We start from the raw sequence: 54576 nt of genomic DNA, 5'->3' as shown, positions 1-54576 counted from the left end.
ACCCTCGCCCACCTGACCGACCTGCACGTGGTCGATCCCGGCTCGCCCGCCCGCCTCGACTTCGCGATGCGGTCGGGGGCCGGGCGGCCCGAATGGGGCGGCGCGGTGGACTGGGTGTTCCGCCCGCAGGAACTGCTCACCGCGCACGCGGTCAGGTCGATGGTCGCCACCCTGGCCGGGCTGCCCATCGACGTCTGCGTGGTGACCGGCGACAACATCGACAACGGCCAGACGAACGAGCTGGACGCCTACCTGGCGCTCCTCGACGGCGGCGAGGTACGGCTCGCGCCCGCCTACCACGGCCCGCAGCGCCCGGACTGGGACGACGACTGGTACTGGCGGCCCGACCCCGGCGACGACCGGTACAAGCGGCGATGGGGCTTTCCCACCCATCCGGGGCTGCTCGACCTGGCGTCCGCCCCGTTCACCGCCGTTCCGCTCGGCCACCCCTGGCTCGGCTGCCTGGGCAACCATGACCTGCTGATCGGTGGTGCCAGCGCGGGCCAGGCGAGCCTGGGTGACCTCGTGACGGGCCCCCGCAAACCGGTCGAACTGCCCGACGGCGTTCCCGGCGGCCTCGACACGCTGCTGGCCGAGCCGGCCGCGCTGTTCTCCGGCCGTTCGCGCCCGGTCCCGGCCGTGCCGGAGCGGGCCTTCGCCAGCCGGACGGAGCTGATCAGGAGGCATCTCGGCCACGGGTTCACCGAGGAGAACCTGCGCGACGGGACCGGCTACCACGCCTTCGACCCCGTGCCGGGGCTGCGGGTGCTCACGCTGGACACCAACCACCCTCCCGGCCACTGGGACGGCAGCATGGACCAGCGGCAGCTCGCCTGGCTGGAGGACCAGCTCGCCCGGGCCGGCGGGCCGGACGGCCCGCTGGTGGTGCTGGCCTCGCACCACGCGACCGCCTCGATGAACAACCGGTACGGCGTCTGCCCCGACCAGGAGGCCGACCGCGCCTACGCCGCCGAGGTCCTGGCCACGGCCCTGCGCTGCCCGAACGTCGTGCTCTGGCTCAACGGCCACCACCACGCCAACCGGGTCACCGCTCACTTCGGGCCGGGCGGCGGCGGGCTGTACGAGGTGACCACGGCCTCGATCACGGACTGGCCCAGCCAGGCCCGCCTCATCGAGATCGCGATCGAGCCGACCGGCGAGATCCGGCTGACCAGCACCATGATCGACCACGCCGCCCCGGCCGGCGTCTCCGGAGACCTGGCCGACCCCGTCCAGCTCGCCGCCCTGCACCGGGAGCTGGCCTACAACGACGGCGTGCGCGCCGGGCGGCGCGGCGCGGAAGGCTCCGTGGCGGACCGCAACGTCCACCTGTACCTCCCGGCGCGCTGACCCGAGGCCCCGACCCCTGCTGAGCCCCTCCCTCACACCGTTTGGAGAGAACCGACATGCAGCCCTTAGACCGGCGTCACCTGCTCCGCCTCGCCGTCGTCGGCGGCACCGCCTCCGCCGCCGCGATGGCGACGGCGGCCACCGCCGCGGCGTCCCCCGCCCCGCAGGAGACCCCCTCGGAGCAGCCGACCCCGCCGTCCAGCCCGTCGGGGTCGGCGTCCCCCGCAGTGGTCGCCGACCCCCTCGTGGTGAACGTCCGCGACCACGGAGCCGTGGGCGACGGCGCGACCGACGACACCGCCGCCATCCAGGCCGCGCTCAACGCCGGCAAGGGCAAGACCGTCTACCTGCCGCCCGGCACCTACCTGGTCTCGACCATGCTCAGCGTCTTCTCCAAGACGACCGTCCTCGCGACCCCGGCCACGGTGGTCAAGCGCACGGCGGGACCGGCCCTCCTCGGCAACGGCGTCCTGGGCGACTTCACCGCCACCAAGTGGGACGGCGAGTCCGACATCGTCATCCAGGGCGGCGTGTGGGACGTCAACGCCGGAGCCGTGGGCGCCAGCGGGGCCGGCTTCGGGCTCAGCCACGGCACCAACATCCTCGTCTACGACGTGACCATCCGCGACGTGCAGCGCCACCACGCGATCGAGCTGTGCGGCGTCAAGTCGGCGCGGGTCGTCAACTGCCGCTTCCTGGGCTTCTCCGACCCCGACGGCAACCGCGGCTACTCCGAGGCCATCCAGATGGACTACGCCGGCGGACCCAGCCACTTCGGCCTGTTCGGCGCCCCCGACTTCTACGGCTGCCAGGACATCGAGGTCAGCGGGTGCTACTGCGGCCCGTCGGAGACCCTGCCGTCCTTCCCCCGGCTGGCCGGCTCCCACGGCGGCCCGAACGGGCACCAGCACACCGGGCTGCGCGTGGTCGGCAACTACGCCGAGGGCTGCACCGAGTGGGCCATCCGCGTCTACGACTGGCTGGACGCGCTGGTCGAGGGCAACCAGATCGTGAACGGCGGCGGCGGCATCCAGATCGGCCCCGCCGGGGTGCAGCCCAGCGCCAACATCATCGTGCGCGGCAACAGCCTGCGCGGGCTGACGGGCGTCCAGGAGGCCGCCGGCCGTCCGACGGACGCCGCGATCTGCGTCGGCAGGCTCAACGAGTCGCGCACCAGCCGCCTGGTCATCGACGGCAACACCATCCAGGACGTCAAGATGGAGGGCATCACCGTCTTCCGCACCGACCACGCCATCGTGTCCGGCAACCACACCGCCCGCACCGACGGCGTCGGCATCCGGATCAACAACTCGCCGCGCACGGTCGTCTCCGGCAACACCGTCGAGCAGCCCGGCAAGGAGGGCATCGTCGCCCACCTCGGCAGCGACGGCAGCCTGATCACCGGCAACATCATCAAGGACTCCGGCGCGTACGGCATCGGCATCACCGACCAGATCTCCGACGTCGCGGTGCGGGACAACACCGTGCTCGGCGCGGGCGTCACGGCCGGGACGGTCGCGGGGCTGCGGGTCAGCAACAACGCCAACCGGACGAGCCTGGTCGGCAACACCGTGCGGCGGCGGGGCAGCGGGAACGAGGCCGCCTACGGCCTGTCCGTCACCGCCGCCTGCACCGGCACCTGGTACACCGGCAACGACCTGCGTGACTCCGGCGCGACCGGGCCGGTCAGCGACAGCGGCGCCGGCTCCCAGACCAGCCCGGGAGGGCCCTCCTGACGGCGCTGGTCGCGACGGCGTTGTTCGCCCTGTTCACCGGTTTCAACGACGCGGGGGCGGTGATCGGCCTCGGGCTGCGGGTACGCGGCCTGCGGCCGATCACCGCCCTGCTCCTGCTGGGACTGGCGGTCGTGGCCGCGCCGCTGGCCGTGGGCACGGCGGTGGCCGCCACGCTCAGCACGCGGCTGGTGTCGTTCGAGGGCGACCAGGCGCCGCTGCTGGCCGGGATCGCGGCGGCGGTGCTCGTCACCGTGGTCCTGGCCACCTGCCGGCTGCCCACCAGCCTGACGCTCGCGCTCATCGGCGGCGTCTCGGGGGCGGGGCTGGGGGCCGGGGCCGCGGTCGACTGGTCCCTGGTGGCGGCGGTGCTGGCCGCCGCCGCGGTCGCGCCGTTCGCGGGGATGCTCGCCGCGCGCGCGGTCACCTGGCTGGTCGGGATCCTGCCGGCGCGCAAGGGGGCGGGGGAGCGGTTGCGCCGCATGCACGTCGCGGCCTTCCTGGCGACCTGCGTGGCGTACGGCGCGAACGACGGCCAGAAGCTGCTGGCCGTGTACGCCGCCGTCCACGCGGTGACCCCCGGCCTGGCCGCCACGTCGGTCGGGGCGCAGGCGCTGCTGGCCGGCTGTTTCCTGGCCGGGGCCGTGCTGGGCCTGCGCCGGCTCGCGGCCAGCATCGGCGGCGGGCTCGCCGCGGCGGACACCAGCGCGATCGTGGTCACCGAGACGTCGGGCGCCGCCGTGGTGCTCGGCACCGCCCTGCTGGGCGCCCCCGTCAGCATGACCCAGTCCCTGTCCGGCGCGATGATCGGCACCGGCCTGGCCCGCGGAACGAGGAGAGTGAGATGGCGAGCGGTACTTCACCTGGGAACGGCCTGGTTGCTCACCCTGCCCATGGCCCTGACCTGCGCCGCGGTGGCCGGCGCCGTGGTTGGCGGGGTGGCGCGGTGAGGTCGTTGTTCCGTGATCTGTCGGGGCGGACCGACCGGATCCTGACCGAGCAGATCATCACGCAGCTCGGCGCGACCGCGGCGGGCGTGGGGCTGGCCACGGCGTCGGCCACCGGGGAGATCGACCCGGCGGCGGCCCGCGCGCGGATGGCCGAGGTGGAGCACGAGGGTGACGAGGCCCGTGCGGCGCTGGTCGGCCAGATGCGCCGCAGCCTCACCTCGCCCATCGACCGCGAGGACCTGTTCCGCTTCTCCCGCGCCATCGACGACGTCCTCGACGCGGTACGGGACTTCGTCAGGGAACTGCACCTGTACGCCGCGCCGCCCGACCCGTCGTTCGTGCGCCTGCTCCAGGCGCTGTCGGCCGGCATCGAGCAGCTCACCGAGGCGGCCCGGCTGCTGCCCACCCGTCCGCGCGCCGCCGCCGAGGCCGCGCGGGGCGCGAAGAAGCCCGGGGTGCGGGCCTCGTACCAGCTCGCCGTGGCCGAGGTGCTGGCGGCCCCGCTGACCCAGGACACCGTCAAGGTGACCCTGCTGCTGACCCGCCTGGACGCCGCGGGGACCAGCCTCGCCGCCGCCGTGGACACCCTCGCCGACGGAGTGATCAAGCGTTACCAGTGACGGGCCTGCTACGGTGCTCCTCGGCGAGCAGCGCCGACCGCGACCTGGGGGAACGACTCTGCGACGAGACGGACCGCTGATCATCGCGTTCCTGCGGGGCCTGTTCCCGCCGGGCGGCTGCGCCCTCGACAAGGGCACGGCGCTCGCCGCGACCTTCGAAGCGGACTGGGCCGGGACGCCGGACGTCACGAAGATCCACACGACCAGGAACAACACGCTGCCCTTCGCCGGCACGGCGAGCGGCACCCTGCTCGTCGAGGACGGCACGCCGGCCGCCCGCGTGACCGAACTGGCCGACGGCCTGCGGCGGTACGTCGCCCGGCGCCGCGCGATCACCGGCCGGATCACGGCGGACGCCGTCACCTTCACCGTCTTCGCCGACCGGAGCCGCACCGATGAGGCGCTGGCGCTGTGGCGGTCGCTGACGGCCGACGACCGGCTGCTGACCGGCGACATCCACGACGCGTCCACGAAGGGGACCGTCCGCTGGCGGATCACGCTCACCGCGGCCACCACCGCCGGCGCGCTGACGCTGTTCCAGGACGTGGTCACCGGCGGTGAGCGGCACCGCCGCCCGTCGAACGTGCTGTCCCTGGAGGTCGCCACCGGGCGGGGCGTGCGGCCGGGCGGCTTCGTCGGGACCGACTTCCACGGCGCCCTGCCCACCGGGGCGATCGCCGCGTACGAGGCCGTGGCCGCTCGCCACGCCGTGGTCCACGCCGCCATGCGACCCGATCGGGTGAGCATCGTGGTGGCCGAGGACGCGGCGCGGGCCGACGCCGCCGAACTGGCCGGAGCCGCGGCCCCCGGCCTCGCCGTCACGGTCACCGGTGCCCGCTGACCGCTGAGGGGTTCTGCCGTTACCTGTAACAGCAGACCCTGCCGCCGGCCCGCCGCGGCGCGTTGGATGGGAGGCCAGGCAGGGCCTGGACGGATTTACCTCCGGCGAACCCGGACCTTGACCCGCCCACGGGTAGGCCCGAGACGAAGACGAGAGACGGAACGAACCTTGATACGAGCCACCTTCCTGTACGGCGCCGGCGACGTGCGCGTGGAGAACGCGCCCGACCCGGTCCTGCGGCTGCCCACCGACGCGATCGTCCGCATCGTGCGCTCGTGCGTCTGCGGCAGCGACCTGCACCCGTACCGCTCGATGCCGACCTCTGGGCCCGCCTCTGGGCCCGCTTCTGGGCCGGGTGTCCCGATGGGGCACGAGTTCATCGGCGTGATCGAGGAGCTCGGCGCCGAGGTGTCCGGGCTCCGGCGGGGCGACCTGGTGGTGGCGCCGTTCGCGTACGCCGACAACACCTGTGACCTGTGCCGGGAGGGCCTGCACACCTCCTGCCCGAATGGCGGCTTCTGGGCCGCCGGCGGCGTCGGCGGCGGGCAGGCCGAGGCGATCCGCGTCCCGCAGGCCGCCGGCACCCTGGTCAGGCTGCCCGTCGGCGAGGACAGCGAGCTGCTGCCGTCGCTGTTGACCCTGGCCGACGTGTACGGCACCGGCCACCACGCCGCCAGGCAGGCCCGCCTCACCCCGCGCAGCACGGTCGCGGTGATCGGGGACGGCGCGGTCGGGCTGCTGGCGGTGCTGTCGGCGCGGCGGCTGGGCGCCGAGCGGATCGTCCTGATGGGCCGGCACGACGAGCGCACCAAGCTCGGGATCGACTTCGGCGCCACCGACGTGGTGCCCGAGCGCGGGCCGGAAGGCGTCGAGCGGGTGCGCGAGCTGACCGGCGGCCGGGGCGTGCACGCGGTGCTGGAGGCGGTCGGTCACCTGGACGCCTACGAGACGGCGTTCGGCATCGTCCGTCCCGGCGGGGTGATCAGCCGGGTCGGCGTGCCGCAGTACGACGACGCGCCGATCGGGTTCGGCAGCCTGTTCGGCCCGAACGTCACCCTGACCGGCGGCCCCGCACCCGTCCGCGCCTACATCGCCGAACTGCTGCCCGGCGTGCTGGACGGCACGGTGGAACCGGGCCGGGTCTTCGACCGGACGGTCGGCCTGGAGCAGACGCCCGACGGCTACCGCTCGATGAACGACCGCACCGCGCTGAAGGTCCTCATCCAGCCACAAGGAGCACCATGACCACCTGGACCGGCGACGAGCTCACCGCGATCGGCGAGGCGGACGAACTCGACCTCGCCTCCCGCCGCGCCGACGGCAGCCTGCGCGACTCGGTGACGATCTGGGTCGTCCGCGTCGGCGACGCGCTGTACGTCCGCTGCATGAACGGCCCGGCCGGAGCCTGGTACCGCGGCGCCCAGACCCTGCGCCGGGGCCGCGTCTCGGCCGGCGGCGTGGCGGCCGAGGTGACCTTCGCCGCCGCCGATCCCGCCCTGCACGAGCGGATCGACGGGGTCTACCGCACCAAGTACCGCCGCTACGGCGACGGCGTCATCGGCAGCGTCGTGAATCCCGGCGCGCGGGCCGCGACCATCGAACTCATCCCCGAGAGGTGATCATGAAGCACATCAGGCTGGGCGACCTGGAGGTCTCCCGCATCGGGCTGGGCTGCATGGGCATGTCCCACGGCTACACCGGCGCCGGCAGCGACGACGCCGAGTCCATCCGCACCGTGCACCGCGCGCTCGACCTGGGCGTCACGTTCCTGGACACCGCCGAGATCTACGGCCCGTACGCCAACGAGGAACTCCTCGGCCGGGCGCTCAAGGGCCGCCGCGATCAGGCGGTGATCGCCACCAAGTTCGGCCTGGTCTCCCACGCCGGCGGCGGCCCCTGGAACCTGGACAGCAGCCCGGCCAACATCCGCGCCGCGGTCGAGGGCTCGCTCAGGCGGCTGGGCACCGACCACATCGACCTGTACTACCAGCACCGGGTCGATCCGAAGGTGCCGATCGAGGAGACCATCGGCGCGGTGGCCGAACTGGTCGGGCAGGGCAAGGTCCGCCACATCGGCCTGTCCGAGGCGTGGCTGGACACCATCCGCCGCGCGCACGCGGTCCACCCCATCACCGCGCTGCAGTCGGAGTACTCGCTGTGGACCCGCGACCAGGAGGAGCAGGTGCTGCCGCTGCTGCGCGAGCTGGGCATCGGCTTCGTCGCCTACTCCCCGCTCGGCCACGGCTTCCTGACCGGGACGATCCGCTCGGAAAGCGACTTCGGCCCCGACGACTTCCGGGCGACCAACCCGCGCTTCACCGGCGAGAACTTCCGGCGCAACCTCGCGCTCGCCGACGAGGTGCAAGCCATCGCCGCCGCGGCCGGCCTGACGCCCGCGCAGGTCGCGATCGCCTGGCTGCTGAGCAAGGGCGACGACATCGCCCCCATCCCGGGCACCAAGCGGGTCTCGCGGCTGGAGGAGAACGTCGCCGCCGACGCCGTCGAACTGACCGCCGAGCAGCTCGCGACGCTCGACAGCCTGCCCCCGGCCGCCGGCGGGCACCACAACGAGGCGCAGATGCAGATGATCGAACGCTGACACCGGGCGGGGAGTGGACCCTTCCGTGCGCGTCAGCGGCCGGGGCAGAGCACGGCTTCGGCGGCCCGGAAGAGGGCCGGGCGCAGCGCGGGCTGGTCGCGCGTGCTCGTCGTGGCGCCCACGGCGAACTGCAGGCGTCCGTCGGCGGAGGTGAAGCTGACCGTGTTCCCGCCCGGACCGGAGCCGGTGGAGAGCCCGACCGTCCCGCCGCACACCGACTGCCTGCCGTCCGGGTACTCGACGAGGTCACGCAGGTGCGCCGGCAGCAGCCGGCCCTGGGCGAGGGCGCGGTAGAACGTGGTCAGGTCCCGTGCCGTGGAGATCACCCCGCCGGCCGCCCACAGGGAGGTGGGGTTGATCCGGTCGACGTCGCGCGCGACACCGCCGGGCTGGGGGAGGTAGCCGTGCCCGTGCGGGCCCCTGATGCCTTCGTCCGGCCTGACCGGCAGGTAGGTCCGGGCCATCCCGAGCGGCCGGAACAGCCGCCGGTCGAACTGGGCGGCCAGGGTGTCACCGGTCAGCCTCTCGATGACCGCGCCGAGCAGGATGTAGTTGATGTTGGCGTAGGCGTACTGCTCGCCCGGCTCGCTCGTCCGTGCTCGGCCGCGGGAGATCTTCGCCAGGTCCGTCCAGGTGTGGCGGGTGGTGAGGTCGTCGAACGGGCGCAGGTCCGTTGTGCCGGGCCCGGTGTAGTCGGGGATGCCGGAGCGGTGGTGCAGCAACTGGCGGACGGTGATCTCGCCGGCCCGCTCGACCAGATCCCGCTCGGACGTGCTGGGCAGCACCGCGCCGAGGGTGTCGTCCACGTCGAGCCTGCCCTCCTCGACCAGTTGCAGCAGCACGGTGGCGGTCATGCGCTTGGTCTGGGACCAGGCGCGGTAGCGGGCGTCCGAGGGGATGGCGCCGCCCGCGCCGTCGATCAGCCGGGAGCCGGCCGACCCGCGCCCGACTCGCTTGCCGTCGTGGTAGGCCTCGCCGATGACGCCCACCACCCCGGCGACCTCCGCCACCTCGTCCAGCGCCCGCTGGACGTCGCCGACCCGGGGGCGGGTGGCGGACGTCGCGGGACCGAGGCCCTGCGCGATCAGCACGCATGCCAGTCCGGCCGCGACGGTCACTGCGACACGATTCACGTCGAAGATCCTTCCTGTGAGGGGAACACACTCCCGGGCCCGTATGCCGACCTTCTTTCTGCACCGGCGGATGTTTCCCCGCCGTTTCCGTCACGCGCGGGGGCACGCCGGTCGGCGGCGGCGAAACAGCGAGGAAACACGCCACCTTCTTGGATCGGCAGCACCGCACCGGCCGGGCACGAGCGGTCCGGCCGGACGAGCAGAGGAGGGCACCTTGCCGCACCCGAATCCCGCCCACGGGCGCTCCTTCCGGATGTCCCGCCGGTCCGCGCTCGGCCTGCTGGGCACGATCCCGCTGGCGACCGCGACGGTGCCCGCCGTCGCCCGGCCCGCCCGCTCCGCCACCGGGCCGGCCGCGAACGCCACGCTGGCGGCCAGGATCGAGCAGATCATGGCCCGGCCCGAGTTCCGTGACGCCCGGTGGGGCGCGGAGTTCTACGCCCCGGACAGCGGGGAGTCCGTCTACGAGCTCAACGCGGGCGACCTGTTCGTCGCCGGGTCGTCGTCCAAGGTGTTCGTCGGCGGGACGGCGCTGCTGGCGCTGGGCGCCGACCGGCGTCCGGTCACCCGCGTGTACCGCACGGGCCCGGTACGCGGCGGGGCACTCAAGGGCGACCTGGTGCTGGTCGCCGCCGGTGACTTGCTGCTGTCAGGACGGCTGCGCCGCGACGGCGGCCTGCTCCTGCCCGACCCCGACCACACCTACGGCGCCACCCCGGGCGCGGGCCCCATCGGCGGCGACCCGCTGCGGGAGCTTCGCCGGCTCGCCGCCCGGATCGCGGGGGCGGGCGTCAAGCGCGTCGAGGGCCGCGTCCTGGTCGACACCTCGCTGTTCCGCGAGGGCAGCGAGAGACTGGCCAACAACGTCACCGCTGCCATCTCGCCCGTCATGGTCAACGACAACGTCGTGGACGTCACGGTCGAGCCGGGACGCCGCCCGGGGCAGCCCGCCGTCCTGGGCATCGGTCCGCGTACCGACTATGTCCGCATCGTCAACGAGGTGCGGACGATCGCGGACGCCGCCTCCGCCCGCCCGCTCGCCTTCACCGGCGACGAGCGCCACCCCGATGGATCGCGCACGGTCACCTTGACGGGCGACGTCCCGGCCGGCGGCGACGGGCTGTTCCGGGCGTACTTCGTGCCCGAGCCGGCCGTCTTCGCCGCATTCCTGTTCACGAAGGTGCTCGGCGAGGCCGGTGTGCGCGTCGAGCAGGGGGAGGCCGGCACGGGAGAGCGCAGGCTCCTCGCGGAGTACGCGGGGCCGCCCCTGCCGCAGCAGCTCAAGCCCATGCTGAAGGTGAGCTCCAACCTGCACACCGAGACCTGGCCCTACCTGGTGGGCGCCATCGCCGGAGGCGACCCCGCCGACGCGAAGGAGGCCGGTCGGCGGGTGCGGCACGAGCTCTTCACTGCCGCCGGCCTGGACCCCGCGCCGTCCGGCTCGGCCGACAACACCTACACCCCGCGCTACTTCACCCGCTTCCTCGCCTACATGGCGGGCCGGCCGCACTTCACCGGCTACCGCGACGCGCTGCCGATCCTGGGCAGGGACGGTTCGCTGCGTGACGTCCAGCCGGACTCACCGGCCGCCGGGCACGTCCACGCCAAGACCGGCACCAGCATGCTCGCCGGCGCGGGCGCCGGAATGGTGCGCAAGGCCCTGGCCGGGTACGTCGAGCTGCCGGACGGCCGCCTGCTGACCTTCGCCGCCTTCGTCGGCATGCCGGCCGACGGCGAGCAGGCGCAGCGGGAGATCTCCGCCCGCACCGGGCAGGCCCTCGGCGAGATCGCCGCCACCGTCTACACCACCCTGAGCGGCACCTGAGCCGCTCGGTAACCCTGGTCGCGGTACGTCCTGATCCGGGCGGCGACCGCCGCGACCTGGGCGGCCTGGTCACCGGCTCCCCAGGAGATGTGCGTGGCGCAGGCGACCATGGCGTAGTTCGTCGCCTTCACGCACAGGAGCGTGCGGTGCTCCTTGTCGATCGGGTTGGGGAGCTGCCAGTTGCCGAGGACGCTGCTCGCGATGCGGAAGAGGACGACGTTGCCGAAGGCGCTGCCGTTCTTGCAGGAGACGCCGGATGCGTCCAGACCTTCCTCGTCACCCGGCGGGTCCCGCCGACCTGAGGACCGTAGCCATCCGCGCTTTCACTTCGTTTCAGGCCCGATACAGGTGCGGTGCCTCGTCTGCGGAGAGCGTCCGGGGATGAAGGGAATCTGAAGACGGTTGTCCTACGGTTCCCGCGTGATCAGGAGGATCGGGCTCGCCCTGTCGCTGGTGTCTCTTCTCGGGAGTTGCGCGCTGGTCGCGCCGGAGGAGAAACCGCCCCCCGATGTCGAGGTGGACCACGTCATCGGCGACGCGCCCCGCGGGACGCCGTCCGCCCGCGGGCCGGCACCGGGGATCCTGCGGGAGGCGTGGCGCACCGACCTCACGATGGACGACGTGGGCGACCAGGCCGGTAGCGCCCTCCTGGTCAGCGACGGGCGACTGCTCGCCGTCGCGCCGCACGGCGTCACCGCCCTCGACGCCGCGACCGGCGAGGAGGAGTGGCACTACCGCGAGCCGGGACGGGACACGGAGGGGTTCGCGGTCACCGGCGGCGCCGTCGTCGTCTCCACCGACGGCGGCGACGGCGGTCGTGTGGTGGGGCTCGAGACCGGCACGGGCCGCCTGCTCTGGCAGCGGTCGCTCGATGTCGGCGGGCAGGACGTGCTGCGCTACGGCGCGTTGCGCTCCGGCGGCGGGCTCTCGGCGGGCAAGGGCGTCCTGCTGACGCAACGGGGAGAGGAGCAGGATGTGCGGATCGCCGGTGTCGACGTTCGCACCGGAAAGGACCGGTGGACCGCCGACCTGACGGCGCAGCCCGGCTGCCTCCTGCGACTGCCGCTGATGGAGGGGACGAGCGACGGCAGCCTGGCCTTGGTCGCGGAGCACTGCCGGGGCGACACGCTGCGTGTCCACGCGCTGGACCCGGCGACCGGGCAGGTGCGATGGACGCACGAACAGCCGAGCGAGTCCACTTACCAGTTGACCGCGTCGGTGGCGCGCGGAGTCACCGTGTTCGCCAGGGACGACATGGCGACCTTCATCGGCCCGGACGGTAGAAAGTGGGCGGATCCGGTCGTGCCATGCGTCCCGTGCCGGCCGATCACCGTGGGGGAAGAACTCCTCCTCCCCTCGCTCAAGGCGGGGGAGGAATCGTGGTTCACCCTGGTGAACACCACGAGCGGTCAGGCCAGACAGATCCCCGCGACCGAGAATCACGTGAGCTGGATCAGCGCCACCGACCGCGTCTACGCCTCGGTCACCGCTCTGACGCGTACCGAGATCGGGCTGCCGCGGTTCTGGGTGGCCGTCGTCGATCCCGTCACCGGCACGGCCGAGGGCATGCCCCTGCAAACCGCCGTCGAGCCGGAGGGGAGAGCGGTGGTGGTCGGCGCGGTGGACGGCCGGCTCCTGGTGGCCGCCGGCAGCTCGGTGCGAGCCAAGGTCACGGTGATCGCCTATGACTCGGTGCCGACGACCGGGCCGGTGGAGTTCGGCGGCGTGCGGCCGGAGGAGTGGCCCGGCTGCCGGACCCTGCTTCGAGGGGTCCGGGGGGTGAGCGCCGCCCGTACGATGCACACCAACCCGTACGTCCAGTTCGGGACGGAGAAGCGGTTCCGGACCACCTGCACCTTCACCGTCGGCGACGAAGGCGACGCCGACGACGTCGATGTCGACGTGATCTGGGTGGCCGCCACGGCGAAGGACGCCGACAGGCTGTTGGACGGGGAGCGCGGATCCCCGTCGGGCGCGGACGAGGTGTACCGAGCCGAGGACTCATGGGTCCTGCGGGTGGGCCGGTACATCATCGAGGTGTCCGGCGACGTGGACGTCTCCGACCCCGTCGTCGCCGCGGTGGTCAGGAACCTCCGTGCGAAGGGCTGAGGACAGGCGCCCGGCCGCTCGTCCGCGTCAGGACTTCACGTAGCCGCGCGCCTCGACGATCCGGCCGTCGCGGATCCGGATGAGGTTCACGCCACGGACCCGGTCCTGCGCGCCGTCGCCCCACTGCAGCGACCACGGCTGGACGGCGAGGTCCCCATGGATCTCCGCCGTCTCCGGCGTGAACCGCAGCGCGCGGTTGCCCGCGAGCTCGGACCACCGCGCCAGGCACGCCCGGCCGCCCTCGCGGCGCGCCCCGTCCGGGGCCGGGCCCGAGTCCTCGATGACGCAGTCGTCCGCGATCAGGTCGTTCAGCAGTTCGGGGTCGTGTAACCGGAACGCGTCGTTGTACCGGTCGAGCACCTCGCGGGCGGTGCGCTCGGCGGCCGGCGGCACACCGCCGGTCTTGCTGTAGCCGAGGGCCTCGACGATCAGGCCGTCGCTGACCCGCAGGAGGGTGACGCCGCGTACCGAATCGGACGGGTCGTCGCCGAAGTGGTACCGCCAGCGGATCGTCGCCCGCTCGCCGGAGACGGTGACCTCCTCGGGCTCGAACCGGGTGCTCCGGTCGGCCGCGAGTGCCTGCCAGAAGGCCAGGCAGTCGGCACGTCCTTCGGTACGGGCGCCGTCCGGGGCCGGCTGGATGGCCTCCATCACGCAGTTCGCCCCGATCAGGTCGGTGAGCGCCGCGGCGTCGTGGTCGATGAAGACGCGGTTGAAGCGGTCGATGATGTCGGCGGTCGTACGAGGTGACATGCCCGATCTCCTGATAGATAGACCATTCGGTCTATCGACCATATAGACCGGTCGATCTACCCGTCAAGTAGACTGACCGCCGTGACCGCACGTACCACGCCAGGACCACGGGACCGCCTGCTGGCGGCGGCCAAGCAGCTCACCTACCAGCAGGGTGTGGGGGTGGGCGTCGATGCCCTGTTGAAGGTCGCGAACGTGGCCCGGCGCTCGCTCTACGAACATTTCGGGGGCAAGGACGGGCTGATCACCGAAGTCCTGCGGCTGACCGCCACCGAGGACGAGGCCGCCTACCGGCAGACCATGCGGGCGGCGGGAACCGATCCGCGCGATCGCCTGCTGGCCGTCTTCGACTGGCTCGGCGAGGTCATCGGGGAACCGGACTTCCGCGGCTGCCGCTACCTCGCCGCCGAACTCGCCCTGGCCGACCCCGGCCACCCGGGACACGACGTCGCCCGCCGATATCGCGAGCGCGTGCACGATCTCCTGGAAAAGGAGCTGCGCGAGCTGGAGCACCCGCAACCGGCGTACGCCGCCGACCAACTCCTCCTGCTCATCGACGGCGCCCTGGCCGTCGGCGCCACCCGGCCCGAGACCCACCCGGCCGCGGCGGCCCGCCGCCTCGCCGAACGGATCCTCGACGACGCGCACCGATCCTGACCCGGTCGCGGCTCAGCAGGGGTACGGCCGGACGACGACGGCGAGATCGTTCTCGCTGCTCATATCCACCGGGAGCGGCCCATTGCGGATGGCCTTCGCCACCGTGGCGGGCGTCCGCCAGTGCTCTTTCTTCAGCAGGCTTCTCGCGCGGTGATTCCCGGATTTCCGGCGAATCGTTCGACGGCTGTTCGGTGGATTCCGGGCTCTACGCCGAACCGCCCAGCGAGCCACCCGCGACGCGGGGCCCGCTGGACGGAAAGTCACACCTCGGTGGGGTCAGCCGCAGTTGCCCCAGCTGTTGCGCTTGCCCTTGGCGAGCGTGTAGTCGAGGCGCGTGTCGGCGATGTAGCCCTCGTACTGGACGCACTTGCCCTTGCCGTAGCCGATGGCGGCTGCGTAGTACTTGTACTTCTTGGCGGTCAGGGTGCCCGGGTCCCGGTAGGCGGCGCCGCCCTGGACCTTCAGGATCGCCTGGGTGAAAGTGGGCGTGCCGGCGAAGGCACTCTTGATCACAGTGACACAGTTCGCCTGCCGGCCACGGTTCCACATCAGGTAGACGTAACCCCAGGTCGAGCCGCCGGTCTTGACCGCCCTCCGGTTGTCGCTCACATGCCGCCAGCCGCTGTAGCCGGACTCCTTGGCGCAAGCGGCTTCAGGCGTGTACGAGCCGGCGAAAGCGGCGGTCGGGTGGATGAGGACTGCTCCGGCGGCCAGTGCGGCAGCCAGGGCAAGAGCCTTCCTCTGCATGGATATGTCCTTCCATGTGGCGTCAAGGGAGGATTGGGAGCTTAGTCAGGTGTTGTCGATCTATCCACTTGATACGGGACGTCACTGCGGGGCGGGAGACAGGTGGAGGTACCTCTGAGGCATGACGACACCGCCGCGCACGAGGCGCAGCCGTCCCTGCCGGCAACGCCATCCGTGCAGGTCAACCGGCATGCCTGACTGATCTCGCCGCGTAGTGGCCCGGCTCCCCGGCAGGGGAGGAACCCGCGACGAGATGATCGGTCGAACTGTCTCACCGGTGACGCCGCCCGGGCCGTACCCCGTCGAGGGCAGCACGGCAGGTCGGGCGGGAATGCGCGACAGACCCACGGCCTGGCCGTGGGTGTGGGGGAGCGGGCTGCGGATGTGAGGTTACTCACTCGTGATCGCGGGCGCCCGATCGACCGAGGTCGTCAGATCGCGGTCGAGCCCTGCCTTGCGCTACGGTGCCGCGTCCGGGATCCGCCCCGCGCGACCGTCCGGCTCCCTCATGAAGGCGGGGAGCCCGTCACAGCTTCACAAGCTTGGCGTACGGCGAGGCGATGCGGTACGTCTCCGCACCGAAATCGACGAGAACGGCGTCGTCCTGGTCGACCGCGAGGACTCGGCCAAGGCCGTATTTGTCGTGACTCACCCGGTCTCCGGCGGCGAACTGCTCGACCGGCGGAGGAGGTATTTCCGGGGTGTTGAAGGGGCTGCCCGGTGGGCGTCGCCGGGTGCCCGGCGAGGTACGTCTCATTGGGTAAGTATGCCGCCCCGCGAGAAATAAATCGAGCCGGGGCCCGGTCTCGTGCACCGGGGGCCGGCTGGAGCGGTGGCGGCGGGGCGGGCCCGCGCCGTGGGCGCGGACCCGACCTCGTGCGACGTCAGGCGGCGACGATGTTCTCCGCCTGCGGGCCCTTCTGACCCTGAACGACGTCGAAGGACACCTTCTGCCCCTCGGTCAGCTCACGGTAGCCGCCGTTGGCGACGATGTTGGAGTAGTGGGCGAAGACGTCGGCGCCGCCGCCGTCCTGGGCGATGAAGCCGAAGCCCTTTTCCGAGTTGAACCACTTGACGGTGCCGGTGGCCATGTCGATCTCCTTCAGACAATGCCGGAAACGTGAGAATTCACACCGCGTGAATCTCGTGCCGCCGCGATGAGCCCACCCGGAAATGCCGGAAAACAGAAACGCGCCCGAAGATACATCTATCAGGCGCGCATAAAGTCTTTATGGGTACCATAACTGCAACGCATTCAAGGTTAGCACACCTTTCGGCGATCTTCGCTCAGGGATATCCGTGTCGGTGCCGCAGGCCCTGCCAGGACGGCGATTCCGGCTCCGGCACGCGTCTGCTCCAAGGGCCGCTCCGGGCGTGTCGCGCGACCGGAGCGACCCTCCGGCGGCCCGCCCGTACGCCGCGCGACCACGTTGAGAGAGCGCGGAACGAGGAAGGTAAGGTGCTGGGCACCGAGGACTTTCCCGCGCGTTGGCATCAGGTCGGCGTCGCCCACGGCGATAGGCGATACGAGGGCTTCACCCGAGCCCGGTCAGGCCAGGCAGCCATGATGCTGACATCTCTGCCGCACCTCGACGCGCCCAGCGCTCCCAACCCGCCCGGTGTCCATCCACGAAGTGGTGTTTCCGCTCGACCGCACGCCGTCCCTTCCATCACCCGCCTGGCAGCCGGCCGGCCGGTGCATCGGTCCATCGTTCCTGCTCCTCGTCGAACGGAGAACTTCATGACCAGCAACGCAGCCCCGCCCCGCGCGGGCGACTCGGTGACGCCCACCAGCGTCCGGCTGTCCGGCGAGATCGACATCTTCACCAGCGCGGCACTTCGCGGACAACTGCTGGACACGCTCCGGACCAGCACGAGCGTGCTCGTTCTCGACCTCTCCGAGGTGACGTTCTGCGACGCCGGCGGTCTGGCCGTGCTGGTCGGCATCCAGCGCCGGGCCCGGGCGCAGGGCATCACCATGACGATGACCGCGCCGCGCCCGTTCATGTCCCGGCTGCTGCGCCTCACGGGCCTGAACCGCAGCCTGCAGATGGTGGCCTGAACGGGGCCCGGCGTCACGTGGAGGTCGTGGCGGACTTTGCTCCCTGGTCCAGCAGGGCGTTGATCATCGTCTGGAGTTCGGCTCGTCCGGTGGTGCCGAGCGCGCCGGACAGGGCCTGGGCGAGCTTGTCGAAGGGGTCGTCCGTCGGCAGTTCCCGCACCCGCTCGGCCAGTTCCTCGACGCTCCACAGGCCGTCCTTGTGGATGTGGCCGCCGAGGGACCAGCCGTGGTTGACCGCGACCGTGCCGCCTCGTACCGACAGCACCTGGCCGGTGAGCGGGCAGGCGGCACTGGCCAGATAGGCGGCGACCGGCGCGTTGACGGCCGGGTTCAGCGGGTCGAAGGGGGCCGCCGGCGGCTCCTGGCTCATGCCGGGGACGCCGAGGGTGAGCCTGGTGCGGGCCATCGACGGCGAGATGCAGTTGACCCGCACGCCGTAACGGCCCAGTTCGAGGGCGGCCACGACGGTCAGCGCCGCCGCCCCGGCGTTGCCCGCCGCGTAGGAGGCCTGCGCGGGCAGCGGGTTGAGCAGCCCGGACCCGGATGAGGTGTTGACGACGGCGCGGTCGGCGCGCTCGCCTGCCAGGAACCGGTCGCGCCAGTGGCGGGCCGCCCAGCGCGTCACCGCGAACGTGCCCTTGAGCTTGACGGCCAGGACGTCGTCGAAGTCCTCCTCCGACAGGTCGGTCAGGCCCATGTTCCGTTCGATGGTCGCGTTGTTGACCACGACGTGCAGGTCGCCGAAGGACCGCAGGGCGGTCTCCACCATGCGGCGGGCGCCGTCCCAGTCGGCGACGCTGTCGGTGCTGGCCACGGCCTGCCCGCCGCGCGCGGTGATCTCCTCGACGACGGCCGCCGCCACCCCGGTGTCGCCGCCGGTGCCGTCGATGGAGACGCCTGGGTCGTTGACGACGACCTTGGCTCCTTCGGCGGCGAAGAACAGCGCCTCCTCCCGTCCGATGCCGCGCCCCGCTCCGGTGATGAGGACGACCCGTCCGTCCAGGCTTCCCATGGTCTCCACCTTCCGTTGAGTGCAGTCACTGTAGTGATTCACTCTATGCATATATACAGGCAATGAAGTAAAGTGTCACGTGATGGAGAATCCTGGGCTACGAGAACGCAAGAAGCAGCGCACCCGGCAGGCGTTGATCGAGGCGGCGGTGCGCCTGTTCGGCGAACAGGGTTACGACCACGTGACCGTGGCCGAGATCGCCGACGCCGCGCAGGTGTCCCCGCGCACCTTCTTCCTGCACTTCCAGACCAAGGAAGACGTGCTCCTGGCCGACGCAGACGTGCGCGTCGACCTGGCGCTGCGGGTGGTCGGCGAGCGCCGTGCCGGGGAGACGCTGTCCGAGATGCTGGTGCGGGCGATGGACGAGATGATCGTCAACGCCTGGGACCGCGAGCTGTCCAGCGGGCTCGCCGCGCTCCGGGCCCGGCTGGCGGCCTCGACGCCGGCGCTGCAGGCCCGGCTGCTGCAGCGCTACCTCACGGCGCAGGCCGAACTCGTCCGGGCGCTGCACCGGGCCTTCCCCGACGTGCTCGACCTGGCTACGGTGTCCGCCCTGGTCGGCGCGATGGTGGGAGCCGTCGGCGCCGCCGCGCTGGCGGCGCTGGAGCGCGGCGACGGGCCCGACGAGGTACGCGACGCCATGCGGCGGGCCGTGGCCCTGGTGGCGCGGTCCGTCGCCTGAGGGTCCGGCCTCTGGTGCTGAGATGTCCGTCGTCTTATAGTCATGTTCATGACTACTCATATCCCTGAGTATTGAGTCGACGCCGAATGCACCGGCAGGGAGGCCGCATGACCGGCTACACGCGTTACGTCGCGCTCGGCGACAGCCAGACCGAGGGCCTCGGCGACGGCGACGACGTCAACGGCCACCGCGGCTGGGCCGACCGCCTCGCCGAGCACCTGGCCCGCGCCAACCCCGGTCTCCGGTACGCCAACCTCGCGGTGCGCGGCCGGCTCGCGGGCCAGATCCGCGCCGAGCAACTGGCCCCCGCGCTGGCGCTGCGTCCCGACCTGGCCACGGTCATGGCGGGCATGAACGACGTCATCCGTCCCGGCAGCGAGCCCGCCGCCGTGGCGGAGGCGCTGGAGGAGATGTACGCCGCCCTGACCGGGTCCGGCGCGCACGTGGTTACCGTGACTTTTCCGGATATCGGGAAGATCGCCCCCATAGCCCGGCCGCTCCGGCCCAAGGTGCTCGACCTCAACGCCCGCATCCGCGCCGCCGCGGCCCGTCACGGGGTCACGGTGGTGGACACGTTCGCGATGGAGTTCGTCACCGACACGCGCATGTGGAGCACGGACCGGCTGCACGCGAGCCCGGCGGGCCACGCCCGCATCGCCTCGGCCATGGCCCACTCCCTCGGCCTGCCCGGCAGCGACGACACCTGGATGCTGCCCTTCCCACCCCTGCCCCCGGCGGCGGCGTGGCGGGTGGCGGCGGCCGAGTTGCGGTGGTTCGCCACGTTCGCGGGCCCGTGGATTGGCCGCCGCCTCCGCGGCCGCTCCTCGGGCGACGGCCGTACGGCCAAGCGCCCGGAACTCACACCCTGGGCCCAGCAGGTCGTACCACCGGGAGAGGGCCTCCCGTAACGCCGATCACTGTGACCGCTCCCATGCCCATGCGCGCCATCCGGCCTGGACTCAAGCCACCGTGCTGCTGTGCCGCACCCGCGGAACCTGGCCCACCTGGTGCGCCGGCGTGCGCACCAGCCCGTTCCGCGCGCACGCCTGGGTCCAGGTCGACGGCACCCCCATCGGGGAGCCGGGAACCCGCCGGGTACTACCGGCCGATGATTACCGTCAACCGCGCAGAACCCGCCACCGGCGGCTGAGCTCGGCAGCGTGCGGGAGAGGGAACACCGGTCAGCGGGCCGGAGCCGGGCGGTCCTCTTCCCGGAGGACGCCGTCGGCGAGCTGGTCGTACTCGGCCACCCGCTTCCTGCCCGCCTCGCCCAGTTCGTCCACGACCGCGGCGATCAGCGTTTCGAGCAGCGCCACCGCCGGGGTGAGCGAGTCGAACGGCGAGGGGGAGCTCACCTGCGCGGGCAGCACCACGTCGGCCACGGCGGCGGCCGGGGACAACCACGGGTCGGTCAGCAGCACGATCTTGACGTTGCGGGCCGCGGCCGCGTTGGCGAAGGCGATGGTCTCGCGCTGGTAGCGCCGGTAGTCGAACAGGACGAGCACGTCGCGGCGGCCCAGGTCGAGCAGGTGAGCCGCGTGGTCGGCGGCCGAGCCCGCGATGTAGGCGGCGCCGGGACGCAGTTGCTCCAGATGGGCGATGAGGTAGCGGGCCAGGATCTCGCTGAAGCGCCCGCCGGCGGCCGAGACGCGCAGCGCCGGGTCGGCCAGCAGCCGGGCCGCCTTCATCAGCTCGCCCTCGGAGAGCTGCTCGAAGGTGAGCGCGGTGCCCTCCAGGAGCACCTGGCTGGAGCGGCCGAGCACGCTGTCGGAGCCCTGGTGCGGCGTCGCGTACTGGGCCAGGGGGGAGGAGTAGCGCTGCTGGGTCTCGCGTTTGATGGCCTGCTGCAGCTCCGGGTAGCCCTCGAACCCGAGCCGGTAGGCCAGCCGCAGCACGGTCGCGGCGCTGGTCTTGGCCAGGCCGGCGACGACCGCGAGCGGTTCGAGGCCGGCCGTCGGGTAGCCCGCCAGCAGGGCGCGGGCCACCCGCTGCTCGGCGCGCGGCAGTCGCGGCAGCACCTCGCGGAGCTGCGCGGCGACTGTCCGGTGCTCAGGGGCGGTGGGGGGTGTCACCCTGCCTCCAGGGAGAAGACGGCGCCGATGCGGGCGCCGGACCAGCGTACGCGGTTCACGCGCCGTCCGTGAGCCCGCACCAGTCGATGGCCGTGAGCGCGTACGTCTTGGCCGCCTGGACGAGCTGGGCGATCTCGACGTACTCGTTCTCGGCGTGGGCGGTGTAGCCGACCCCGGGGCCGTAGACGAGACCGTCGAGGCCCTTGCGGTTCATCCACGTCAGGTCGCACACGCCCATGAAGCCCGCCCGCAGGGGGTCGGCGCCGCCGGTGGCGATCGCGTGGGCGCCGGCCACGACCGCGTTGAGCGGGGCGTCGTCCGGCAGGGAGTACGGCGGCCAGAGCAGCTTCCACTCGAAGACGGGCGGGTGCTCGCGCAGCCAGGGGTCGGACTTGCAGGCGTCCTGGACGCGGGCCTCGATCTCGGCGATGACCTCCTCGTTGGAGCGGTCGGGGTGGTGGTAGACGCAGTACTCGACGCTCAGCCGGTCGGCCAGGAAGAACGGCACGAAGATCCCCGACGGGTTGGCCTGCAGCACGCCCGGCAGCAGGTTGAAGTAGCCGGGCGGGAAGAGCGGGTGCCGGTTGTGCCTGGCCCACTCGTCCTCCAGGGCGCGCAGGGCCTGGTAGACGGTCCAGAACTTGTCGACGGTGTTGACGCCGAGCGCGTCGCCTTCGAGCGTGGGGTGGATGGTCATGCCGCGCAGCCCGGAGTGGGCGGTCTTGCCGGTCAGGGAGATGCTGAACCACAGCAGTCCGGGCGTGACGGGCACCACGGCGGGCAGGGTCCCGGCCTGGCCGGACGGCTCGCAGACGATGGCCGCGTCGGCGGTGAACCCGGCCTCCAGCATCGCCGTGGTGCCGGCCTCGTGGTCGCCGACCTCCTCGCCGACGACACCCTGCAGCAGGAGGTCCCCGGCCAGGTCCACCCCGGCCGCACGCAGGGCGAGGGCCGCGTACGCGGCGGCGACCAGGCCGCCCTTCATGTCGGTCGCGCCGCGGCCGATCACCTTGTCGTCGGTGACGAGGGCGCGGAAGGGGTCGCCGTGCCACTTGTCCCTGCTGCCTTCCGGCACGACGTCCACGTGCCCGTTCAGCAGCAGGGAACGGCCGCCGCCCGTCCCCGGGACGCGGCCGCACACGTTGTCCCTGCGGGCCTCGGCGGTGACGGTGCTGACCTCGGCGCCCGCCTCGGCGTACAGGTCGGCGAGCAGGGCGCTGACGTCGCTCTCCGCGCCCACGACCTTGTCGTAGTCCTGGCCCGGGTACTTGGGGTTGACGCTGGGCACGGCGATGGCGTCGGCGAGGCTCGACACCATGCGCTCGGCGAGCCGGTCGACCTGGTCGAGCACGGCGTTGTGGGCGTCGCTGGCCTTCGTCATGGCATCTCCTTGCTGGTCTGTACGTGGACGGGTTCCGCGGTGACGGGCCCGCGGTCCCGGCGGAACACGGTGAGCGCCTGCCGGGCGAGACCGGCCAGGCCCTTCGGCGCGGCCCAGAGGACGACGACGATGAGCGCGGCGATGACGATGTCGCGCCACGGCCCGGCGTCCTGGAGCGCGTCGGACACGATCGTGACCACCACGGCTCCGGCGACGGGCCCGTAGACGCTGCCGCTGCCGCCGAGGAAGATCATGCTGAGCAGCAGGGTGAGGTAGCCGAACCCGAAGATGTCGGTGCTGACCACGCCGTTGAGGAAGGCGTTGAAGGAGCCCGCCACCCCCGCCACGCCCGCGCCGATCATGAACACGATCAGGTGCTGCCGGACGCGGGAGACGCCCCGGCTGGTGGCCAGCGGCTCGTTGTCGCGCAGGGCGAGCAGCGACATGCCGAGGGTCGAGCGGGTCAGCAGGCGCACCAGCAGCGTGACGGCGAACAGCAGGGCCGCGCCGAGGAAGTAGTAGCCGAGCCGGCCGTCGGCGCGCAGGCTCGTCTCCCCGAGCGTCAGGCGCGGGATGCCGACGATGCCGTTGGACCCGCCGGTCAGGCCGGCCTGGCCGAGGACGAGGTAGATGCACAGTTGCGAGAACACGTACGTGGCCAGGCCGACGTAGATGCCGCGCAGCCGCAGGACCGGCAGGAAGGCCACCAGCGAGGCGAGCACCGCCGACACCCCGGAGATGGGGATGGCCAGCCACGGGTCGATACCGGTGCGGGTGGACAGGATGGCGGCGGTGTACGCGCCGATGCCGAAGAAGCCGATCTGCGCGAAGTTGAAGATGCCCGCGAAGCCGAGGGTGAGGTTCCAGCTCAGGGCGAGCACGCCGTACATGGTGATGAGGATCAGCAGCAGCCGGCTGTGCGGGTCGGTGAACACCAGGGGCAGCAGGCCGAGCACGAGCGCGTAGAGGGGCCAGCCCGCCCAGGTGCGGAAGTTCGCCATGCCGCTCACGCGCTCCTCACCCGTGTGTGCAGCAGTCCTTCCGGTTTGACCAGCATGATGATGATCATGGCGAGGAACACCAGCACGGGACTCCACGACAGGCCGAAGTAGTAGGTGGTGAGCGCTTCGAGCAGGCCGATGGCGTACGCGCCGGTGATGGTGCCGGCCAGGCTGCCCGCGCCGCCGAAGGCGAGCACCACGAACGCGCGCAGCAGCGGGTCGGCCCCCATGGCGGGGGTCATGAACTGCATGCTGGCCAGCAGCGCCCCCGCGACGGTGGCCAGGCCGACTGCGACCATGACCACGAACAGGTAGACCCGCCGCGGCGCGATGCCGAGCAACTGGGCGTGCTCGCGGTTCTGCTCCAGCGCCCGCACGGTCAGCCCGATGCCGGTGCGCTTGAGCACCAGCGCGAGCAGGCCGACCAGGAGCGGGGCCAGCACGATCGTGACGAGCTGGGTGCCCTGCGCCACGGACCCGGCCACCTCCACGCGGCCCTGCCCGAACGGCGGGAGCTGCTTCAGCTCCGGCCCCCAGATGAGCTGCGCGCCGCTCTGCAGCAGCATCGTCGCGGCGAGCGTGGCCACCATCACGAGCATGTCGCCGTTGGGCCGCTTGATGAACGGGCTGACGAGCAGGAACTCGTAGATGGCGCCGATCGCCGCCATCGCGACGACGGCCCCGATCAGCGCCACGACCAGGGGCAGCCCGGTCGTGGTGAGCAACGTCCAGGTCAGGTAGGCGCCGAACATGAGCAGCGCGCCGTGACCGAAGTTGAACACGCGCAGTGTGGACCAGATGAGGGTGAGACCCGCGGCCATGAGCAGGTAGAGCCCACCGAGAACGAGGGTGCTGGTGAGCACGACGCTAAGGCTGCTCATCTGCGGCTCCTCCCAGGAAGAGGGACATCATGGCCTCGCGGCTGCGGTCGGCGTCCGACGCGCCGCTTTGCACGATGTCGCCGTGCAGGACGACGTAGTAGCGGTCGGTCAGGTCGAGCACCAGCTCCATGTCCCCGTCGACCAGGATGATCGACGACACCTCGGCGCGGACGCGGGCGATGCACTCGCTCAGCTCGTGCTTGACCTTGGGGGACAGGCCCAGGGTGGGCTCGTCGAGGATGAGCAGGGTCGGCTGGGCCATCAGGCCCATGCCCAGGCTGGCCATCTGGCGCTCGCCGCCGCTGAGGGTGCCGGTGAGCTGGCCGCGCCGTTCCTTGAGCCGGGGGAAGACGCTGTAGACCCGCTCCAGGCTCTCCCGCCAGGAGCGGGAATGGCCGCTGGAGGCGGCCGAGAGCCGCAGCGCTTCCTCGACGGAGAGCTGCGGGAAGAGCCGCGAGCCCTGCGGGACGTGGATCAGGCCGCGGCGGACCAGGTCCCGTGGCGAGTTGTTCGCGGTATCCCGTCCGGCGAAGGTGATCGTGCCGGACTCGGGGCGGTGCAGCCGGGACAGGCAGCGCAGCAGTGTGGTCTTGCCGTGCCCGTTCGGGCCGAGCAGGCCGATGGCCTCGCCCTGCGCCACCCGCAGCGAGATGCCGCGCAGTACCTTGGCCTGGCCGTAGCCGGCGGTGACGGTGTCGACGTTCAGCAGGTCGGTCATCGGGCGGCTCCCGGTCCGAGGTAGGCCTCCACGACCCGGGGGTCGGACAGGACCTGCGCCGGGCTGCCGGTGACGAGGATCCGGCCGCTGTCCAGCACCGCCATGCGGCCGGCCAGCGCCTCCAGCACCGACAGCACGTGCTCGATGATCACCATGGTGACTCCGGTGTCGTGGATGCGGCCGAGCAGCCGGATCAGGTCGTCCTGGTCGCCCGGGTCCAGGCCGGCGGCGGGTTCGTCGAGCAGCAGCAGCGACGGCTCGCTGACCAGGGCACTGGCGATCATCAGCCGCTTGCGGTCGATGAGGGACAGCCCGTCGGCCGGCCGGTTCACGTCGCCGCCCAGCTCCGCCAGCTCCAGCGCCTGCCGGCAGCGGGCCTGGTCGAAGCGCCGGGACCGGCCGGAGCGGCCGTAGGCGTGGCCGACGCGCACGTTGTCCAGCACGCTGAGCGAGTCGAAGACGGCCTCGGTCTGGAAGGTGCGCTTGAGGCCCGCCTGCGCGATCCAGCGGGATGAGCGCTGGTGCACCTCGCGCCCGTCGAAGATCACCTTGCCGGTGTCGGGCCTGATGGGGATGCCGGTGAGCAGGTTGAACAGGGTGCTCTTGCCCGCGCCGTTCGGTCCGGCCAGGCCGAACACCTCGCCGCGGCGCACCTCCAGGCTCACGCCGTCCACGGCCTTGAGGCTGCCGAACGACTTGCTCACCTCCTCGGCCGCCAGCAGGACCGGGGCCGCGCCGCCGCTCACGCCGGCTCCCTGCCGGGCCCGCGCCAGTCGCCCTGCGCGAGGAAGCCGCCGTCCACCGGCAGCAGCACCCCGGTGACGAACGAGGCCCGCGGGTCGGCCAGGAAGGCGACGGCGACGGCGATCTCGTCCGGCGTGCACTGCCGCGCGACGGGCTGGCGGGCGGCCGCCGCTTCGCGCTCGGCCAGCGCCCGGGCCGCCGCGCCGGGGTCGAGCAGATCGCGCGAGCGACCCATGTCGTTGTCCACGTAACCGGGCAGGACCGCGTTGGCCCTGATGCCCAGCGGCCCGCCCTCGATGGCGAGCTGGCGGGTCAGGTTGGCGATGGCGCCCTTGGCCGCGGAGTAGGCGGGGAAGGCCGGCAGCCCGGTGACGCCGAAGATGGACGACAGGTTGACGATCGAGCCGTCGCCGGACGCGGCCAGCAGCGGGAACGCCGCCCTGGCGCACAGGAACGTGCCCGTGACGTTGACGTCCATCACCCGCCGCCACTCGCTGACGGGCACGCCGGTGACGCCGCCCCCGCTCTCGGCCACGCCGGCGTTGTTCACCAGGATGTCCAGGCCGCCGAGTTCCCGCGTCACGCGCTCGAACAACGCCGTCACGTCGGCCTCGTCGGACACGTCGGCCTGCTGGAAGGCGGCGGCCGACAGCTCGCGCGCGGTGCGGGCGCCGCGCTCGGCGTCGATGTCGGCGATCATCACCGTGGCCCCGTCGCGGATGAGCCGGTCGGCGATCGCGCCGCCGATGCCGCCCGCGGCCCCGGTGACCAGGGCGCGCCGCCCGGCCAGTGTGCTTGCCATCATGGTCCTTCCTCGAAATCACGGCTGGTCGAAGGGCCGGCGGGCCCGTACGTGAGAGCACCGGTGAGTGCCGGACCGGCCAGCCCGTGCGGCTTGAGCGGATCGACGCCGCCGGCCCAGGGGCCGCCCGCGCGCCGGGCGATGCCGTTCGGGCGGGCGAAGTGCCAGGTCGTCGGCTCCTCGGTGACGGTCATGACGTCGAACCCGGCTCGCGTCAGGTCGCCGGCGGCGCGGGCGGCGCGGCGGTCCAGCCACACCTTGCCGCCCTCGGCGTGCAGCCGGGGGGCGGAGATCGCGTCCTGGAGGTCGTGGCCGTCGTGCCAGCGCGCGGCGATCTGGGCGACCGCCGAGATGATCCGCCGCCCGCCGGAGGCGCCCAGAGTGGCTTCGGCGCCGTCGGGCCCGGCCAGGACGAGCGGGCTGACCGCGCTCAGGCCGGCCGCGCCCGGGGCGATGCTGGTCACCCGGCCGGGACGGGGGTCGAAGTACATCATCCCGTCGTTGAGCACGATGCCGGTCTCGGGTTCGACCAGGCGTGATCCGAACAGGTCGAGCACCGTCTGGGTGAGGGCGACCGTCATGCCGGCGCCGTCCACGGCGGACATGTGCGAGGTGCATCCGGCCTTGGCCGGGCCGTCGAAGGGCGCGGGCCGGCCGGCGGCGATCTCCTCCGCGTACGCGGCGGTCGCCAGGTGCGCCCAGGAGGCGGTCTCGTCCGTGCGCACGTCGCGCAGCCGGTCGCCGAAGGCGCGCGACAGCACCCGCGCCCACAGCAGCGGGCCGGGTTCGAGGCCGCGGTTCCTGGCGGCCTCGACGAGGTGCAGGGCCTGCGCCACCGTGATCACTCCGGTGGCCAGGGGGCCCCACAGGCGCAGGGAGCCGATCTCGACGGGCGGCACGTCCTGCTCGTCGGCGGTGTAGGCGGCGAAGTCCGCCTGGCGCAGCGGGCCGCCTCCGTCCGCGACCGCGGTGGCGATCGCGTGGGCGGCGCGGCCCTCGTAGAACGCCTGCGGCCCGCCGCCGGCGATCTCGCGCAGCACGCGGGCGAGCGCGGGCTGGACGAGCGGGTCCCCCGGTCCCGTGGACGGGCCGCGCAGCGGCAGGCCGTCGGGCAGGAAGAGCCGGGCGGCAGCGGGGGAGTCGCGCAGCAGGCGGGCCTGCCCGCAGATCGCCGAGGAGGCGAACCAGTTCGTCTCGTGCCCGGCCTCGGCCAGCTCGATCGCCGGGGCCAGGACGTCGGCGAGCGGCAGCCGGCCGAACCGGGCGTGCGCCCGGCACAGGGCCGCGACCGCCCCGGGGACGGCCACGGAGCGCGGGCCGACGATGTTGGCGTCGTCCTCGACGGCGGGCCAGCCGTACAGGCCGGTCCCGGACGCCGAGGGGGTGAGCCGGAACATGCCGGGCGTGGCCAGGGCCGGCGCGCGCAGCGGTCCCGACACCGTGGTCGCGCTCGCCGCGCCCGGCCGGCGCACCACGAGCCAGGCGCCGCCGCCCAGGCCGCTCATGAACGGCTCGACCACGCCGACGGCGAAGGCCATGGCCACCGCGGCGTCCACGGCGCTGCCGCCGGCGCGGAGCATGGCCGCCCCCGCCTCGGCCGCGCGCGGGTCCGGCGCGGTGACCAGGCCGCCGTCAGCCCTGCCAGGCATCGGCGATCTCACTCAGCGTGGCGAACCACACGTCGCCCTCCGCCAGCATGCGCTGGATCAGGGACTCCAGGACGAGCAGGTGGTGGGAGCGGCCGATGGTCTGCGGGTGCATGGTGAGCACGTAGACGGCGCCGGGCACCCGCTCGTGGGCGTAGTCGAAGATCGTGTTCCAGCGGTCCTCCATGGCGCGGTGCGAGCCCAGCGCCGAGACTCCGGCCACGTACTCCACGGAGGGCCAGTCGTCGAGGTACCACGAGACGGGGATCTCGATGATCCGGCTCGGCGGGCCGAACGTGTTGGCCGACTCGTAGTTCACGGTGACCCGCCGGGGCCGGTACAGCTCGAACTCCCGGCCCATGAGCGAGCTGTCCCAGTCGAAGCCGAACTCCTCCAGCAGGTCGAGGGTGGTCTCGGAGAAGTCCCACGCGGGCGAGCGGTAGCCGCGGGGCCGGCGGCCGGTCACCTGCTCGTGCTGGCGCAGCGTGACCTCCATCAGCCGCCGCTCCTCCGCGGGCTCGAGGCTGGGCACGACCTCGTGGTAGCAGCCGTGGGCGGCGATCTCGTGCCCCGCCTCCAGGATCTGCTCGATGCGGTGCGGGAAGGTCACCAGGTCGTGGCCGGGGGTGGCCCAGGTGGCCGGCAGGTTGTCGCGGCCGAGGAGTTCCAGCAGCCGCGGCACGCCCTGCTCCGCGCCGAAGTCGCCACGCGACAGGTACGAGGGCGAGGTCCGGCCCATCGTGCCCATCCACGGCGAGTGGGCGTCGAAGTCGAACGTCAGGGCCACGGCCATGCGCTTGCCGGGGGGCAGCGCGAGTTCGCTCGTCGTCACGCCGGCCTCAGCTCTTCTTCATCCACGGAGGGAGCCGGAAGGTGCCGTCGCTGTACTTGTCGGGGGCGATGAGCACCCGCTTCTCGTCCTGGAACTGGAAGGACTGCAGCGGCACGAAGTCGTCGCCCTGCTTGGCCAGGTGGGTGGCCGGGTCGAAGACGATGCGCCCGGACGCCTGCTCGGTGTCGATCTTGCTGATGGCCGAGCCGATGGCCAGGGCGTCGTCGGGGTCGCCGACCTGCTTGAGCGCCTCCGCGTAGATCATGATCTCGACGTAGGTCATCACGCCCTGCGGGTCGACGTCGTCACTCCCGTACGCGGCCTTCCAGTCCTTCTGGAGCTGCACGGCGGGCGGGAAGTTCGCGGCGGGCACCAGGCCGGCGAGGTTGTTGAACAGCACGCCCTCGGCCTTGTCCTTGGTCAGCTCGAAGAACTGCGGCTGGTTGGGGCCGTACTGCATGAAGACCAGGGACTGGGTGGGGTTCTGCAGGAACTGCTGCATGAAGCCGGCCTCGTTGGAGACCTGGTAGTCGGTGTTGACGATGAAGTCGGGGTCGGCCTGCCGGATCTTGCCGATGATCGTCCCCCAGTCGTTGACCGGGCCGAACGGCACCTTCTCCTCACCGGCGATCTTCCAGCCCTTGGAGGTGAAGGTCTTGACCAGGCCGTCGGCGATGCCCTCGCTGTAGGGGTTGTCGGAGCGGACGACGAAGACCGACTTGTTGCGCGGCTTCCACGGGCCCTCTTCGGCCCACTTCTCGGCGAGTTCGACCGGCTCGGTGCCGTAGGCGTCGTAGTTGGGCGTGATGGACCACACGGTGGGGTACTTGGCGGGGTCCTTCTCGATGATGGCCTGCGTCTGGGCGGTGTTGCCGCCGATGAGGTAGACCTTCTCGGCCGCGGCCAGCTCGTCGATCTCGAAGTTGGACGTGGAGGCGTAGCCGGTGACGACGGCCTTGACCGACTCGTCGTCGGTCAGGGTCTGCACGCCCTTGGTCACTGCGTCGTTGGACTGGCCCTGCACGTCGACGGTCTTGAGCTTGAAGGTGTGGCCGGCCACGCCGCCGCGCTCGTTGAGCTGCTTGACGGCCAGTTCGGCCCCCTGCTGCATGCCCTTGCCGTCGGCGGCCGATCCCCCGGTGAGCGGGGCGAGCAGGCCGATCTGGATCTCCTTGCCGCCCTCCGTCTCACCGCCGGAGGCGGAGGTCGTGGTCGATGAGCAGGCGGTCAGGGCCACGGCGCCCGTGAGCGCGAGGGCGGCGAAGGCCCGGGACGGGCGAGGTGGGCGGGAGGGGATACGTGCCACGGTCAAGCCTCTCTGCGTCGTACGGGGGGCGGGGTTCGATCAGCGGCGCGACGATCAGCGCCAGGCGAGTCACCGGGCGGACGTCATCCACGTCGCGACGGTGCGTCACTGTCGGAATTGAAATGTACGTTGCATATGGGTGTGAAGAGTAGGGCTGTTAAATATCTGTTACTTGAGCGGGGTCGGGGCCAAGGTCCTTGATCTGGGAAAACGTCCGTCAGCTCGGGGGCAGGGCGGTTCCGGCCAGGAAACCGCCGTCCACGTCGAGGACACTGCCCGTGACGAACGACGCCTGCGGGTCGGCCAGGAACAGGCAGGCGCGGGCGATCTCGGCGGGGGTGCCCATGCGCCGCACCGGCTGCCCGGCGACCAGCGTGGCCACGTAGTCGGCGGCCAGGCTCGCGGTCGCGGCCACCTCGATCAGGCCCGGCGCGACCGCGTTGACCGTGATGCCGAGCGGGGCCAGTTCGAGCGCCAGCACCTTGGTGAGCATCTCCACGGCGGCCTTGGACGAGCAGTAGTGCGCCGCGCCCACCCGCGCCGAGCGCGCGGCGGCCGAGGAGATGTTGACGATGCGGCGCTCGCCGCGGCCGGGCAGCCGGGCGAACGCCTGTGAGGCCAGCATCACGCCGCGGACGTTGACCAGGTAGACCTCGTCCCACTCGGCCACCGGCAGGTCCAGCAGGGGCGTGTTCGGGTACAACCCGGCGCAGTTCACCAGCACGTCGATCCCGCCGTGCCGCTCGGCCGCCTGCTCGAAAGCGGCCGTGACCGAGGCGGGGTCGCGCAGGTCCAGGCGCACCGCCGACATCCGCGCCGCGCCCGCGGCGGTCCCGGCGGCGCGGTCGATGTCGAGGTCGGCGACGACGACCGTGGCGCCGGCCGCGTGGAAGCTCTCGCAGACGCCACGTCCGATGCCCTGGGCGCCACCGGTGACGAGGACGACGGCTCCATCGAGGCCGCCCGAGGAGGTTTCGGGTTTCATGCCGGTCCCTTTGTTCAGTGCCGAGGAACCCCTTGACCTGCGGGTTCCTTCAGCGACGGCAGGTAACGTGCATGATAAATTTCATCCTGCCCTCTTGACCAGAGATTTGCACCATATGTTTCACTTGGGGTCGCCGGTCGTCCGAGGCACGCCGACCGGACGGGAGGAGAGTGCGATGACCGACGGGACCGTCTTCGTGGCGACCTGCGACCTTGCGGCGCAGGTCAGGGGCAGGGCCGCCCCAGCGGCGCGGCTGCCGCAGACGCTGCGCGGCGGCGTGGGCTGGGTGCCCGCCAACCTGGCCCTCAACTGCTTCGGCGACCTCGCCGACGGCCACCTGTTCGGCTCGGTGGGCGACCTGCGCCTGGTGCCGGACGCCGACACCGCGATCGACGTCCCGGCCGACGGCTCGACCCCCGGCCTGCGGCTCTACCTCGCCGACCAGACCCGCCTCGACGGCTCCCGCTGGCCGGGCTGCCCGCGCAGCGCCCTGCGCGAGGCCCTCGACCTGCTCCGCGACACCGCCGGGCTGGAGATCCACGCCTCCTTCGAGCACGAGTTCACCCTGCAGGGCGGCGGCGAGCAGCACGACGGCCCGCCGTTCTCCCTGCAGCGGGCCCGCGCCGCGGAGCCGTTCGGCACCGACCTGGTCGCGCTGCTGGAGCAGACCGGCCTGGAGCCCGAGACCTGGCTGCCCGAGTACGGCAGCGGCCAGTTCGAGGTCACCCTGCGGCCCGCCCCCGGGCTGGTGGCGGCCGACCGCGCCGTGCTGCTGCGCGAGCTGGTGCGCGACCTGGCCCGCAGGCGCGGGCACCGGGCGACGTTCGCGCCGATCCTCGACCCGGCCTCCGTCGGCAACGGCGTGCACGTGCACTTCTCGCTCCGCCGGGCCGGCGGAGCACCGGCGATGTACGACCCGCAGGCCCCCGGCCGGCTCTCGGACCTGGCCGCCCGCTTCGCCGCCGGCATCCTGCGGCACGCCCCCGCCGTCGTCGCGATCACCGCGCCCAGCCCCGCGTCCGCCATCAGGCTCACCCCGCACCGCTGGAGCGCCGGCGGCGCCTTCCTGGCCGAGCGCAACCGCGAGGCGCTGCTGCGCATCGCGCCCACCGTGGAGATCGACGGCGGCGATCCCGCGGCCCAGCTCCACCTGGAGTACCGGGCGGCCGACGCGACCGCCAACCCGTGGCTGGTGCTCGCCGTCCTGGTCCGGGCCGGGCTGGCCGGGCTGGCGCAGGATGAGCCGGCCCGCGTGTGGCCGGAGGCCAGCACGGAAGCCGACCTGGCCGGGGAGCCCGCGCTGCCCGCCTCCCTGCCCGAGGCGCTGGCCGCGCTCGAAGCCGACGAGACCGCCCGCACCTGGTTCCCCCGCGAGCTGCTGCACACCTTCCTCACGGTGCGCAGGAGCGAGCTCGACCACGTCGAGGGCCTGGCCGCGGCCGACCTGTGCGGGAAGATCTCCGATGTCTACTGACGACCCCCGCCCCCCGGCCGGGACGACGGAGCTGGACCTCGAACTGGCCGCGCTCCCCCTGGTCGACCACCACGTCCACGGCGCGTGGACGGGCGCCCTGGACCGGGCCACCTTCGAGACGCTCGTGACCGAGTCGGACCGGCCGATCCCCGCCTTCATGACACAGTTCGACTCCCAGCTCGGCTTCGCCATCCGCCGCTGGTGCGCCCCGGTGCTCGGGCTGCCCGCGCACGCGAGCCCGGAGGAGTACCTGGAGCGCCGGGCCGCCCTCGGCCCCGCCGAGGTCAACCGGCTGCTGCTCACCGCGAGTGGCGTCGGGCGCTACCTCGTCGAGACCGGTTACCGGGGCGACGACGTCCTCGGCCCCGAGCAACTGGCCGCCGTCGCGCGGCGGCCCGCCCACGAGGTGGTCCGCGTCGAAGCGATCATGGAGGACGTGGCGGCCTCCGGCGTCGCCGCCGCGGACCTGCCCCGGCTCCTGCGGGAGGAACTGGCGCGCCGCACCGAGACGGCCGTCGGCGTGAAGAGCATCATCGCCTACCGGCACGGCTTCGCCTTCGACCCGGAGCCGCCCAGCGAGCGCGAGGCCGTCCAGGCGGCCGGCCGGTGGCTGGAGCAGGGCGGCCGGACGGGGGAGTGGCGGGTCACCGACCCCGTCCTGCTGCGGCTGGGCCTGTGGACGGCGATCGAGCGCGGCCTGCCGCTGCAGCTCCACGTCGGCTACGGCGACCCCGACGTCCGACTCGACCTCGCCGACCCGCTGCTGCTCACGCGCTGGCTCAAGCTCGTCGAGCCGTCCGGCGTGGACGTGCTGCTCCTGCACTGCTACCCGTACCACCGCAACGCGGGCTACCTCGCCCAGGTCTTCCCCCACGTCTACTTCGACGTCGGGCTCGGCGTGAACTACACCGGCAGCCGCTCCGACGCGCTGATCGCCGAGTCGCTGGAGCTGGCCCCGTTCGCCAAGATCCTGTTCTCGTCCGACGCGTGGGGCCCCGCCGAGCTGCACCACCTGGGCGCGCACCTGTTCCGGCGCGGGCTCGGCCGGGCGCTGCGCACGTGGGTGCGGGCCGGCGAATGGACCGAGCGGGACGCCCTGCGGGTGGCCCGCATGATCGGCGTGGACAACGCGCTGCGCGTCTACGGCCTGGACGGCCTCTCATGAGCGCCGCTCTCGCCGCCCGCCTGCTCGCCGCGCTGGAGAAGGAACTGCCCGCCGCCGCGGAGCTGCGCCGCCGGCTGCACGCCGCACCGGACCTCTCCGGCGGCGAGGGGCCCACCCGCGACCTCGTCCTCGCCGAACTGCCCGCGGGGCACGTGCACCACGTGGCCGGCACGGGGGCGCTGGTCCGCGTGGGCGGGCCGGGCCCGGCCGTCGGCGTGCGCGCCGAACTGGACGCGCTCGCGGTGCCCGAGCAGACCGGCGTCGCCTGGGCCTCCGCGATCCCCGGGCGCATGCACGCCTGCGGGCACGACGTGCACCTCGCCGCCCTCGTCGCGCTCGCCCGCGCCGTGCACGCCACCGAGGGCGCGGCTCCCATGGTCGCGGTGCTGCAGCCGCGCGAGGAGACCTACCCGTCCGGGGCGCAGGACATCGCGCTGTCCGCCCTGCTCGCCGAGCAGGAACTCGTCGCCGTCATCGGCGCGCACGTGCAGCCGATCCTGCCGGCCGGCCAGGTCGCCGCGACTCCCGGCGTCGTCAACGCCGCGGCCGACGAGTTCACCGTCGTGGTCAGCGGCCGGGGCGGGCACGCCGCCTACCCGCACCTCACCAGCGACCCGGTGCTCGCCCTCGCGCACGTCGTCGTCGCCCTCCAGCACGTCGTCAGCCGGGACGTCGACCCGACGTCCTCGGTCGTGCTCGGCGTGAGCACCCTGGCCGCGGGCAGCGCACCCAACGTCGTCCCCGACACCGCCCAGGCCGGCGGCACCCTGCGGGCGATGAGCACCCGGGTGCGCGAACGGCTGCACGCCCGGCTGCGCGAGGTGGCGGAGCTGGTGGCGCGCGCCCACGGCTGCGAGGCCACGGTCACCATCACGCACGGGGAGCCCGTCCTGCGCAACGACCCGGCCCTGGCGGCGCGGGCGGGCGCGCACCTGGACGCCCTCGGCCTCAGAACCGCCCCGCCCCTGCGCTCGTTCGGCGCCGACGACTTCTCCTACCTGTCGGCGGTGCTGCCGGGGCTGATGATGTTCGTCGGGCTCAGCGACGGGACGGAGTCGCGGCTGCACGCTGCCACGTTCCTGCCGGGGGAGGACGCCGTGCGGGACGTGGCGCTGGCGATGCTCGCCGGATACCTGGCGGCGGCCGGCGCGGAGAGCTGAGCCGGGCACGAGGTCGAGTGGTGGCTCGTGCGGCGTGCCGGCCACCACCCGTCACGGGGCACGCCGCAGCGTTCTCCCGCCGATGCTTTACCGTGCGGATCGTTTACCTCGATCGCCCCGGGTAGCCGACACCTGTCAGCCTTTCCGAGGCCGTGCGCGGCCTGTCCGATCGGAGGACTTCATGATCATCCTTGGCGTGATTCTGCTGCTCCTGGGGTGGCTCCTCGGCATCTCGATCCTGACCACGATAGGCATCATCGTGCTGATCATCGGCCTGATCTTCCTTGTCCTGGGCTCCGTCGGACGTCCGGTCGGCGGGCGGCGGCACTGGTTCTGACCTCGGGTCCGGCACCGGCGTCAGATGACGACGATCACCCGCCGGGCTCCATATCCGTCCCACCTGCTCGACGACCTCGGCGACATCGAGATCGTGCACGACGAACTCGCCACCAACTGGCCAGCGCCGCGGCGGTGGCGAGCACGTCACTTTCCGACTTTCCATCCACCGAAAACGGAACCGTTCCTCGCCAAGGCTGATAGCGAAGTCGAGGGCCGCAAGGAGATTCTTGACGGTGACTGTGAAATCTTGGGAGTTGTACCACTCTCGTGCGCGGCCCCAGTCAATCGTGGCGCTGGTGCCGTCGTCCACGACACAAGAGTTGGTGAAATCCGTGTCGGAGACCCAAGTCCAACTGCCGCCAGGCTCGTGGAAGTCGAGGAGGAGTTCGACGGCGGCTTGCTCGTGTGGGTACAGGTGGGCCGCTCCGGCGCGGAGGCGTTCAGCGAGAGTGCTAATACGAAGATTGTTTCACCGCTCTCGGGGCCGGGGTAGATCGCCGCCGCGCCGGACCACGCGCACACGCCGAGGGAGTACACCCCCAAAATCCGGAAGGCGGGCTTGCCTCGTCAAGCCTTGTGATTAGGGCACCAGCAAATTGATCATGATCCCGATGGGGATCGACGCAACCAGGCCCAGTGTGAAGAACATCCATTGCTGGCGGCGTTCGGCGCGAACGGTCGCCTCCGACTGGCCGATGAGAATCTGCCGGATCTTCTCGGCCTGATCCTCGTTCACTCCCAGGAGGCGCTGTTGCTCCTCGGCCTGGGCGATGAGCAGTTCACGGACTGCCTGCTGCGCCTCTAGATCGCGCCGTAAATCCTCCATCAACTTGGCGGCATCGGAAAATGCGCCATTGATCAGCCTGACACGGCGGTTGAGGGTCTCACCAGGATCTTCGCGGACTTGAGCGAGTCGCGCTCGCGTCTCTCGCCTACGCGCCCAGATGCTAATGGACAACAGGGCGGTGCATGAGATGGCCCATGGCCACACAATATTCCATTCCATCTGATCTACCGATGTACCTGTGGCTAAAGGCCCAAGCGTGCCGATCACGATGGTCGCGGTGAAGGCTGCTGAGGCTATGAGGGCGATCGTGATGGCAGTTCGACGGATCTTTGCGCGAGGGGTGTTAGCGGCCATGACCTCATTGTGATTGGCGGTGGGAGATCGCGCAGCACAACATCCACACAGAACTTCATGATCGCTGAGCAATGGTCATAATCGTAGTTATGTCCATAGATCATCCTTTGCTGCCGTCAGGAGATGACTGCCCATCTGGTTCGTGAGCCGAGCGGCGGCGGGGACGATCGTCTTCCCGCCGTCCCTGCTCGGTTTCGTCCAGGACGCGACGATGGCGTGGCTCCTCTCGTACGACTCGAAGAACACGCGCGCGGCCTACCGACTGGAGATCGAGCGGTGGTTCGCGTTCTGCAACGAGACCGGTCTCGACCCGCTGAAGGCGCGCAAGTCTCACGGGGACGTCTACAAGCGGTGGCTCGAACTCCAGCCTGGGAAGCCGATCCCGCCGAAGACCATGCAGCGCCGTATCTCGGCGGTGTCGTCCTGGTACGAGTACCTCGCCGACGAGGAGATCATCGACGCCAACCGGTTCAAGCGGACCCGTAGGCCGAAGGCGTCGCGTGGGCACTCTGAGACGACCGCGCTCATGCGAGACGAGGCCCGCGCCTTGGTGGCCGCGGCCGACGCTGACCACGGGCCGGCCCGGCTGCGTACCTCGGCGTTCATCCGAGTCCTGCTGCATACCGGGATCCGGATCGAAGAAGCGATCTCCGCCGACCTGAATGCGCTCGGGTATGAGCGGGGGCTGCGGACGCTGCGGATTGTCGGCAAGGGCACCAAGCCGAAGAAGCGCCGCTTGCCGGTGGAGTCCGGTTACGTGCTCGACCGGTATCTGGAGGACCGGGCGCGCCGTGAAGGTGTCGCAGCTCGCCGGGCGGATCTTCGTGACCGACACCGGGGGCCGCTTCTATCGGTCGTCGGCGTCGGCTCTGGTGACGCGCATCGGTCGCCAGGCTGGAATCCTCGCAAAGGTCACCGCGCATGTGCTGCGGCACACGTGGGCGTCGCTGGCTGCGGAGTTGGGCGCGGATCCGTTCGAGATCAAGGAAGCACTTGATCACGAATCGATGGACACCACCATGGGTTACGTGCACTCTGGACGCCAACTGGAAAGAGATCTTTCCCAGTTGGTGGCGTCAGCGCTGGAGTGACGGCGGCGGCGACCTGGAACAGGTCACCGCTTCTCACCCGGTCTCCTCCGTCAGAACCCATGTCCATTCCATGGCCTTGAGCGTGCGGCCGAGCGCGGACACGGCGTAGTTGTGTCATCCGAGGTAGTCATCTTCCGGTTGCAGCGACTAGCGGCTTGTGCGGAGGCGGCACTGGGCTGCCTCAGCAGATGGCAATTACTTACTGTGATTCTATATAACCGAGAGTTACTATCGGTGTGTCCGGAGCCCCAGACCGAAGGATGCCCCAAGTGCTCACACGCATCACGCGAATGATCGCCATCACCGCTGCTCTGGGGGCCGCCGCTGCCCTCAGCGTGGCCGCTCCCGCCAGCGCCGACATCAGCTTCGCCGACTGCAACGACTACGGTGGCATGGCGGTGCCGAGGCAAGTTCAGGCACATGATCCGTACACCTACAACGAAAACGATCCTTTCGGAATCACGTTCATCACGGTGACCGAGTACTGGTGCGTGGGAGGGAATAACGGCGGGCAGAAGATCGCCTGGCGAAACTGACGCCCGCCTAACGGGAGAGAGCCACGAGCGGCTGCCCGAACCACGCTGCAGGGAGCCATTCCCCCGCTCAGTAGGGCCTTTCGGGTACCGGCGACGTGCTGAGCTGCCCCTCCGTGGCCCGTCTCCCGTCAAGTCTTCAGTCTCGGCCACGAGCCCCTGCCGTCAGCGGCTGGCAGGAGCTCGTGGTTGCTGTATCTGCGTCAGGGCTGCGTTTTGGCCACTTCCTCTGTCGCTGGCCAACTCTCCGGCCACATCGGGTTGGCAGTCGGCCAGATCGCGTGTCACCTGACACTCGTGCCCGTCCGTGTGGTGACTGCCCACATGACCAGGCCCTCCCACTGGGATACGAACTGCCGCCAGGCAAGTAGGTAGACCGCTCGGCCGTCGAACTCCTCGTTAGGTGCGTACGTGACCAGCGGCGGTCTCGCCACTGGCCATGCCTCCTCGTCGTACGGGTTCGACCCATTCGCACGCCTGATCGAATCGTCCACTTCGCCACCATGCCGAGGAGGGAACCGTGGCGCTGCGCCCTCCGTTCCAGTACTACGGCGCCAAGGGCAGGCTGGACCCCTTCCTGGCCAGCCTGCTCCCCAAGCACGAGGTGTACGTCGAACCCTTCGCGGGCTCGGCCGCCGTCTTCTTCGCCAAGGACCCTGTCCCATCGAGACGATCAACGACATCAACGGCGACCTCGTGTGCTTCATGAAGACGCTGCGCGACCGCCCCCGCGCCCTGATCGGGGCGATCGAGTTCACCCCGTACGCCCGCGCGGAGCACCAGGCCGCCGAACTCGGCGACACCACGGCGAGCGACCTCGAACGCGCCCGCCGCTGGTGGATCCAATGCACCCAGTCCCGCAGCGGCGAGGCCGGCGCCTCTTGGCGGCGGCCGACCTCGAGAACCAGGGTCAACAACCCGGCCGGCTCCAAGCGAGCCGCCGCGGCGCTGCGCTGGCATGCGGCCCGGCTACGTGAGGCGTTCATCGAGCAGGTGGACGCATTCGAGCTGATCGAGCGCATGGACTCGCCGCAGACCGCCATGTACGTGGACCCGCCATACCTGCGTAGCACGAGAAACGTGTTCGGTAGCGGCCACTACGTCAAGAAGATGGACCGCGAGCCCGAGCACCGCCGCCTCCTGGAGGTCCTCGCCACCTGCGAGTCCGCGATCGTGCTGTCCGGCTACCGGTCGCCGTTGTATGACCAACTGCTCTCCGACTGGCGGCGGATCGACTACCGGGTGCGCGCCTCCAGCTCAGACGGGCGGAGGCACCCTGGAGCCGCACCCGGACAACCCACACCAGGGCGACGTGGGCGTGATCGTCGCGTCGATCAGGAAGCATGGCTTCTACGGGTCCGTCGTCGCGCAGAAGTCCCGAATGCGGATCGTCGCAGGTGAGCACCGCTGGCGCGGAGCGGCCAAGGCCGGACTCAAGCACGTGCCCACGGTCATCATCGACGTGGACGACGAGACCGCCCCACGGATCATGCTCGCGGACAACCGGCTCGCCGAGTACGGCCAGTACGACGACGCCAAGCTCGCCGGGCTGCTGCAGTCGCTTCCGGACCTGGACGGCACCGGTTGGCGAGACGAAGACCTCGACGCCCAGAACATCCGGGAGAGCGGATGGTCTACTTATTTCGGACATGCCGGTTTATGCTCTGGGCATCCTGAAGTGGATCACCCGGGAGGCGTCCATGAAGAAGATGACCATCCGCCGCAAGCGCACGCAGCGCCTGATGTCCAGTGCTCGCCGGCTCTGGATCGAGTGGTGCTGGTAGGTGCCGAGACGGCGGGCGCCCTCGGGTGCCCGCCCCTGCGGTCTCCGGTGCGGCCGTGACCCCCTTCGACTGCCATCGCGGGCACGGGCCCTACGCCGGGGTCGCCGGCTTCCTCGCCTCGATCGCCGCCGACCGTCCCCGTCTGGCCGCCCGCCATCAGGTCGAGCTGCACGCGATCGCCCCCTGGCTCGACCGGACGGCGCGGCCGGCCGCCGAGGAGGAGCCGATCAGGTTCCACCCCGCCCGCCGCACCGCCTGCCTGGCGTACGGCGCGGCGGAGTTCGCGGCCTCCTGGGCCGGCACCCTGCGCCGCCCGGTCACCGTCACCTTCGAGCACGTCGCGAACGCCGACGAGACCACCGCCGAACTGCTGGACACCCTGCTCCCGCGGATCGCCGCCACCCCGCTGCGCCTGGACCTGCGTGACGACGGCACCGCCGACCCCGCGCCGCTCCCCTCGGCCCCGGACGCCGTCCGCGCCGCGCTCGGCGACAGCCTGGCCCGCGGCTTCTACCACCACGCGGCCCGCGTCGCCGCACACGGACGCGCCGCCGTCACCCCCGGCGGCGACCTGCGGCAGTGGTGGGCCTGCAGCACCGGCCTGGCCACCGCCCTGGCGGCGCTGGACCGCGCCGACGAGGCACTCGAACTCTACGACGAGGCCCGCGCGGCCACCGACGACCCGAAGATCAACATGTCCGCCGCGTACGCCACCGCCATGCTGTACGCCCGCCACCTGTCGGCCGCCGACCAGGACCCGGCGCAGGCCCGGCACTGGCTGGAAGAGGCGCTGCGCCTGGCCGAAGGTGGGCACGACGACCAGCGTCACCAGGTGATCTCCACCGTCTTCTACGAGCAGGGCCTGGCGCTGCTGGACGCCAGAGCCGGCGCGCCCGCCCAGGCGCTGCGGCTGATCGACGACGGGCTGGCCAGGCTGACGGCGGTACTGGCGCCGGGCGAGCACCCGCAGCACCTGGCCCGCCTGCGCCACAACCGCGCCCAGGTGCACCTGGCCCTCGGCGACCCGGAACAGGCCCTGGCCGACCTCGACACCGTGATCGCCCACGACCCGGGCAACAGCGAGTACTACGTGGACCGGGCCGCCCTGCACCGGGCGGCCGGCCGCACCCAGCCCGCGATCAAGGACTACGGCACCGCCATCCGCCTGGGACCGCATCTGCCCGAGGCCTACTACAACCGCGCCGTCCTCCACCTGGAACGCGGCCGTGACGAGCGGGCCCGCGAGGACCTGGAGCACGCCCTCGCCATCGACCCGGGCCACCTCGACGCCCGGATCGCCCTGGTCAACGCCCGCCTGGAGCGCGGCGCGCTCGACGCCGCCGAACGGGACGCGCTGGCCGGGCTCGCGCTGGCCCCCAAGGAGCCCGCGCTGCTGTGCACGCTCGGCCTGATCCGCTCCGAGCGCGGCGAACCGTCCGAGGAGCTGTTCACGCAGGCTCTGGAGGGTGATCAGACGCTGGTCGAGGCGTGGACCAATCGGGCCGCCGTGCGCTTCGAACGCGGGGAGGTGAGCGCCGCCGTGGCCGACCTGGACCGGGCGGTGGCGCTGTCGTCCGCGCCGGAGCCGCGCTTCAACCGGGGCACCGCGCTGGCCCGGCTCGGCCGCTGGGAGGAGGCGGCCCGCGACTTCACCGACGCGCTCGCCCAGCCCGGCCTGGACCGCGCGCTGCGCCGCGACCTGCGCGCCGAACTGGCCCGCTGCCGGAACGCCCGCTCCGGCTGACCCGCCCGGGGCTCCGTCGCGGCCGGAAACCGGGATGCGGACCCCCGGTGCGGTGGTGTGTGATCGGACGTATGGCGATCATCTCGGGTGTCCCAGGAGCCGACGGGCTGAGCGAGGTCGTGGCCGTGCTGCGGGAGTGGCAGCACGAGGGGGCGCCGGTGCACCTGCACCCGGGGGACCTGGGCTGGTTCTGGCGGTTCGGCACGGAGACGACGGCCGCGGCGGTCCGGACCTGGCGCCGCGACGGCCGGCTGCTCGCCGTCGGGCTGCTGGACCAGCCCGACCTGCTGCGGCTGGCGATCGCGCCGGACCTCCAGCGGGACGCGGAACTGGCGCGGCGACTGGCCGAGGACCTGACCGAACCCGAGCGCGGCGTGCTGATCGAGGGGAAGGCGGACGTCGAAGCGCCCACCCGCGCGCTGCTCCAGGACCTGCTGTCCGAAAACGGCTGGACCGCCGGCGAGCCGTGGACACCGCTGCGCCGCGACCTCGCGCGGCCGGTCGAGGATCCCGGCGTGCGGATCGAGGTGATCGGCCCGGAGCGGGCGCACGTACGGGCCGCCGTGCAGCGGGCGGCGTTCGACGGTTCGACGTTCACGGACGAACGCTGGCACGCGATGGCGGCCGGAGCGCCGTACGCCGACGCCCGGTGTCTGGTCGCCTACGACGACCGCGGCGACGCGGTGGCGGCCGTGACGGTGTGGTCGGCCGGTCCGGGCAGACCCGGGCTGCTCGAACCGATGGGCGTGCACCGGGACCATCGCGGCCGCGGCCACGGCAGGGCGATCAACGTCGCCGCGGCGGCCGCGCTCCGGGGGATGGGCGCGTCGAGCGCGATCGTCTGCACCCCGAGTTCCAACGCCGGAGCCGTCGCCGGCTACCGGTCAGCCGGCTTCCACCGGCTCCCCGAGGTCCGCGACAAACACCGCGACGCCTAGCCACGAGTACAGGACCGTACCTGTCCCGTACACGCGGGACGTTGACGGACATGAGCGCACCGGAGCCCTTTCACATCGACGTCCCGCAGGCCGACCCCGGCGACCTGGCCGCCCTGACGGAAGCCGAGCGGGACCGGGCCCGGCAGAACCAGGCATGGTGGTACGGGCACTCCGGCTACGCCACCCAGATGTCCACCCGGCCGCAGACCCTGGGCTACGCGCTCAACGACCGGCCTGCTGGTCTCCGACATCCGGACGTTCTTCCGGAACGTGGCGCGCTAACCGGCCGGCGGAAGCGTACGGCGCAAGAAGTCCGACTCCAGCAGGAGCAGGTTCTCGGCCACCTCCTCCTGGGCGGTCATGTGCGAGACGCCGGACAGCGGCAGTACCGTGTGCGGGCGGCCCGCGGCCAGCAGCGCGGCGGACAGTCTCAGCGTGTGCGCGGCGAAGACGTTGTCGTCGGCGAGCCCGTGCAGGAGCAGGAGCGGACGGCGCAGGTTCGGGGCGTCGGCGATGATCGAGCTGCGGTCGTAGGCTTCGGGGTGCCGGCCGGGGTGGCCCAGGTAACGTTCCTGCCAGTGGGTGTCGTACAGGCGGGCGTCGGTGACCGGTGCTCCCGCGGCGGCGGTGTGGAAGACGTCGGGGTGGCGCAGCACGGCGGCGGCCGCCAGGTAGCCGCCGTACGACCAGCCCCGGATCGCCACCCGGCCCAGGTCCAGGTCGGGAAAGCGGGCGGCGGCCGCGCGCAGGGCGTCGGCCTGGTCCGCCAGCGCCGCGCTCAGCTTGTCGAGGTGGATGGCCCGCTCCCAGTCCGGTCCCCGGCCCGGGGTGCCGCGCCCGTCCACGACCAGCACGGCGAAGCCCTGGTCGGCGAACCACTGCGACACCGTGAAGTCGTCCAGCCCGCGCAGCACCCGGGCGGCGCCCGGTCCGGCGTACGGGTCGAGCAGCACCGGCAGCCGCCGCGAGCCCGGCACGTGCCCGGTCGGGAACATGACCGCCGCGCGCAGCTCGCGCTCGCCCAGTGAGACCAGTGCCACCTTCGGGCGCAGGACCGGGGTCGCGCCGTACGCGGTGATCCGCGTGGACGCCCGCCCGCCGGTCACGGTGACCCGGACCCCGTGCTCCTCCAACGTGCGGGTGACCACCAGCGTGACGCCGCCGGCGCGGGTCCCGGTGTGCACCCCCGGCTCCGAGGTGACCCTGACCAGCCCTTCCGCCCTGGAGTAGCGGTACAGGTGGCGTTCGGTCGGCTCGTCGCAGCACTCCACGAGCACGGTGTCGCCGTCCACCGCCAGGACGCGCAGCACCTGGAGGTCCGCAGGCGTGACCAGGTCGTCTCCCACCATCAGGCGGCGGGCGCCGTCGCGGTCCACCGTCCAGACCAGCTCTCCGCCGGCCGTCCGGGCGGGTGTGCCGGGCACGAGCTCCAGCCAGGCGTCGTCGGTGTCCTCGCGCACGAGCGTGGTGGCGCCCGTCTCGGGGTCGGCCTCCAGGACGCGGGTGGTGCGCTGGTCGCGGCTCTGCACCAGCACCAGCAGGCCCCGCGGGGTCCACGAGACCGCCGCGACGTACTCGAACGCCGTCCTGTCCCACCTCACCTCGGTACGTTCCCCGGCCGGCGTGGTCAGCCAGAGCGTCACGTCGGCGTTGTCGGTGCCGGCCGCCGGGTAGGCCATCGTCCTGGGCGGCCGGCCCGGGTCGGCGGGTTCGGACAGGTGCCACCTGCTCACCCGGGCGTTGTCCACGCGGGCGACCAGCAGGCGGGTGCCGTCGGGCGACCACCAGTAGCCCGTGTGCCTGCCCATCGACTCGGCCGCCACGTGCTCGGGCAGCCCCCACGTCACGTCGGGGGCGTCGGGGGTCAGCACCGGCCGGCCGTCGATGAGCAGCGCGCCGTCCGACAAGTGGGCGACGTGCCGTCCGGCCGGGTCGAGGCGCGGGTCGGAGCCGGTCGTGCCGAGCGGGGTGATCGCGCCGGTCAGCAGATCGACGGTGTGCAGCAGGCCGTCCAGCGCGTAGACGGCCTTGGTGACGGCGGCGTCGGTGGCGTAGACGACGATGCCGCTCGCGCGTTCGCGGGTGCGTTCCCTGCGGGTGCGCTCGGCCTCCGGCAGGTTCGCGCCGGAGGCCGGGGCGCCGGGGTCCACGAGCAGCCGCTCGTCCCCGGTGGCCACCGTCAGCGTCCAGAGCCGGGTCACCGGGTCGTCACCGGCGCAGGACCGGAGGAAGACCACCCGGGCGCCGTCCGGGGAGATCGTGAAGTCTCTGGGGACGCCGAACTTGAAACGGGCCGTGCGGGCATGCTGGCGGGGCAGCGTGAAGGGAGACATCCGGGGATCATAGGCACGGTCGCCGGCCGCGCCGCAAGGTCGCGCGCTGAGCGAGGCCGGCCGGGGGTTTCGGTCAGGCGAGATCGCGGCGCATCGGGTGGAGGAGCGCGGCGGCGCTCGCCAGCGCGGTGTAGCCGAGCAGGATCAGCGTCCCGGCCATCGGGGACAGCAACCGGACGGGTTCGCTGGACAGTTGCTGGGCCATGGCGTCGGCCACGGCGGTGAAGTCGGTCAGCGCCGCGGTCGCGCCGCCGGGCAGCCACGGGTACAGCTCGCGGACGCCGGGGATCATGATGAGCAGCAGCTCCGCGCCGTACAGGTAGCCGATCACCACGCTCAGCGCCGCGATCTGGTTCCGGATCAGCGCGCCCATGCCCACGCCGAGCACGGTGTAGGCGACCATCGCGACCGCCAGCCGGCCCAGCAGTTCGAGGACGGTCCCGGCGGGCAGCCCCAGGGTGATGCCACGGGCTGCGGCGGCGCCGAACAACGCCACGGCGGCGGTGCCCGACAGGACGAGCCCGTAGACCATGCCCGCGAAACCGTACGTGACGAGCTTGGCGGCCAGCACCCGCCAGCGGTCCGGCGCGAACAGGAACGTGAAGTTGATGGTCCGGTGCCGGTACTCCGAGGTCACGGCCAGGGTGCCGATCGCGGCGGGGACGAAGGCGGTGAAGCCGAGGAAGCCGGTCACCGCGCGCACTCCGGCCTCGGTGTCCAGCCCCGGCATCGGGGGGTCGAAGTTCTCCGGTCCGACGAGGGCGAGCAGCCCGATCAGGCCGCCGCCGAGGAAGGCGGCCACGAGCAGGGTGCCCAGCCACATCCGGGTGGCGAGCAGGCGGCGGAGCTCCGCGTGGATGAGGGGTTTCATGCGTTCGTCCGTTCGCCGGTCAGGTCGAGGAAGATCTCCTCCAGGCTGCGGTGCTCGGTGGTCAGGCCGTGGACGCGCAACCCGTGGGCGGCGGCCAGGTCGGCGATCCGGGCCGGGTCGAGGCCGTGGACGCGCAGATCCTGCGGGCCGGTCGCGTCCACCCGGCGGGCCTCGCCTGCCAGGATCGGGCGCAACGCGGCGGCGTCGGGCGTGCGGACGAGCACGGCCTGCGTCGTACCGGACAGCTCGCGCAGGGGGCCGGCGGCCAGCAGCCGTCCTTGCCGGATGACCACCACGTCGTCGGCGACCTGCTGGATCTCGCTGAGCACGTGGCTGGAGACCAGGATCGTGCGGCCTTCGTCGGCCAGCGCGCGCAGGAAGGAGCGCAGCCATGCCATGCCCTCGGGATCGAGGCCGTTGCTCGGCTCGTCCAGCAGCAGGACGCGGGGATCGCCGAGCAGCGCGGTGGCCAGGTTGAGCCGCTGGCGCATGCCGGTGGAGAAGCCGCCCGTCCTGCGCCCGGCGGCTCCGGCCAGGCCCAGGAGGCCGAGCAGGTCCTCGACCCGGTCAGCGGGGTATCGGCCCATCGCGGCGTAGATCCGCAGGTGGTCCCTGGCCGAGTGGCGCGGGTGGAAGGAGGCGGCGTCGAAGACCGCGCCCACCACGGTGGTGGGGTGCGGGAGGTCGCGGTAGCGGCGTCCGCCGATCGTCACGCTGCCGCGGGTGGGGGCGACGTGGTCGATCATCATCCGGATGGTGGTGGTCTTGCCTGCCCCGTTGGGGCCGAGGAAGGCGGTGATCGCTCCCGGCCTGACGGTGAAGCTGAGGTCGTCGACGGCGGTGAGCGGGCCGTACGTCTTGGTCAGGTTGCGGACCTCGATGCCGCTCACGTGACCACCGCCCGGATGGCCTGGACGAGCCGGTCGGCGTCGGGGGCCGAGACGACGACCTCGTCGAACTCGCCGCCGGAGCTCCCGCGGTCCAGCAGCAGGTGCACCCCGGGCAGGTCGCGGTGGACCGACACCAGTTGCCGCGGGCCGCCCATGACGCCCCACACACCGATCTTGGTGAGGCCCGACACGGTGAGCCCTTTCCGCGCGCCGCGCGGGACGCGGAGCGGGTGGTCCGTGACGGTCGCCTGCCGCACCGCGGCCATGGGGACCGTGTGCCGGGCGCGGCCGGCGAAGAACCGCTCCCAGGGGCCGAACTCGATGACGATGGAACCGTCGTTGATCATTACCGTTGCCATGGGTCAGCCTTTCGTCAGGGGAAGGAGAATGGTCGCCAGCAGCCGGGGCGTGCGCTCCTCGCTCGGCCCCTTTTCGAGCAGGGGCCGGATCAGTTCGGCGAAGCCCTGGGCGAACCGGATGAACTCCTCGTCGTCGAGGTGCAGCACCAACTGCTGGTAGCCGACGCCGTCGGCCTCCAGGTCGATGTGCTCCCTGGCGAGGTAGCGCGAGAACTCCGACAGCAGGCTGCTGATGAACGCGGTGAAGTAGCGCGCGTGATCCTCCGCGGACGCCGCGGCCAGCGCTTCGGCGGTGGGTGTCACCCCGCCCTGCGCCACGGCGTAGACCCGCTCGGTCGCGCCGCCGATCTTGCGTTCCTCCACCACTTCCAGCAGCCCCGCCTTGGCCAGCGTGGAGATCTGCCGGTACAGGGTGGCCTGGGGCACGTCAGGCAGTAGCCCCGCCAGGTCGGACGCCGTGCGCCGGGCGCCGGCCACCGCGCCGAGGATGCGGATGCGTACGGGATGAAGCGCCAACTCGGCCCAGCGCTCTGTCGAAGTGCTCACAGCCATGACGTTATCATTCTCGATAATGAGAAAGCTAGGGGAGTCCTCAGCGGGGCGGTTCCTCGGCGCGGATCAGCTCGAGAAAGGCCGTGGCCGCAGGGGACGGCCGGTTGTCCCAGATCAGATGCTCCACCCGCGTGGGAGCGTCGCGAAGCCGGATGAGGCGCAGGTCGGCGAAGCGCGGCGCGTACGCGGCCGGAAGCATGCCCACCCCGAGGCCCTGCCGGACCAGATCGACCATGAAGTCGGCGGACGACACCTCGAAGGGCACCTCGCGGCGCACTCCCGCGCTCGCGAAGGCTTCGTCGGACTGCGCCCGCCCGGCCGCGCCGGCGCGGAAGTCGATGAACGGCTCGTCCGCCAGGGCCCGCAGGTCCACCTCGCTCTCCGTCAGGTGGTGGTCGAGCGCGACCACGGCGACCAGTTCGCCGCCGCCGAGGCGGCGGCTCCGGACGCCCTTCGGTTCCACGCGGGGCGGCAGGCCGAGGAACGCGACATCGACGCCGCCCTGCCGGACCTGCTCGATCAGTTGCCCGCTGCCCGCCGAGGTGAGCGTGATGCGCACCCGCGGATGGCGGCGGCGGTAGTCCCTCAGGACGACCGGCAGGTCGACGGCCGTGACCGTGGGGATGGCGCCGACGGCCAGCCGCCCGCGGATCTCCCCGGCGGCGGCGGCGACCTCGGCCCGTGCGCGGTCCGCGGCCTCCAGGCACTCCCGGGCCGCCGGCAGGAACGCCTCGCCGGCCGGCGTCAGCCGGACACGACGGCTGGTGCGCTCGAACAGCCGGGCGCCCAGTTCCCGTTCCAGGGCGGCGATCTGATGGCTGAGCGCCGACTGCACGACCCGGCAGCGTTCGGCGGCCCGGGTGAAGTTGCTGGTCTCCGCGACCGCGATGACGTACCTCAGTTGTTGCAGCTCCATCCGACCATCGTGCAGCACGATCGATCACGATGAAAACTATGCGTTGGACTCATCGATCGATGCGCGCGCACCCTGGTACGCATGACGAAAACCGCTGAACACCCCTACTCGACCTTGAGGTCATGGCTCGGCGTCGCCGCGATCACGGCCAGCCTGTTCGTCTTCCTCACCACGGAGCTGATGCCGGTCGGACTGCTCACTCCGATCAGTTCGAGCCTGAGCATCTCGGTGGGCGTCGCCGGATTGATGGTCACCCTGTACGGCGTCTCGGCCGGCCTGGGAGTGCCCTTCATCGTGGCATGGACCAGGCGGGCCAACCGGCGCGTGCTGCTGCCCGCGTTGCTGGTGATCTTGACCCTGGGCAACCTCGTCACCGCCCTGTCGCCGAACTATCCGCTGGTCCTGGCCACGCGGCTGGTCATGGGATTCGCCAGCGGCGTGTTCTGGGCCATCGGCGTGAGCATGGCCATGCGCCTGGTTCCCCGGCGGCACGCGAGCAGGGCGGCCTCGGTCGTCATGTCCGGCATCTCCATCGCCGCGGTCGTGGGCATCCCGCTGGGAACGGTGCTGGAGAGCCGCACCGACTGGCGGACCACATTCCTCGTCTGGGCCGGGCTCAGCGCCCTGGTGTTCCTCGCGGTCGTCGCCGCGGTGCCCTCGCTGCCGTCGGCGAACGCGGTCTCGGTACGGGAGGTCTTCGGGCTCCCCGTCAGGAACGTGCCGCTGCGTTCAGTGCTGTTCACCGTCGTGCTGTTCGTGCTCGGCCATTTCGGGGCGTACACCTTCGTGCGGCCCTTCCTGGAGGACAACGCGTCCGCCACGCCGTTCTTCGTCACCGCGCTGCTGATGGTGTACGGCGTCGGCGGCGCCGCCGGGAACCTCATCGCCGGACACATGGTGAACAGGAGCCTGCGCGGCAGTTTCGTCACCGGCTGCGCGGGGCTCGTGGTCTCCATGCTGCTGCTGCTCACGATCGGGCACGGGCCGGCCGGTGCGATCGTCTCGCTGGTGCTCTGGGGGGTTTCCTTCGGGGTCGTGCAACTGTGCCAGGTCAACATGACGCAGGCCGCCGCGCCCGACACCTTCGAGGCGGCGATGTCGCTCAACACCATGGCGTACAACACCTCCATCGCGCTCGGGGCGCTGTTCGGCGGGCTGTTCGCCGATCGGCTGGGCGTCACGAGCGTCGTCTGGTTCGGCGTGGCGCTGACGGCGGCCGCGCTGCTCCTCACCCTCGGCACCCGCCGGCGAGCCGCACGCCCCGTGGCGTTCGAGTGAATGAGCCGGGTACGCCCTGGCCATATCGTTCCGTGTTGGATATTCTGCAACGGAACTAATTAGTGGTGCCGAACAGAAGGGCGAGCGGGTGTCGGTGACGTTCAACGAGGAGACGTGCGAACTGCTGGACGGAAGGAACTTCGCCACCGTCGCGACACTCGGCGCGGACGGCTCGCCGCAGACCTCGGTGGTCTGGATCGAGCGGGACGGAGACACGGTGCTGTTCTCCACCACGACCGGGCGGCAGAAGGCGAAGAACCTCGCCCGCGACCCGCGGATCAGCCTCACGGTCTACGACACCGGGAACCCGTACCGCTCCGTCGACATCCGCGGCACCGCCGAACTCGTCGAGGACGAGGAGAAGGCCCTGCCGCGCCGGCTCTCGCAGCGCTACCTCGGCGAGGACCCGCCGCCCGAGCCGGCGCAGACGCTCCGGCTGATCGTCCGGGTGCTCCCGCAGAAGATCACCGGCTTCGTCCGGTAGGGATCGGCTACCTGATCACCGCCTTCACGGTCGCCATGGCGGCGGGCGCGCCGCTCGGCCGTACCCGCGCGGCCGGCGAGGGAGCGCGTCGAAGCCGCCGCACCCGGCATCACGGCTCCAGGCGGGTGAGGTCGAGCCGGGCCAGCCGGTCGGGGTCGGACAGGATGTCGATGGCGGCGATCCTGCCGTCGGCGATGGTGAAGCTCATGACGGAGATGAGCCGGTCGCCGACGGTGTTGACCAGGCCGGCGAGGCCGTTGACGAGCGCCGGGTGGGTGGTGGTGCTGGTGGCCATGCGCTGGAAGGTGGCGAGTTGCCCGGCCACGTCCGCGACACCGCGCAGGACCTGCATGCCGCCGGTGAGCACCCCGCCGTCGGCACGCAGCACCACGTCCGGGTCGAGGATCGACACCAGCGCGGCGAAGTCGCCGCCGCGGGCGGCGGCCAGGAACGCGTCCACCACCCGGCGCTGACGGCTCGGATCGGGGTCGGGGCTCGGAGCCGCACCACGCACCCGCTGACGCGCCCGGCTGGCGAGCTTCTTGGCCGCCACGGGGGTGCGGTCCACGATGGGCGCGATCTGCTCGAACGGCAGCCCGAACATGTCATGGAGCACGAACGCCAGCCGTTCGGCCGGGGACAGGGACTCCAGCACGACCAGCAGCGCCAGGCCCACCGAATCCGCCAGCAGCACCTCCTGCTCCGGATCGGCGGCATCCGCCAAGCTGACCACCGGATCGGGCAGGCGCTCCTCCAGCGACTCCTCGCGCCGGGACTTACGGGCGCGCAGCATGTCCAGGCACACCCGGCCGACCACGGTGGTCAGCCAGCCGCCGAGATTGTCGATGTCGTCCGAGTCCGAACGCGGGATCGTCCGTCATGCCGGCGACCGACACCTATTCACGAAGGGTTGCCGAACGATGAGCAGGACGGATGTCCACGGAACGGTAGCGGACGGCTTCGAGCCGGTGCGCGAGGAGTTCGCCGCGGTGGTCGCCGGGCAGGACGGCCGGGCGGGTGCGCAACTGACCGCCTACGCCCGCGGCCGGCGGGTGGTGGACCTGTGGGCCGGGGACGAGGTCGGTGGTGACACGCTGACCGGCGTCTACTCCTCCACCAAGGGCGCCGCGACGCTGGTGACGGCGCTGCTGGTCCAGGAGGGGGTGCTCGACCTGGACGAGCCGGTGGCCCGGCACTGGCCGGAGTTCGCCGCCGCCGGCAAGGACACGATCACGCTGCGGGACGTCCTGACGCACCGCTCCGGCGTGATCGGCGTCGACGGCGGGCTGACCGCGGCCGACCTGGCCGACGACACGGTGATCGCGCGCCACCTCGCCGCGCAGCGGCCGTACTGGAAGCCGGGTTCGGCCTACGGCTACGGCGGGTTCGTCACGTTCGCCATGGTGAACGAGGTGATCCGCCGGGTGACCGGGCAGTCGCTCCAGCAGGTCTACGACGAGCGCGTCCGCATCCCGTACGGGCTGGACCTCTACCTGGGGCTGCCCGAGGCGGAAGAGCGGCGGTTCCGGCCGGTCCAGCGGTGGACGGCCACCCCCGAGCAGGAGGCCGCGTTCTGGTCGGACCTGCCCGGCCCGCACAGCATCCTCGGCGTCGCCTACGGGCTCAACGGCACGCCGCCGCTGGACCAGGTGGGCTTCGCCAACACCCGCGCCGTCCGCGCGAACGGCCCGGCGTCGGCCGGCGGCGTGGGCAGCGCGCGCGGCCTGGCCGCCCTGTACGCGGCGGCCGTCTGGGGCATCGACGGACGCCCCCCGCTGCTCAAGCCGGACACTGTCGGCGAGTTCGCCATGCCGCACTCCACCGGCGGCGACCTGGTCCGCGGCGACCAGGGCAACTACGCGCTCGGGTTCCAGGCCAAGGGCCTGCGGTACGCGTTCCTCGGCGCGAACGCGTTCGGCCACGACGGCTCGGCCGGCTCGGAGTCCTTCGCCGACCCGGCCGGCGGCATCGCCTTCGGCTACACACGGCGGCGTTTCGGCTTCGGCTGGTCCTACCCCGAGCACGACCGGCTCGCCGCCGCCGTCCACCGCGCCGCCACCTGAACATCCGGTCACCTTCGGCCCCCGCGCTCCGTCAGAGCGGCGAACCACCATGTGAAACCCAGAAGGGAAACCCACCATGACCACCACCGAGTCGCGCCTGCCCAACCCCGCCGTGCTCATCCCCGAGCTCAAGGACATCGGCGGCGCCCTGTTCAAGGCGACCGGGAACGGCACGGTCCCGCAGGCCACCATCAGCCTGGTGCAGTTGCGCGCCGGCCAGATCGTCGGCAGCACGTACCTGACGGTGCTGCACACCGGCAACCTCCGCAGGGCCGGCGTCGCCGAGGAGAGCATCACCGCCGTGGCCTCCTGGCGGGACGCCCCCTACTTCACCGCCGCCGAACGCGTCGCGCTGGAACTCGTCGAGTCCGTGCTCACCCCGAACCCCGCCGGCGAGCGCGTCCCCGACGAGTTGTACGCGCGGGCGTCCGGCCAGTACGACGACAAGGCGCTCGCCACCCTCATCATGGCCATCGGCCAGGTCTGCTTCTTCCTCCCGCTGGCCCTCATCGGCAAGCCGCTGCCGGGCGTGTCACCGGCGGAGCAGTGGCGGCCGTAACGCCGCCAGGCGCGCACCCGGCCGAGCCCCGGGAGAGCACCCCTGCCTGCGCGCCGAGGCAGGGGTGCCGGGGGCCGGCCGTGCGGCGACGTGCCCACCGCCGAGCCGCGGTCACCCGCTCACGGCGTCACCCGGCGCAGCCGGGCCTCCGCCAGGTCGAGGGCGGCGCGGAGCGGGGTCAGGCCATCGCGACGGGCATGTTCGAGGACGGCGGACACCCGGTCGCCGACGCCGCGGACCCGCTGCTCCGCCCGGACCCGGTCGTGGCCGAGCAGTTGCTCCTCGAGGTAGACCAGGCCCCCGGCGTTGACGCAGAAGTCGGGCGCGTAAAGGATCCCGCGGTCCGCGAGTGCGGCGGCGTGCCCGGGGTCGTCCAGGACGTTGTTGGCGCCCCCGGCGATGATCCGGCAGCGCAGCAGCGGCAGCGTACGGTCATCGACGACGCCGCCGAGCGCGCAGGGCGCGAGCACGTCGCACTCGGCCTCGACCGCCTCCGACGGGTGGATGACCTCGGCCCCCGTCTCACGGGCGACGGCGGCGGCACGCCCCGGATCGACGTCGCAGACCAGCACCCGCGCGGACTCCGCCGCCAGCAGGCGGGCGAGCGCCGCGCCGACGTTGCCGGCACCCTGCACGCACACGCGCACGCCGCGCAGGTCGCCGTCGCCGCCGGTGGCCCGCAGGCACGCCCGGATCCCCTCCAGGACGCCGAGCGCGGTCATGGGGGAGGGGTCGCCCGTATCGCACACCGGGGACGTCTCCGTCCCGATGATCCGCAGGTCGGCCTGGGTGGTGCCGACGTCGTTGACGGGGATGAACCGCCCGCCGAGGGCCGCGATGCGACGGCCGTGCGCGCGCAGCAGGCCGGGCGTCTTGTCCGTCGCCGGATCACCGATGATGACGCTCCAGCCGCCGCCCAGGGCGAGGCCCGCCGCCGCGGCCTTCAACGTCATGGCCTGCGCCAGGCGCAGGGCGTCGTCGAGGGCGGCGTCCTCGTCGGGGTAGGGGTGCATGCGGACGCCGCCGAGCGCGGGGCCCAGGGTCGTGTCATGGGTGACCACGAGTGAGCGCAGCCCCGTGCCGGCGTCGTTGCCGACCAGGACGTGCTCGAAGCCGCCGGACCGCAGCCGGTCGAAGAGCGCGAAGGTCATCCGGTCATTCTCACACCGGCGATCCGCTGACCGGACGCCGTCACTGGATGGGGACCTGGAGGTCGCGGAACGGGCCGATCTTGACCTGGAGGGTGTCGGCGGTGTCGGGCAGGGCGAAGAGGTTCCAGAACTCGCGGGTCTGGCCCGGTGCGAACTTCTCGGTGCTGATGCGGACGCCGGAGATGTCGGTGCAGGCGCAGTAGAAGTCGGCGCCGTTGTCGGTGGGGACTTCCAGGCGGCCGGGCAGGTACTGGCGGCGGGCGGCGGCGTCGGTGACGCGGACGTTGCTGGCGGCCTGGTACTTGTAGGC

General features: G+C 72.0%; 58 protein-coding genes and 2 pseudogenes (1 of these 60 only partly in view). 32 read left to right on the top strand and 28 right to left on the bottom strand.

The genetic code is table 11. The annotated features are described in order from the left end of the window. From FAF44_RS00900 to FAF44_RS00865, 8 genes are all read left to right on the top strand, one after another. Positions 1 to 1350: the 3' portion of a metallophosphoesterase gene (locus tag FAF44_RS00900; RefSeq protein ID WP_237101012.1), read on the top strand. It extends 150 nt beyond the left edge of the window; only the last 1350 of its 1500 coding nucleotides appear in the window; the start codon falls outside the window, past its left edge; the stop codon is at positions 1348 to 1350. A gap of 56 nt (positions 1351 to 1406) precedes the next feature. Continuing rightward, the gene (locus FAF44_RS00895; protein ID WP_237101011.1) at positions 1407 to 3086 is read left to right on the top strand and encodes a right-handed parallel beta-helix repeat-containing protein; all 1680 of its coding nucleotides are present in this window, start codon (positions 1407 to 1409) and stop codon (positions 3084 to 3086) included. Between the two features lie 20 nt (positions 3087 to 3106). Further along, entirely contained in the window at positions 3107 to 4033 is a 927-nt protein-coding gene (locus tag FAF44_RS00890) for an inorganic phosphate transporter (RefSeq protein ID WP_237101010.1), read from the top strand. Beyond that, the gene (locus FAF44_RS00885) at positions 4030 to 4653 is read left to right on the top strand and encodes a DUF47 domain-containing protein (RefSeq protein WP_237101009.1); all 624 of its coding nucleotides are present in this window, start codon (positions 4030 to 4032) and stop codon (positions 4651 to 4653) included. The genes FAF44_RS00890 and FAF44_RS00885 overlap by 4 nt, the downstream gene beginning before the upstream one ends. A gap of 13 nt (positions 4654 to 4666) precedes the next feature. Next, positions 4667 to 5494, top strand: a complete 828-nt coding sequence (locus FAF44_RS00880; protein WP_237101008.1) for a hypothetical protein — start codon at positions 4667 to 4669, stop codon at positions 5492 to 5494. Between the two features lie 171 nt (positions 5495 to 5665). Next, positions 5666 to 6739 carry an alcohol dehydrogenase catalytic domain-containing protein gene (locus tag FAF44_RS00875; protein ID WP_237101132.1) on the top strand — a complete coding sequence of 358 codons (1074 nt, stop codon included), beginning with the start codon at positions 5666 to 5668 and terminating at the stop codon, positions 6737 to 6739. After that, the gene (locus FAF44_RS00870) at positions 6736 to 7113 is read left to right on the top strand and encodes a DUF2255 family protein (protein WP_237101007.1); all 378 of its coding nucleotides are present in this window, start codon (positions 6736 to 6738) and stop codon (positions 7111 to 7113) included. The genes FAF44_RS00875 and FAF44_RS00870 overlap by 4 nt, the downstream gene beginning before the upstream one ends. A gap of 2 nt (positions 7114 to 7115) precedes the next feature. Beyond that, a complete protein-coding gene (locus FAF44_RS00865; protein WP_237101006.1) occupies positions 7116 to 8093 on the top strand; it encodes an aldo/keto reductase in 978 nt (325 codons plus the stop codon). Positions 8094 to 8125: 32 nt separating this feature from the next. On the opposite strand, the gene FAF44_RS00860 is transcribed toward FAF44_RS00865, so the two are convergent. Further along, positions 8126 to 9226, bottom strand: coding sequence for a serine hydrolase (locus tag FAF44_RS00860; protein WP_237101005.1), 1101 nt, complete (start codon positions 9224 to 9226; stop codon positions 8126 to 8128). 214 nt (positions 9227 to 9440) lie between these two features. Between FAF44_RS00860 and dacB the strand changes: the two genes are divergently transcribed. Continuing rightward, positions 9441 to 11051: a D-alanyl-D-alanine carboxypeptidase/D-alanyl-D-alanine-endopeptidase gene (dacB, locus tag FAF44_RS00855; RefSeq protein WP_237101004.1), complete on the top strand. Its 1611-nt coding sequence runs from the start codon at positions 9441 to 9443 to the stop codon at positions 11049 to 11051. Here the strand turns inward: dacB and FAF44_RS00850 are convergent. Further along, a complete protein-coding gene (locus tag FAF44_RS00850) occupies positions 11027 to 11182 on the bottom strand; it encodes a hypothetical protein (protein WP_237101003.1) in 156 nt (51 codons plus the stop codon). The genes dacB and FAF44_RS00850 overlap by 25 nt on opposite strands. A 289-nt stretch (positions 11183 to 11471) precedes the next feature. On the opposite strand from FAF44_RS00850, the gene FAF44_RS00845 reads away from it, so the two are divergent. Then, positions 11472 to 13160 (top strand): PQQ-binding-like beta-propeller repeat protein, encoded by a 1689-nt coding sequence (locus tag FAF44_RS00845; protein ID WP_237101002.1) that lies wholly within the window; start codon positions 11472 to 11474, stop codon positions 13158 to 13160. Positions 13161 to 13187: 27 nt separating this feature from the next. Here FAF44_RS00845 and FAF44_RS00840 read toward each other — a convergent pair whose 3' ends face one another. Further along, entirely contained in the window at positions 13188 to 13913 is a 726-nt protein-coding gene (locus tag FAF44_RS00840) for a nuclear transport factor 2 family protein (protein WP_237101001.1), read from the bottom strand. A gap of 81 nt (positions 13914 to 13994) precedes the next feature. On the opposite strand from FAF44_RS00840, the gene FAF44_RS00835 reads away from it, so the two are divergent. Then, entirely contained in the window at positions 13995 to 14570 is a 576-nt protein-coding gene (locus FAF44_RS00835; protein WP_237101000.1) for a TetR/AcrR family transcriptional regulator, read from the top strand. A 276-nt stretch (positions 14571 to 14846) separates the two neighbouring features. Here FAF44_RS00835 and FAF44_RS00830 read toward each other — a convergent pair whose 3' ends face one another. The 3 genes from FAF44_RS00830 to FAF44_RS00820 form a co-directional block, all read right to left on the bottom strand. Next, complete coding sequence (locus FAF44_RS00830) at positions 14847 to 15317, bottom strand: hypothetical protein (protein WP_237100999.1); 471 nt, start codon at positions 15315 to 15317, stop codon at positions 14847 to 14849. Between the two features lie 526 nt (positions 15318 to 15843). Continuing rightward, entirely contained in the window at positions 15844 to 16074 is a 231-nt protein-coding gene (locus FAF44_RS00825; protein ID WP_237100998.1) for a hypothetical protein, read from the bottom strand. A gap of 127 nt (positions 16075 to 16201) precedes the next feature. Next, positions 16202 to 16408 (bottom strand): cold-shock protein, encoded by a 207-nt coding sequence (locus FAF44_RS00820; protein ID WP_139637865.1) that lies wholly within the window; start codon positions 16406 to 16408, stop codon positions 16202 to 16204. A 650-nt stretch (positions 16409 to 17058) separates the two neighbouring features. Here FAF44_RS00820 and FAF44_RS00815 point away from each other — a divergent pair. Further along, on the top strand, positions 17059 to 17379 hold the full coding sequence (locus FAF44_RS00815) for an STAS domain-containing protein (RefSeq protein ID WP_237100997.1): 321 nt from the start codon (positions 17059 to 17061) through the stop codon (positions 17377 to 17379). 13 nt (positions 17380 to 17392) lie between these two features. Here FAF44_RS00815 and FAF44_RS00810 read toward each other — a convergent pair whose 3' ends face one another. Beyond that, positions 17393 to 18391, bottom strand: a complete 999-nt coding sequence (locus FAF44_RS00810; RefSeq protein WP_237100996.1) for an SDR family NAD(P)-dependent oxidoreductase — start codon at positions 18389 to 18391, stop codon at positions 17393 to 17395. Between the two features lie 82 nt (positions 18392 to 18473). Between FAF44_RS00810 and FAF44_RS00805 the strand changes: the two genes are divergently transcribed. The 3 genes and pseudogenes from FAF44_RS00805 to FAF44_RS00795 all read left to right on the top strand — a co-directional run. Then, on the top strand, positions 18474 to 19073 hold the full coding sequence (locus FAF44_RS00805; RefSeq protein ID WP_237100995.1) for a TetR/AcrR family transcriptional regulator: 600 nt from the start codon (positions 18474 to 18476) through the stop codon (positions 19071 to 19073). 107 nt (positions 19074 to 19180) lie between these two features. Next, positions 19181 to 19981 (top strand): SGNH/GDSL hydrolase family protein, encoded by an 801-nt coding sequence (locus FAF44_RS00800; RefSeq protein WP_237100994.1) that lies wholly within the window; start codon positions 19181 to 19183, stop codon positions 19979 to 19981. Next, positions 19872 to 20105: pseudogene (locus tag FAF44_RS00795) on the top strand (hypothetical protein); the annotation flags it as partial. The gene FAF44_RS00800 and the pseudogene FAF44_RS00795, both read left to right, overlap by 110 nt. Before the next feature lie 149 nt (positions 20106 to 20254). Here the strand turns inward: FAF44_RS00795 and FAF44_RS00790 are convergent. The 11 genes from FAF44_RS00790 to FAF44_RS00740 form a co-directional block, all read right to left on the bottom strand. Then, positions 20255 to 21145 (bottom strand): MurR/RpiR family transcriptional regulator, encoded by an 891-nt coding sequence (locus tag FAF44_RS00790; protein ID WP_237100993.1) that lies wholly within the window; start codon positions 21143 to 21145, stop codon positions 20255 to 20257. A gap of 55 nt (positions 21146 to 21200) precedes the next feature. Further along, positions 21201 to 22526: an ArgE/DapE family deacylase gene (locus FAF44_RS00785; RefSeq protein ID WP_237100992.1), complete on the bottom strand. Its 1326-nt coding sequence runs from the start codon at positions 22524 to 22526 to the stop codon at positions 21201 to 21203. Beyond that, the gene (locus FAF44_RS00780) at positions 22523 to 23527 is read right to left on the bottom strand and encodes a branched-chain amino acid ABC transporter permease (RefSeq protein WP_237101131.1); all 1005 of its coding nucleotides are present in this window, start codon (positions 23525 to 23527) and stop codon (positions 22523 to 22525) included. Before FAF44_RS00780 ends, FAF44_RS00785 begins: the two co-directional genes overlap by 4 nt. A 5-nt stretch (positions 23528 to 23532) precedes the next feature. Further along, positions 23533 to 24408 carry a branched-chain amino acid ABC transporter permease gene (locus tag FAF44_RS00775; RefSeq protein ID WP_237100991.1) on the bottom strand — a complete coding sequence of 292 codons (876 nt, stop codon included), beginning with the start codon at positions 24406 to 24408 and terminating at the stop codon, positions 23533 to 23535. Then, a complete protein-coding gene (locus FAF44_RS00770; protein WP_237100990.1) occupies positions 24395 to 25126 on the bottom strand; it encodes an ABC transporter ATP-binding protein in 732 nt (243 codons plus the stop codon). Before FAF44_RS00770 ends, FAF44_RS00775 begins: the two co-directional genes overlap by 14 nt. Beyond that, positions 25123 to 25872 carry an ABC transporter ATP-binding protein gene (locus FAF44_RS00765; protein WP_237100989.1) on the bottom strand — a complete coding sequence of 250 codons (750 nt, stop codon included), beginning with the start codon at positions 25870 to 25872 and terminating at the stop codon, positions 25123 to 25125. The genes FAF44_RS00770 and FAF44_RS00765 overlap by 4 nt, the downstream gene beginning before the upstream one ends. After that, positions 25869 to 26675 (bottom strand): SDR family NAD(P)-dependent oxidoreductase, encoded by an 807-nt coding sequence (locus FAF44_RS00760; protein ID WP_237100988.1) that lies wholly within the window; start codon positions 26673 to 26675, stop codon positions 25869 to 25871. The genes FAF44_RS00765 and FAF44_RS00760 overlap by 4 nt, the downstream gene beginning before the upstream one ends. After that, a complete protein-coding gene (locus tag FAF44_RS00755; protein WP_237100987.1) occupies positions 26672 to 28321 on the bottom strand; it encodes a gamma-glutamyltransferase family protein in 1650 nt (549 codons plus the stop codon). The genes FAF44_RS00760 and FAF44_RS00755 overlap by 4 nt, the downstream gene beginning before the upstream one ends. Next, on the bottom strand, positions 28305 to 29150 hold the full coding sequence (locus FAF44_RS00750) for a polysaccharide deacetylase (RefSeq protein WP_237100986.1): 846 nt from the start codon (positions 29148 to 29150) through the stop codon (positions 28305 to 28307). The genes FAF44_RS00755 and FAF44_RS00750 overlap by 17 nt, the downstream gene beginning before the upstream one ends. Positions 29151 to 29157: 7 nt before the next feature. After that, the gene (locus tag FAF44_RS00745) at positions 29158 to 30456 is read right to left on the bottom strand and encodes an ABC transporter substrate-binding protein (protein WP_237100985.1); all 1299 of its coding nucleotides are present in this window, start codon (positions 30454 to 30456) and stop codon (positions 29158 to 29160) included. Positions 30457 to 30673: 217 nt separating this feature from the next. Beyond that, entirely contained in the window at positions 30674 to 31441 is a 768-nt protein-coding gene (locus tag FAF44_RS00740; RefSeq protein WP_237100984.1) for an SDR family NAD(P)-dependent oxidoreductase, read from the bottom strand. Between the two features lie 175 nt (positions 31442 to 31616). Here FAF44_RS00740 and FAF44_RS00735 point away from each other — a divergent pair, with 175 nt between their 5' ends. The 5 genes from FAF44_RS00735 (at position 31617) to FAF44_RS00715 (ending at position 36072) form a co-directional block, all read left to right on the top strand. Further along, positions 31617 to 32915, top strand: coding sequence for a glutamine synthetase family protein (locus FAF44_RS00735; protein WP_237100983.1), 1299 nt, complete (start codon positions 31617 to 31619; stop codon positions 32913 to 32915). Then, entirely contained in the window at positions 32905 to 34080 is a 1176-nt protein-coding gene (locus FAF44_RS00730; protein WP_237100982.1) for an amidohydrolase family protein, read from the top strand. Before FAF44_RS00735 ends, FAF44_RS00730 begins: the two co-directional genes overlap by 11 nt. Continuing rightward, a complete protein-coding gene (locus tag FAF44_RS00725; protein WP_237100981.1) occupies positions 34077 to 35240 on the top strand; it encodes a M20 family metallopeptidase in 1164 nt (387 codons plus the stop codon). The genes FAF44_RS00730 and FAF44_RS00725 overlap by 4 nt, the downstream gene beginning before the upstream one ends. A gap of 196 nt (positions 35241 to 35436) precedes the next feature. After that, entirely contained in the window at positions 35437 to 35577 is a 141-nt protein-coding gene (locus FAF44_RS00720) for a DUF6131 family protein (RefSeq protein ID WP_237100980.1), read from the top strand. A 24-nt stretch (positions 35578 to 35601) separates the two neighbouring features. Then, positions 35602 to 36072 (top strand): hypothetical protein, encoded by a 471-nt coding sequence (locus FAF44_RS00715; RefSeq protein WP_237100979.1) that lies wholly within the window; start codon positions 35602 to 35604, stop codon positions 36070 to 36072. 87 nt (positions 36073 to 36159) lie between these two features. On the opposite strand, the gene FAF44_RS00710 is transcribed toward FAF44_RS00715, so the two are convergent. Then, the gene (locus FAF44_RS00710; RefSeq protein ID WP_237100978.1) at positions 36160 to 36720 is read right to left on the bottom strand and encodes a hypothetical protein; all 561 of its coding nucleotides are present in this window, start codon (positions 36718 to 36720) and stop codon (positions 36160 to 36162) included. Between the two features lie 211 nt (positions 36721 to 36931). On the opposite strand from FAF44_RS00710, the pseudogene FAF44_RS00705 reads away from it, so the two are divergent. From FAF44_RS00705 to FAF44_RS00675, 8 genes and pseudogenes are all read left to right on the top strand, one after another. Further along, a pseudogene (locus tag FAF44_RS00705) lies at positions 36932 to 37498 on the top strand (tyrosine-type recombinase/integrase); the annotation flags it as partial. Then, positions 37383 to 37811, top strand: coding sequence for a tyrosine-type recombinase/integrase (locus tag FAF44_RS56310; RefSeq protein WP_368857750.1), 429 nt, complete (start codon positions 37383 to 37385; stop codon positions 37809 to 37811). The pseudogene FAF44_RS00705 and the gene FAF44_RS56310, both read left to right, overlap by 116 nt. A gap of 269 nt (positions 37812 to 38080) precedes the next feature. After that, complete coding sequence (locus FAF44_RS00700) at positions 38081 to 38347, top strand: hypothetical protein (RefSeq protein WP_237100976.1); 267 nt, start codon at positions 38081 to 38083, stop codon at positions 38345 to 38347. A gap of 517 nt (positions 38348 to 38864) precedes the next feature. Further along, positions 38865 to 39053, top strand: a complete 189-nt coding sequence (locus tag FAF44_RS00695) for a DNA adenine methylase (protein WP_237100975.1) — start codon at positions 38865 to 38867, stop codon at positions 39051 to 39053. Further along, the gene (locus tag FAF44_RS55645; RefSeq protein WP_237100974.1) at positions 39050 to 39745 is read left to right on the top strand and encodes a DNA adenine methylase; all 696 of its coding nucleotides are present in this window, start codon (positions 39050 to 39052) and stop codon (positions 39743 to 39745) included. The genes FAF44_RS00695 and FAF44_RS55645 overlap by 4 nt, the downstream gene beginning before the upstream one ends. After that, positions 39657 to 40187, top strand: a complete 531-nt coding sequence (locus FAF44_RS00685) for a ParB N-terminal domain-containing protein (RefSeq protein WP_237100973.1) — start codon at positions 39657 to 39659, stop codon at positions 40185 to 40187. Before FAF44_RS55645 ends, FAF44_RS00685 begins: the two co-directional genes overlap by 89 nt. Continuing rightward, a complete protein-coding gene (locus tag FAF44_RS55640) occupies positions 40184 to 41872 on the top strand; it encodes a tetratricopeptide repeat protein (RefSeq protein ID WP_237100972.1) in 1689 nt (562 codons plus the stop codon). Before FAF44_RS00685 ends, FAF44_RS55640 begins: the two co-directional genes overlap by 4 nt. 71 nt (positions 41873 to 41943) lie before the next feature. Next, positions 41944 to 42810, top strand: a complete 867-nt coding sequence (locus FAF44_RS00675) for a GNAT family N-acetyltransferase (RefSeq protein ID WP_237100971.1) — start codon at positions 41944 to 41946, stop codon at positions 42808 to 42810. Positions 42811 to 43088: 278 nt separating this feature from the next. On the opposite strand, the gene FAF44_RS00670 is transcribed toward FAF44_RS00675, so the two are convergent. The 6 genes from FAF44_RS00670 to FAF44_RS00645 form a co-directional block, all read right to left on the bottom strand. Further along, the gene (locus FAF44_RS00670; RefSeq protein WP_237100970.1) at positions 43089 to 45143 is read right to left on the bottom strand and encodes a prolyl oligopeptidase family serine peptidase; all 2055 of its coding nucleotides are present in this window, start codon (positions 45141 to 45143) and stop codon (positions 43089 to 43091) included. A gap of 73 nt (positions 45144 to 45216) precedes the next feature. After that, positions 45217 to 46014: an ABC transporter permease gene (locus FAF44_RS00665; RefSeq protein WP_237100969.1), complete on the bottom strand. Its 798-nt coding sequence runs from the start codon at positions 46012 to 46014 to the stop codon at positions 45217 to 45219. After that, positions 46011 to 46904, bottom strand: a complete 894-nt coding sequence (locus FAF44_RS00660) for an ABC transporter ATP-binding protein (RefSeq protein ID WP_237100968.1) — start codon at positions 46902 to 46904, stop codon at positions 46011 to 46013. The genes FAF44_RS00665 and FAF44_RS00660 overlap by 4 nt, the downstream gene beginning before the upstream one ends. Next, positions 46901 to 47263 carry a hypothetical protein gene (locus FAF44_RS00655; RefSeq protein WP_237100967.1) on the bottom strand — a complete coding sequence of 121 codons (363 nt, stop codon included), beginning with the start codon at positions 47261 to 47263 and terminating at the stop codon, positions 46901 to 46903. The genes FAF44_RS00660 and FAF44_RS00655 overlap by 4 nt, the downstream gene beginning before the upstream one ends. Positions 47264 to 47266: 3 nt before the next feature. Continuing rightward, positions 47267 to 47815, bottom strand: a complete 549-nt coding sequence (locus FAF44_RS00650; protein ID WP_237100966.1) for a helix-turn-helix domain-containing protein — start codon at positions 47813 to 47815, stop codon at positions 47267 to 47269. A gap of 40 nt (positions 47816 to 47855) precedes the next feature. After that, positions 47856 to 48731: a LysR family transcriptional regulator gene (locus FAF44_RS00645; RefSeq protein ID WP_237100965.1), complete on the bottom strand. Its 876-nt coding sequence runs from the start codon at positions 48729 to 48731 to the stop codon at positions 47856 to 47858. A gap of 81 nt (positions 48732 to 48812) precedes the next feature. On the opposite strand from FAF44_RS00645, the gene FAF44_RS00640 reads away from it, so the two are divergent. Both FAF44_RS00640 and FAF44_RS00635 read left to right on the top strand, forming a co-directional pair. Next, a complete protein-coding gene (locus FAF44_RS00640) occupies positions 48813 to 50009 on the top strand; it encodes an MFS transporter (RefSeq protein ID WP_237100964.1) in 1197 nt (398 codons plus the stop codon). 88 nt (positions 50010 to 50097) lie between these two features. Then, positions 50098 to 50493, top strand: coding sequence for a PPOX class F420-dependent oxidoreductase (locus tag FAF44_RS00635; protein WP_237100963.1), 396 nt, complete (start codon positions 50098 to 50100; stop codon positions 50491 to 50493). 109 nt (positions 50494 to 50602) lie between these two features. Here FAF44_RS00635 and FAF44_RS00630 read toward each other — a convergent pair whose 3' ends face one another. Next, complete coding sequence (locus FAF44_RS00630) at positions 50603 to 51310, bottom strand: sigma factor-like helix-turn-helix DNA-binding protein (protein ID WP_237100962.1); 708 nt, start codon at positions 51308 to 51310, stop codon at positions 50603 to 50605. A 103-nt stretch (positions 51311 to 51413) separates the two neighbouring features. Here FAF44_RS00630 and FAF44_RS00625 point away from each other — a divergent pair, with 103 nt between their 5' ends. Together FAF44_RS00625 and FAF44_RS00620 are read left to right on the top strand one after the other, a co-directional pair. Further along, positions 51414 to 52556 carry a serine hydrolase domain-containing protein gene (locus tag FAF44_RS00625; RefSeq protein ID WP_237100961.1) on the top strand — a complete coding sequence of 381 codons (1143 nt, stop codon included), beginning with the start codon at positions 51414 to 51416 and terminating at the stop codon, positions 52554 to 52556. A gap of 76 nt (positions 52557 to 52632) precedes the next feature. Continuing rightward, positions 52633 to 53115, top strand: coding sequence for a carboxymuconolactone decarboxylase family protein (locus FAF44_RS00620; RefSeq protein ID WP_237100960.1), 483 nt, complete (start codon positions 52633 to 52635; stop codon positions 53113 to 53115). Between the two features lie 119 nt (positions 53116 to 53234). Here FAF44_RS00620 and FAF44_RS00615 read toward each other — a convergent pair whose 3' ends face one another. Further along, positions 53235 to 54266, bottom strand: a complete 1032-nt coding sequence (locus FAF44_RS00615; protein ID WP_237100959.1) for a Glu/Leu/Phe/Val dehydrogenase family protein — start codon at positions 54264 to 54266, stop codon at positions 53235 to 53237. Positions 54267 to 54306: 40 nt separating this feature from the next. Next, positions 54307 to 54576, bottom strand: a 270-nt coding sequence (locus tag FAF44_RS00610) for a hypothetical protein (RefSeq protein ID WP_237100958.1), incomplete at its 5' end; no start/stop codon positions are given.

Origin of the sequence: Nonomuraea sp. MG754425 (assembly GCF_021699195.1) — a bacterium.
Lineage (GTDB): Bacteria > Actinomycetota > Actinomycetes > Streptosporangiales > Streptosporangiaceae > Nonomuraea.
Note: the sequence above shows the minus strand (reverse complement) of the source record. Positions and strands in the feature narration are given on the sequence as shown.

What these genes read in the sequence shown, in the direction of transcription:
- FAF44_RS00895 (WP_237101011.1), top strand. Translation starts at nt 1,407, where the DNA reads ATGCAGCCCTTAGACCGGCGTCACCTGCTCCGCCTCGCCGTCGTCGGC.
- FAF44_RS00870 (WP_237101007.1), top strand. Translation starts at nt 6,736, where the DNA reads ATGACCACCTGGACCGGCGACGAGCTCACCGCGATCGGCGAGGCGGAC.
- FAF44_RS00865 (WP_237101006.1), top strand. Translation starts at nt 7,116, where the DNA reads ATGAAGCACATCAGGCTGGGCGACCTGGAGGTCTCCCGCATCGGGCTG.
- FAF44_RS00840 (WP_237101001.1), bottom strand. Translation starts at nt 13,913, where the DNA reads ATGTCACCTCGTACGACCGCCGACATCATCGACCGCTTCAACCGCGTC.
- FAF44_RS00830 (WP_237100999.1), bottom strand. Translation starts at nt 15,317, where the DNA reads ATGCAGAGGAAGGCTCTTGCCCTGGCTGCCGCACTGGCCGCCGGAGCA.
- FAF44_RS00825 (WP_237100998.1), bottom strand. Translation starts at nt 16,074, where the DNA reads ATGAGACGTACCTCGCCGGGCACCCGGCGACGCCCACCGGGCAGCCCC.
- FAF44_RS00820 (WP_139637865.1), bottom strand. Translation starts at nt 16,408, where the DNA reads ATGGCCACCGGCACCGTCAAGTGGTTCAACTCGGAAAAGGGCTTCGGC.
- FAF44_RS00815 (WP_237100997.1), top strand. Translation starts at nt 17,059, where the DNA reads ATGACCAGCAACGCAGCCCCGCCCCGCGCGGGCGACTCGGTGACGCCC.
- FAF44_RS00810 (WP_237100996.1), bottom strand. Translation starts at nt 18,391, where the DNA reads ATGGGAAGCCTGGACGGACGGGTCGTCCTCATCACCGGAGCGGGGCGC.
- FAF44_RS00805 (WP_237100995.1), top strand. Translation starts at nt 18,474, where the DNA reads ATGGAGAATCCTGGGCTACGAGAACGCAAGAAGCAGCGCACCCGGCAG.
- FAF44_RS00800 (WP_237100994.1), top strand. Translation starts at nt 19,181, where the DNA reads ATGACCGGCTACACGCGTTACGTCGCGCTCGGCGACAGCCAGACCGAG.
- FAF44_RS00785 (WP_237100992.1), bottom strand. Translation starts at nt 22,526, where the DNA reads ATGACGAAGGCCAGCGACGCCCACAACGCCGTGCTCGACCAGGTCGAC.
- FAF44_RS00780 (WP_237101131.1), bottom strand. Translation starts at nt 23,527, where the DNA reads ATGGCGAACTTCCGCACCTGGGCGGGCTGGCCCCTCTACGCGCTCGTG.
- FAF44_RS00775 (WP_237100991.1), bottom strand. Translation starts at nt 24,408, where the DNA reads ATGAGCAGCCTTAGCGTCGTGCTCACCAGCACCCTCGTTCTCGGTGGG.
- FAF44_RS00770 (WP_237100990.1), bottom strand. Translation starts at nt 25,126, where the DNA reads ATGACCGACCTGCTGAACGTCGACACCGTCACCGCCGGCTACGGCCAG.
- FAF44_RS00760 (WP_237100988.1), bottom strand. Translation starts at nt 26,675, where the DNA reads ATGATGGCAAGCACACTGGCCGGGCGGCGCGCCCTGGTCACCGGGGCC.
- FAF44_RS00755 (WP_237100987.1), bottom strand. Translation starts at nt 28,321, where the DNA reads ATGCCTGGCAGGGCTGACGGCGGCCTGGTCACCGCGCCGGACCCGCGC.
- FAF44_RS00740 (WP_237100984.1), bottom strand. Translation starts at nt 31,441, where the DNA reads ATGAAACCCGAAACCTCCTCGGGCGGCCTCGATGGAGCCGTCGTCCTC.
- FAF44_RS00735 (WP_237100983.1), top strand. Translation starts at nt 31,617, where the DNA reads ATGACCGACGGGACCGTCTTCGTGGCGACCTGCGACCTTGCGGCGCAG.
- FAF44_RS00730 (WP_237100982.1), top strand. Translation starts at nt 32,905, where the DNA reads ATGTCTACTGACGACCCCCGCCCCCCGGCCGGGACGACGGAGCTGGAC.
- FAF44_RS00725 (WP_237100981.1), top strand. Translation starts at nt 34,077, where the DNA reads ATGAGCGCCGCTCTCGCCGCCCGCCTGCTCGCCGCGCTGGAGAAGGAA.
- FAF44_RS00715 (WP_237100979.1), top strand. Translation starts at nt 35,602, where the DNA reads ATGACGACGATCACCCGCCGGGCTCCATATCCGTCCCACCTGCTCGAC.
- FAF44_RS00710 (WP_237100978.1), bottom strand. Translation starts at nt 36,720, where the DNA reads ATGGCCGCTAACACCCCTCGCGCAAAGATCCGTCGAACTGCCATCACG.
- FAF44_RS56310 (WP_368857750.1), top strand. Translation starts at nt 37,383, where the DNA reads ATGCGCTCGGGTATGAGCGGGGGCTGCGGACGCTGCGGATTGTCGGCA.
- FAF44_RS55645 (WP_237100974.1), top strand. Translation starts at nt 39,050, where the DNA reads ATGAAGACGCTGCGCGACCGCCCCCGCGCCCTGATCGGGGCGATCGAG.
- FAF44_RS00675 (WP_237100971.1), top strand. Translation starts at nt 41,944, where the DNA reads ATGGCGATCATCTCGGGTGTCCCAGGAGCCGACGGGCTGAGCGAGGTC.
- FAF44_RS00670 (WP_237100970.1), bottom strand. Translation starts at nt 45,143, where the DNA reads ATGTCTCCCTTCACGCTGCCCCGCCAGCATGCCCGCACGGCCCGTTTC.
- FAF44_RS00665 (WP_237100969.1), bottom strand. Translation starts at nt 46,014, where the DNA reads ATGAAACCCCTCATCCACGCGGAGCTCCGCCGCCTGCTCGCCACCCGG.
- FAF44_RS00655 (WP_237100967.1), bottom strand. Translation starts at nt 47,263, where the DNA reads ATGGCAACGGTAATGATCAACGACGGTTCCATCGTCATCGAGTTCGGC.
- FAF44_RS00650 (WP_237100966.1), bottom strand. Translation starts at nt 47,815, where the DNA reads ATGGCTGTGAGCACTTCGACAGAGCGCTGGGCCGAGTTGGCGCTTCAT.
- FAF44_RS00645 (WP_237100965.1), bottom strand. Translation starts at nt 48,731, where the DNA reads ATGGAGCTGCAACAACTGAGGTACGTCATCGCGGTCGCGGAGACCAGC.
- FAF44_RS00640 (WP_237100964.1), top strand. Translation starts at nt 48,813, where the DNA reads ATGACGAAAACCGCTGAACACCCCTACTCGACCTTGAGGTCATGGCTC.
- FAF44_RS00625 (WP_237100961.1), top strand. Translation starts at nt 51,414, where the DNA reads ATGAGCAGGACGGATGTCCACGGAACGGTAGCGGACGGCTTCGAGCCG.
- FAF44_RS00620 (WP_237100960.1), top strand. Translation starts at nt 52,633, where the DNA reads ATGACCACCACCGAGTCGCGCCTGCCCAACCCCGCCGTGCTCATCCCC.
- FAF44_RS00615 (WP_237100959.1), bottom strand. Translation starts at nt 54,266, where the DNA reads ATGACCTTCGCGCTCTTCGACCGGCTGCGGTCCGGCGGCTTCGAGCAC.